This is a genomic window from Microbispora hainanensis (genome assembly GCF_006874475.1).
Lineage (GTDB): Bacteria > Actinomycetota > Actinomycetes > Streptosporangiales > Streptosporangiaceae > Microbispora > Microbispora hainanensis.
In genome coordinates this window covers 1-57,671 of the sequence record NZ_VIRM01000008.1, presented here as the reverse complement: position 1 = coordinate 57,671, position 57,671 = coordinate 1, and the positions used below count along the sequence as shown (strand labels likewise).

The window sequence follows — 57,671 nt, the reverse complement described above, 5'->3', positions numbered from 1 at the left end:
CAGTCGAGGGTGATCGGGGTCTCGCCCTTCTCCACCGTGGCCGGGGTGGCCTCGACCGGGTTGAAGTTGCCGTTCTCCTTGAGCTTTTTGAAGAAGTCGATGCCCGGCTGGATGTCGTCGAACGAGCCCTGGTTGGCGAGCGAGGCGGCGTAGACGCCGGCGAAGGCGGCGCCGGCCTTGGTCGGGTCGCCGTTCAGCGCGACCATGCCCTTGTATTCGGGCTTGAGCAGGTCGGCGAAGGTCTGGGGGCAGGTCTTGACCCGCTTGGCGTCGCAGCCGATGGAGATGTAGCCGCCGTAGTCGTAGTACCAGGCGCCGCTCGCGTCCTTCTGGCCATCGGGGATCTTGTCCCAGCTCTGCACCTTGTAAGGCGCGAAGAGGCCCTCCTGGGCGCCGCTGAGCGCGAAGGCGCTGCCGAGGTCGAGCACGTCGGGCGCGCGGTCCTGGCCCTTGAGGGTCTTGACCGCGTTGATCTCGTCCTGGCTGGAGCCGTCGGGGTTGTCGTTGGTGATCTTGATGCCATACTTGGCCTCGAACGCCTTGATGACCTCGCCGTAGTTGGCCCAGTCGGGCGGCAGAGCGATGGTGTTGAGCTGCCCTTCCTTCTTGGCGGCCTCCACCAGCTTGTCCATCCCGCCGAAGTCCTGGACGGAGGTCGCGGAGGCGGCCTTGGAATCACCCGACCCCGAGCCGCCGCCGGCGGTCGTGGGGGCGGCGCCGCATGCCGCGATCACTGAGGTGGTTATCGTGAGCGCGGCCACAAGGCCGACGGTACGTGTGGACAACTGTCCCTCCCACTGTGGTGCGTGGATCGAACTTAGGCGAACTTGTACAAACAAGCCAGAGCTAGTAAGTCGCATATCGATGTCAGTCGCGTGAACGGAAGGGCTCATCACGATGGCGCGCTACGAACAGATCGCGGGTGACCTGCGGGACGCCATCGTCAGGGGGGACTATCCGATAGGCGCTCAGCTCCCCTCCGAGGCTGAGCTGGCCCTACGCTATTCGGCGGCGCGCGGCACCGTTCGCCAGGCCGTCGCCCTGCTGGCCGCCGAGGGGCTGGTGGGGTCGCGGCAGGGCGCGCGCCGCATCGTGCTCGGCAGCGAGCGCAGCCAGAGCTTCGCCGAGCTGCACAGCTTCGCCCAGTGGGCCCGATCGATGGGCTACCGCGCCAGCGGCACCGTGCTGTCCTCCCGCCGCCGCCGGTGCTCGCCCTCCGAGGCCGTACGGCTGTCGCTGGAGCCGGGGGAGGAGGTGCTCGACGTGCTGCGGCTGCGGCGGCTCGACGGCGAGCCGGTGCTGGTCGAGCGCACGGTCTACGCCGGGTGGATCGCCCCCGCCGTCGAGCGGCTCGACCCCGAGTGCGAGTCGGTGACCCAGGAGCTCTACGAGTCGGTCGGCCTCGTCTTCGCGTACGGCGAGCACCTGATCGACGCCGTGGCGGCCGGCAGCGAGGACGCCCGGCTGCTCGAGGTGCGGCGGGGCAGCCCCCTGCTGCGCCAGCGCCGCGTCACCACCACGCAGGAGGGCAGGCCCGTGGAGTGCTCCGACGACCGCTACCGGGCCGGCAGCGTGACCTTCAGCATCCGCAACTCCACCGCCGCCAACCCCCTCGTCCGCCGCGCCGCCGACTGATCCCGGCAGGCCTCAGAGCAGGCGCCGGTCGCCGGCGTGCGCCGGCGCGCCGTGGCACGGCCGGATTCCGATGAGGAAGCCCACCAGGTCAACGGGTGCCGGCCACCCGGAAACGGACGTGCTGCCCGGGGCGGGCCTGCGCCGCCCGGTCGACGTGGTGGTCGCGCACCACCGCGATGACCGGATATCCGCCGGTCACGGGGTGATCCGCGAGGAAGAGCGTCGGCTGCCCCGACGGCGGCACCTGCAGCGCGCCGGGCACCATGCCCTCGCTCGGCAGCTCCCCGTCGCGCGCGCGTTCGAGGCGCGGCCCGCGCAGCCGCATGCCGACCCGGTCGCTGTGCGGGGTCACCTCGTACGGCTCCGCGCACAGGGCCGCCAGCGCCCCGGGGGTGAACCAGTCGTGGCGTGGCCCCGGGATCACATCGAGCACGAGGACGCCCGCCTCAGGCTCGGGCACCGGGGCGAAATCGGCCACCGGAAACGCCGCGGGCGCCGGCCCGACCGGGAGCACCGACCCGGGCGCCGGACGTTCCGGGCCGAGCCCGGAGAGCAGGTCGGTGGACCGCGACCCCAGCACCTCGGGCACGTCGATCCCGCCGCGGACCGCCAGGTAGGTCCGCAGCCCCCGGGGCGGCACGCCGAGCCGCAGCGTGGCCCCGTCAGGCAGGTGCTCGACCGACGCGTGCCCGGGGCCGCGCGTGCGTCCATCAGGGAGGGTGACGGTGGCGGGGCACGGGGCGCCGGTGAGCGTCAGGAGCAGGTCGCCGACGGCGCGCACCTTCAGCCCGCCCAGGGTCACCTCCAGGCAGGCGGCGTTTTCGGGATTGGCCAGCAGGCGGTTGGCCAGCCGCAGCGCGCCCCGGTCGGCGGCGCCGGAACGCCCGACGCCGAGATGGCTGTGCCGGCGCCGCCCGAGGTCCTGCACCGTGGTGAGCGGACCGGGAGCCAGCACCACCAGCGCCCGCCGAGGCCCGCTCACCGCCTGCTCGTTCATGACGCCCCGCTCACGGCCGCGCCTCCGCGAACCGCACCCGGACCCCCGGGCGCAGCAGGGCGGGCGGGTCGGCCGCGATGTCCCACACCACGGTCTCGGTGCGCCCGATGAGCTGCCAGCCGCCCGGCGACTCGCGCGGGTAGACCCCGCTGAACTCCCCGGCGAGCGCCACGGCGCCGGTCGGCACGCGTACGCGGGACTCCGGCCGCCGGGGCACGGCCAGCCGGGGATCGCCGCCGATCAGATAGCCGAAGCCGGGGGCGAACCCGCAGAAGGCGACCGTCCACGCCGTCCCGGTGTGCGCCGCCACGACCTCGCGTTCGGTGAGCCCGGTCAGCCGGGCCACGTCGGCGAGGTCGTCGCCGTCGTACACCACCGGGATCACCACCTCCTCGGTCGTCGCCAGGCGGCCCCGGGCCGGCCGTACGGACAGGACGGCGGACTCCACCTCGGAGTGACGTGCCGGCGGCTCGAACCGGACGAGCAGCGTACGCGCCGCGGGGACGAGGTCGACGATCCCCCGCGGAGGGGAGGCCGCGAGGGCATCGTAGAGGGCGACCACCTCCTCGAGGCGGTCGAGCTCGACCAGGACCGCGTGCTCGCCACAGCGGTGCAGCCGTGCGTTCACACACTCTCCTCCGCGAACGACGCCTTCGTGTCCGTGACCGGCTGCTCTTTGAACGGCTGCTGCGCGAACGGCTGCTGCGCGAACGGCGCCAGGCCGATGCCGTTCGCCTTGAGCGCGTCACGGACCTCGATCGCCATGGCGACGGCGCCGGGGCTGTCGCCGTGCACGCAGATCGAGTCGGCGGTGACGGTGAGCGGTGTGCCGTCGACCGCCTCGATCGGCTCGCCCCTGGCCATGCGCACGCTGCGCTCGGCGACCAGGGCGGGGTCGTGCAGGACGGCGCCGGGCACGCCGCGCGGCACCAGTCTGCCTTCGCGGGTGTAGGCGCGGTCGGCGAAGCATTCGGCGACCGTGGTGAGGCCGGCCCTGGACGCCTGGCGCAGCCACGCCGAGCCGGGGAGACCGAGCACGGGCAGGCCGGGGTCGTAGGCCCGCACCGCCGCGACCACCGCGGCGGCCTGCGCCTCGTGGTGCACGATCGCGTTGTAGAGCGCGCCGTGCGGCTTGACATACCTGACCCTGGTGCCCGCCACGCGCGCGAAGGCGTCCAGGGCGCCGATCTGGTAGATGACGTCGTCGGCGAGCTCGACGGGCGGCACGTCGACGAAGCGCCGCCCGAAGCCCGCCAGGTCGCGATAGCCGACCTGGGCGCCGATCACCACGCCGCGCGCGGCCGCCGTCTCGCAGGTGCGCCGCATGATGACCGGGTCTCCCGCGTGGAATCCGCAGGCGACGTTGGCGCTCGTGACGATCGACAGCAGCGCGTCGTCGTCGCCGAGGGTCCACCGGCCGAAGCCCTCGCCAAGGTCGGAGTTGAGGTCGATGCACATGGTCGGGTAGGACACGTCAGCTCCAGAGCGCGCTGATCCCGCTGAGGGAGTTCCAGCCGAGATAGATGGTCAGCGCCCAGGCGAGCACGCCGATCCCGAGCAGCCAGACAGGGTAGCGGTATCCGCCCAGGAGATCACGACGGCGTGCGGCGACCCAGAGGATCACCGCCAGGCCGACGGGCAGGATGAGGCCGTTGAGCGCTCCGGCGAGGATCAGGAGGTTGGCCGGAGCCTTGCCGAGGAGCAGGAAGACCGCGGTCGAGACGATGATGAAGGCCACCGTGATCCACGAGCGGTAGCGGTCCGTCCGGGGCGAGAAGCTGGCGAGGAACGACACCGACGTGTACGAGGCGCCGATGACCGAGGTGATGGCCGCGGCCCACAGGACGACGCCGAACAGCCGCAGGCCCAGCTCGCCCGCCGCGCTCGCGAAGATGTCGGCGGCGGGGTTGGCGGAGTCGGCGGCGAGTTTGAAGCCTCCGGCCACCACGCCGAGCGAGGCGAGGAAGAGGATCACGCGCATGACACCGGTGACGAGGATGCCGGTGACCGAGCCGCGGGAGATCTGCCCCGCGTTGCGCGGTCCGGTCACGCCCGCGTCGATGAGCCGGTGCGCCCCCGCGTAGGTGATGTAGCCCCCGACCGTGCCGCCGATCAGCGTCGTGACGGCGAGGAAGTCGACCTTGTCCGGCAGGACCGTCTGCCGCAGGGCCTCGCCCACCGGCGGGTCGGAGACGACCGCCACGTACAGCGTCAGCGCCACCATCACGACGCCGAGGACGACGACAATCCGGTCGACGGCCACGCCGGCCTTCCTGCTGAGGAAGATGCCGACGGCGATCAGGGCGGACACCGTGCCGCCGATCTTGACGTCGATCCCCGCGAGGGCGTTCAGGCCGAGCGCCGCGCCGCCGACGTTGCCGATATTGAACACCAGGCCGCCGAACGCCACGAGGGCGGCCAGGAGATATCCCGAGCCCGGCAGCACCCGGTTGCCCAGCGTCTGGGCGCGCATGCCGGAGACGCCGATCACCCGCCAGACGTTCAGCTGGACGGCGATGTCGACGAGGATCGACGCGACGATCACGAAGGCGAACGCCGCCCCGAGCTGCGCCGTGAACGTCGTCGTCTGGGTGATGAAGCCGGGGCCGATGGCGCTCGTGGCCATGAGGAACATCGCGCCGAGCAGCGCCGAGCGCCGTCCTCCGCTCGTGGTGCCCGCGGACGGGGTCGTCTGGGTGCCGGGGGGTGGGTTCATCCGAAACTCCTTTGCTTCACCTCCCCTGGAAATTAGAGGATTGTTCAACGATTCATCAAGACTCTTGTAGGTTACTTCCGCGCTACAACTCCATGTGATCGCGCGAAATCCATTGGTGATCACGGAATCCGGCCGGCGTGCCGCGGCCTAAGCTGGGACTGATCCGGCGGTCGAGAAGGGGTTGCGGTGATGACGGCTATGGCGGACTGGGCGGCACGGTTGAGCGCGGCCCGGCCGGTGCTCGATCGGGCCAGTGCCGCGGAGCTGGTCGCCGACGTCCTGCGGGAGAACGTCATCGACGGCTCCCTGCCGCCGGGCACCCGCCTGTCGGAGGAGACGATCGGCAACCTGCTCGGCGTCTCCCGCAACACGCTCAGAGAGGCGTTCCGGCTGCTGTCGCACGAGAACCTGCTGGTGCACGAGCTGCACCGCGGGGTCTTCGTCCGCAAGCTCGCCGCCGCCGACGTGGCCGACATCTACGCGATGCGCCGCATCCTCGAAACGGCGGGCGTACGGGCGTCCGTCACGGCCCCGCGGGAGGCTCTGGACGAGGTGCGGCGCCACGTCGAGAAGGGGAAGGCGGCGGCGGAGGACGGTGACTGGGCGGCCGTCGGCACCGCCAACATGCGGTTCCACCGCGCGATCACCGCGCTGCTCGCCAGTCCCCGGGTGGACGAGACCATGGCGCGCCTGCTCGCCGAGCTGCGGCTGGCCTTCCACGTGATGGGCGAGCTCAGGACCTTCCACGAGCCCTACCTGGAAGACAACGCGCGCATCGCCACGCTGCTGATCGAGGGCGATCCCGAACGGGCCGAGCGGGAGCTGCTCGCGTACTTCGACACCGCGGAGGCCCAGCTCCTGGCCGCGTACGCGGATCACGCGGGCTGAGTCACGGCGCCTGAGCCACGGCACCTGAGCAACCGTGCCGGTCCGGCCCGCCCGCGGCGTGCGCGGCAGGCGGGCCGGTCGGTTGGTCAGCCGGCGAGAGCGGGGGCGGGGACGGAGGCGGGAGTGCGGTTTCGCCGGGCGGCCGCGGCGATCACCTGCCGATAGAGGCGCTCGTATCCCTCGGCCATCACCGAGACGTCGAAGCGCCGCTCGACGTGGGCGCGGCAGGCGCGGGGATCCAGCGCGCCGGCCCGCTCGACCGCGTCCGGCAGCTCGTCGGGCGAGGTGCGCACGAAACCGGTGACGCCGTCCACCACGACCTCGGGGGCCGCGCCGCGGCGCAGGGTGACCACCGGCGTGCCGCACGCCATCGCCTCGATCATGACCAGCCCGAACGGCTCCTCCCACTGGATGGGGAACAGCAGGCAGCGGGCCCGCGACAGCAGGTCGCGCTTGCGGGCGGCGTCGGCCTCGCCCACATATTCGGCGTCCGCGCCCAGGCGCGGACGGACGAACCTGGAGAAGTAGTCGTGCTCGGACGGCTCGGTCAGCTTGCCCGCGAGGAGGATCCTGCGCCCGGCCGCGCGGGCCGCGTCGATGGCAAGGTGGGCGCCCTTGTCCGGGCTGAACCTGCCCAGCCACAGCAGCCAGTCCTCCTTGTCCGTCCGATAGGGGAAACTCGCGACGTTCACGGCGTTGTGCACCACACCGGCCCAGTTCAGGCCGGCGGCCGACCCGCGCTGGGAGCCGGAGATGGCGGCCAGCGAGACCGTGCCGCCCAGCCTGCGGTAGAACTCGCCCAGGTCGTCGTCGATCGCGCCGTGCACGGTCACCAGCGTCGGGGCCGTACGGGAGGCCGCGGTGAGCGGGCCGGCCAGGGAGTGGTCGTGGACGATGTCGACGTCGAGGGAGGCCAGCGTGGCCGCGGCGGCCGCCGCGTGCACCACCTCGGGCAGCGGCTCGCCGATGCGCGACGAGGGGGCCTCGGGATAGGTGGCGACGTAGTCCGCCGGGGTGTCGGCGCGTCCCGCGCCGATGAGCGTCACCGTGTGTCCACGGCGCACGAGGGCGGTGGTCAGGTCGGACACCATGGCCTCGATGCCGCCGTACGCCCGGGGCGGGAGTTCATACCAGGGTGGGGCGACCATCGCGATCCGCAGGCCACCGGAGCGGGACCGGGCGGGGTGAAGATCGCTCACTGAACGCATGACGAGTACACCTCCGATACGCATCCACGGTCTTCGGCGTGGGAATCACCGCCGCCGCGTACGCGTCGTAGTGCTTGGTCCCAGCGCCCGCGCCGGCGACGACACTACTGTTAGCACTCTCCTGTCCCGAGTGCCAAACAGGCCCCTCCTGTTCCATACGGAGGCCGAATCGGGTTTCCGGCCGAGCCGACGCGTGTGAAGTCCGCGAAGGGGTGACTCGGGGCTGTCCGGCAGAGGGAAGCAGGTGAGGGCGGAACTATCGGTTCCCGAGGTGTTCCCCGCAGCAGCGCTCCACGTTGACGCAGAGATCGCTCCATGATCGGTTCGAACCGGACAACTCTCTCAGGGATCCCAGGGAGACCGCTTTCTCCAGCACCCCGGGTGCATCCGACTCCCGGTAGCGGCGTGACGAGTTCCCGATCTCGTTCATGAGGACCTTCTTCGGGTCATGTATTTTCCCCGTGTCTCGCCCCAGGTATTTGCTCGGCACCTCCCAGGAGGACACGAACGCCTTTAACGCTTTCGGGAACAGGAACATCCACGCTTCCGTTTCCCATGCGGCCAGCCCGTAATGAGCCGAATTCATCTCCCTGTTCAGGGCGTCCTGCACCCGGTCGCGAATCCGGACGTACTCTTCGCCGTCGAGGGCGTCGAGATCCTCATGGACGAAAAAGCAGGCGAGTTCGGCCTTCTCCCTGGCGGCCCGGGCGCGGGCGAGTCTGGCGAGTTTGTTCACTCGATCGGTGAGTCTCTGCCCGGTGGCCTGCCTTAGTCGGACAGGCTCGTTGATCTCCACGAGCCTCCCTTTCATCTGCGGGCACATGGCTTCCAACACGATGCGGAGGCAGCGCCGGTCGTTGCTGTCCTCGCCGGCGAGAACCACGACGGGCTTTTTCGTGGCACGCACCCGAGTGCCGCCTCGCGGGGTCACAGATCGCCTCCCAGGGCGCCCGAGAACCACAGCTCGCCGAGAGGCAGCCCTTCGCTTCGCGTGACGATGTCACGGATCTGATTATGGGATATGGCGGGTATCGCGGAAGATCCGTCGTCTCGGCGTTCGCAGACGACCAGTTCGTGAGGGTGCAGCCTGTCGGCAAGGGCAGGGGAGTGCGTGGCGATGAGGAACTGCGTCCGTAGGCTGGCCTCGCGTAGCCGCTCCACCAGGAGCTCCAGAGCTTGGGGATGCAAGCCGTGATCGATCTCCTCGATGCACGTCAGGGCCGGCGGGCTGGGGTCGTAAAGCAGGGAAAGGAGACCGAGGAGGCGGATCGTTCCGTACGATGCGTCGGCGAGCTGCGTCCGTCTGCGAAGTCCTCGCTCGTGGAGGATGACGATGACCTCGCGCGCGGGACCAGAGGGAAATTCGAAATCAATTCCGGTGAGCTGTGGAAGCACCTCGATCGCGTCTGCCTCCAGCCTCTGGAACGCCTCCTCGTCACGACTTCGCAGCGTCAGAAGAAACGCGGCCATGTTGGCGGCGTCGTCCTCCAAAGCATCCATCCCGTGTGGAAAGCGACTCGGCATGCGGGCGGATCCGACGTTCACATCGAAGACCCGGAAGGACGCGAGCCGCTGCGCCACCGTCGCCACCTCGGTCCCTCCCTCGTCATCTGTGAGCCGGGGAAGCGTGGAGAGACCGCTGCTCAGCCGCTGGATTCCGATGGAGTGTGCAGGGGACTCGGCGCGGTCTTTACCGATTTGAACGACATTGACCTTCTGGCCGGAAATCGTGATGCGGCGGCCGCGTCCCTGCGTCCGTTTGAATTGGAATGTCTCACGCCGGGAAAGCGATCTGCCGCTGCGCTGCTCGATCCGGAGTGAGTACTCGTCGGGTGCGTTCGGGCTGCTGTGGGTCGTCCAGTTGGCCTTCAGTTTGATCTGGATGGAGGTCGGTGGTTTGTCCCCACCCCAGAAGGCGACCTCGTCGAACCCGCCGCGAAGGTCGAGTGCCGGCTGCAGGTCGGTCCGGATCACGTCCGCGAGAAATCGGAACACTTCGAGGATGTTGGTCTTTCCCGCGCCGTTCGCGCCGACGAGCACATTGAGCGGCCCCAGGGGAAGCACCACTTTTCGCAGGCTGCGGAAGTTCTCCACCTCGAGCTCGATCAGCCGCTTCTCCATCAAGCCACACTTTCCATGCCGGTCTGCGTTCCAATGGTCACTGTGCGGACCAGTGCGAGTCCCCGCCAGAGTACTGCTGTGATCACAGACGGAGACGGTCTCCTCTGAAGATCGCGCCTCGGGTGCGGGACGAGGTTCAACGTCACAGGGTCGACATCGTGGTCGCCGCGCACCTTGCGGCGACGAAGCGTCCGCCCGGCGACCCTATGCGGTCGCCGGTGCCTGACGGATCCGCCTGCGGGCGCGCTTCCTGGGATTTCGCACCCGGGAACGGGCCGTGCCGACTTGCGTTCACCGCCCTGGGAACGTATGTTCGAAGTAGCGGCGATTCTGCCCGAATCATCCGCCCGTCTTCCCCCGGGTGGCCACGAAGCCACAGGGAGAAGGAGTCTTGAGCAGACTTTACGGCGATCCGATCGAGGTGTGGGTCCGGGACGGGCGCCCTGCTCAGTTCGTCTGGCGTGACCGGCTCTACACCGTCCGCGAGATCGAGGACCACTGGGTGGTCGCCAGAGAATGGTGGAAGACCTCGGACGCCGATCCCGGCGAGCGGCGCTTCTGGCGAGTGGGGGCCGCGGCCGGCAAGGAGGTCGGGACCTATGAACTGCGCTTCGACACCGCCAGCGGCGGCTGGCTCCTGCTGAGGGCCTGGGACTGATGGGAACGCTCCAGCCACCCACGACGACCGGGGGACGGGCCGCTGGAGGACGGACCGGGGGACGGACGGAGGCACGCCCGTGACGCACGCCTTCGCCCACCTGCACGTGGCGTCCGCCTTCTCGCTGCGGTACGGCACCGCGTTCCCGGCCGCCCTCGTCCGGCGGGCCGCCGAGCACGGCATGGACACGCTCGCGCTGACCGACCGCGACGGCCTCTACGGCGCGATCAAGCACGTCATCGCCTGCCACGAGCAGGGCGTCCGCCCGGTCGTCGGGGTCGATCTCGCCCTCGACGGCGCCTCCTCCACGCCGGACGACCTGTTCGAGGGCGGCCTGCCGTCCGGCCGCCGCACGGGTCACGGCCACGGCCGCGGGCATGGGCACGGGCACGGGCATGGGCACGGGCACGGCCGGGGCACGGCGGCCGAGCCGGCGCGGGTCGTCGTGCTCGCGCGCACCGACGGCTGGGCCGCGCTGTGCCGCCTGGTCACGGCCGCCCACCACGCGGGGGAGCGCGGCGCGCCGTACGTCACGCCGGGGATGGTGGCCGAGCACGCGACCGGCCCGGACGGGGAGCCCCGGCTGACCGTGCTGCTCGGGCCCCGCTCCGGCGTCGGCCGCGCGGTGGCCGAGCGGCGCGACGACCAGGCCCGCGCTCTGCTGGCCGCCTGGCGCGCGGTGGTCCCCGACCTGGTCGTCGAGGTGTCCGACCTGTACGGCTATCGCGACGCGACCACCGCCGCCCGCATGATCGGGCTGGCCGACTCGATGGGCGTGCCGGTCGTGCTGACCAACGCGGTCCGCTATCTGGACGCCGCCGACCACCAGATCGGCAACGTGCTCGACGCGGCGCGCAAGCTGGTGCCTCTCGACGGGCGGCACCTCGACGACCCCACGGCCCACGCGTACCTGAAGGACGGCGCAGAGATGGCGCGGGTGGCCGCGCGGATCTGCGGCGGCGACACGGGCCGGGCCGCCCGCCTGCCGGCAGAGACGCGGCGTGTCGCGGAAAGGTGCGTGCTCGACCCCGTCGAGATCGTGCCCCTGCTCGACCCCGAGCGGCCCCGGCTCCACCTGCCGGAGGTCGGCGAGGACCCGGTGCCCCTGCTGCGGCGCCGCTGCGAGGAGGGGCTGGCTCGGCGGGGCCTGGAGCGCTCGGCCGAGGCCCGCGACCGGCTCGCCGCCGAGCTCCACGTGATCGAGAAGAAGCGGCTGTCGGGCTATTTCACGTCCGTCGCCGGCATCACGGACATGATCCGGGCGATGGGTGTGCGGTGCGCGATCCGCGGCTCGGGGGCGAGCAGCCTGGTCAACTACCTGATCGGCATCGGCGAGGTGAACCCGCTCGAACACGGCCTGCTGATGGAGCGCTTCCTGTCGGAGGGCCGCAAGGGCCTGCCCGACATCGACATCGACGTGGAGTCGGCCCGCCGCCTCGACTGCTACCGCGCGATCCTCGACCGGTACGGCGAGGAGCGGGTGGCCTGTGTGTCGATGATGGAGACCTATCGCGCCCGCAGCGCGATCAGGGACGTCGGCGCCGCCATGGGCCTGCCGCCGCACGAGATCGACGTCATCGCCAAGGCGTTCCCGCAGGTGCGGGCCAGGCAGATCAGGGCCGCGCTGTCCGACCTGCCGGAGCTGCGCGACAGCGGGCTGAACGACCGGTCGCTGGAGACGGTGTTCCGCCTGGCGGAGCGGCTCGACGGGCTGCCCCGGCACATCGCGCTGCACCCCTGCGGCGTGCTGATCGGCAACTCCACGCTGCGCGACCGCACGCCGGTCGAGCGCAGCCTGCTCGACTTCCCGATGTCGCAGTTCGACAAGGACGACGTCGAGGAGGCGGGCCTGCTCAAGCTCGACGTGCTCGGCGTGCGCATGCAGTCGGCGCTCGCCTACGCCCTCCAGGAGGTCGACCGGGTCGAGAACCGGAAGATCGACCTGGACGCCGTGCCGCGCGACGACCTGGAGACCTACGACATGATCCGCCTCAGCCGCACGATCGGCTGCTTCCAGATCGAGTCGCCGGGGCAGCGCGAACTGGTCGCCAAGCTGGAGCCGCGCACGATGCACGACCTGATCGTGGACATCTCGCTGTTCCGCCCCGGACCGGTCAACTCCGACATGGTCACCCCCTACCTGGAGACCCGGCACGGCTTCCGCGAGGCGCGCTACCCGCACGAGTCGCTGCGCGAGGCCCTCAGGGAGACCAACGGCGTGGTCGTCTTCCACGAGCAGGTCATGAAGGTCATCGACGTCATGACCGGGTCGGGGCTGTCGGAGGCCGACCGGGCCCGCCGCGCCCTCGGCACGCCGGAGGGCCGCGAGGCCGTACGCGCCTGGTTCGTGCCGCTCGCGAAGGAGAACGGCTACGCCGACGACGTCGTCGAGCGGGCGTGGAAGGTGCTCGACGCGTTCGGCGGGTTCGGGTTCTGCAAGGCGCACGCGGCGGCGTTCGCGCTGCCCACCTATCAGTCGGCCTGGCTGAAACGGCACCACACGGCGGCGTTCCTCGCGGGCGTGCTCACCCACGACCCCGGCATGTATCCGAGCCGGGTCATCCTCGACGAGGCCCGCCAGTGCGGGGTGGACGTGCTGCCCCTCGACGTCAACCGGTCGGGGAAGGCCTGGCTGGTCGAGCGTACGGGCCCGTCGGAGGGCGGGCCGGTGGAGGACGGGCCGGTGGAGGACGGGCCGGTGGAGTTCGGCCGCGGATATGGCCTGCGGGTGCCGTTCTCGGCCGTACGGGGGGTGAGCGAGGCCGAGGTGGACCGCATGGTCGCGGGCCGGCCCTACACCTCGCTGGCCGACTTCTGGGAGCGGGCCCGGCCCTCGCGGCCGGTGGCCGAGCGGATCGTGGAGGTCGGCGGGTTCGACGCGCTGCACGGCCTGCGGCCGGGGGAGCCGCGCTGGCGGCCGGGACGGCTGACCAGGCGCGACCTGATCGCCCAGGTCGGCGCGCTCGACCGCGGCTCACCGGTGGGCGCGGCGGGGCAGCTCCCGATGGGATTCACCGATCGGGTCACGCCCGGCGAGCTTCCGGAGATGACCGAGGCCGAGGCCGTCGAGGCCGAGCTGGAGATCCTCGGCATGGACGTGAGCCACCACGTCATGGACTTCTACCGCGACCTGCTCGACGCGATCGGCGTGACGCGGGCCAGGGATCTGCTCCGGCAGCGCAACGGCGCGGAGATCCTGGTCGCGGGGGTGAAGGTCGCCACCCAGACGCCCGCCGTGCGGTCGGGGCAGCGGGTCATCTTCACCACCCTGGACGACTCCACCGGCCCGATCGACCTGACGTTCTTCGAGTCGGTGCAGGCGCACACGGCCGCGACCGTGTTCGGGTCGTGGCTGCTCGCGGCCAGGGGAGTGGTGCGGCGCACCGGGGGCCGGGCGGTCTCGCTGCGCGCCGTCCACTGCTGGAACCTCGCCGACCTCGACCGCGTGTGGCGCACCGAGGGGCTCGACGCCGTACGCGCCGTGATCAGCGAGGTGCCCGTGCCCGGTGCCGGGGTGGGCGGACGGCCCATCGAATACGGCAACGGCTTCCGGGTGTCGCCCTACTCCGACAACGGCGCCCCGCCTGCCGTACGCGAGGGGCGGTTCCCCGGCCATCCGTCCGCGCCCCAGCGGCGGCTCTGGCACGCCAGCTCCGGCAGCTCGGGACCGCCGCCAGGCCGATGATCCTCGCCGCCGTCCCCGAATCCCGCGCGGGCGGAGGCCGCGCGGCCGGGCTCGGAGTGCTGGGCATCCGATCCGGCACCGGGCGCAGCCGTTCCGCTCGTTTCCGCGCGGCCTCCCGCCGGCCTGCCGGACGGACGTTCGGCCTGGTCGAGGGTGCTGCCGAGGCGGACCTGCGGCCGGACGGCGGGCCGGGCCCCGCGCCCGCCGCTCGTGTGCCGAAGCGTGATCTCGTGGACGGCCGAGGCGCACAGGAGGGCCGCGACGGCGATCGCGGCGGCCTGGGCCGTGCCGAGGCCGGTCAGCCCGTCCCGCGCCGGGCCGGCGAACACCAGGCCGAGCGCGGCCAGCCAGCTCATCCACCAGCAGGCGAGGACGACCAGCCACCGCGTCCGGTCCCCGCCGCCGTACGGCTCGCCCCGCGCGGGACCGCCGCTCCGCATGAGGCCGCCGTTTCGCCGGGGGCGCCCCGCCGGGCCCTCGCGCCAGGCCAGGTCGGCGAGGAACGGCGGGACCACGAGGTTGACGCCGGGCACGAGGCACGCCGCCGCGAGCGCGACGGGAGGCGTGCCCGGCCGCACCAGCCGCAGCCAGCCCAGATAGGCGGCGGCGCACGCCACGGTCGCGCCGATCACCAGCAGGACCAGCACGGCGAAGGCCGTGGCCGCGCCGCTGACGCTCCGGGCGGCGGGAGAGGCGGGATCGCCGCCGAAGGCCGCGATCTGCGCGGCCAGCCGCCTGCCCCTGGTCTCCTCGAACACGGCGAGCGCGGCCACAGACACGACCTGGGCGGCGAGGGCCGCGTACACGCCGGCGGCCGCCCGGTTCAGCGCTGACGATCTGGACCGCATCTGTTCTCCCCCCGCGCCGGGTGTGTGACCTGCCTCACTCTTATCCCGTCCGCGATCGCGCTAATCCGGTCCGGGACCACCCGGCGAGGAAGGATGGTTCACGGCGTCGAGAGGACCCGCTCGACCACTCTCGATGAGCTGAGGGCACTTTTCGGCGACGATGCGGGCCAGCTCGGTGCGGGACGCGATGTGGAGCTTGCCGAACATCCGGCGAAGGTGGGTGGACACCGTGTGCGGCGACAGGAACATCCGCTGGGCGATCTGGCGATTGGTCATCCCCCTGGCGATCAGGCCGGCGACGGCGCGTTCCGTGTCGCTGAGGCTGTCCCAGCCGAAGGCCGGCCGCTGGGGCTGGTTCCAGTGGCGGCGCCGCACCCCAAGCGCCCGCAGCCGGGCCCGCACACGGGCCACGTCCCCGAGCGCGCCGATGCGCTCGTAGCCGTCGAGCGCCTGGTCCAGGGCGTCGACGGCCTTCGCGGTGGCGTCGGTGCCCGAAGTGGCGGCCAGCAGGACGCCGAGGTCTTCGGCGGTCAAGGCGCGTGCCCACGGTTCGGGCTGATCGACGGCGGCGGCCAGCGCATCGGGGTCCTGGTGGAAAAGCCCGCGGGCGTGGGCGAACGTGGTGGTGAAGATCGGAAAGTCCGGGTTGTTCCGGGCCAGGTATTCGGCCGTGTCAAGGACGGCCCGCGCGTACGGGCGGTTCGCCGCGGCCAGCGCCGCCCGGATCATCCAGGCGGCCATAAGAGGCGTCGTGAGGAGTGCCCAGCGCCGTGTCTCCTCGTCGGTGTAGATGGCGTCGAGTATGTCGACCGCGCGCCCGGGATCACCTTGGGCATCGGCCACCGCCGCCATCACCCACTTCTCCCACACCGATCCGAACAACATCTCGGGCGCGGCCTGGATGGACTGGAAGCGTTCGATGTGCCGGACCGCGGCGTCGATGTCGCCCTGCCGCAGGGCGATGACCGCGAGGATGGACAGCCCGACGCGGATGAACCCGTGGGTGCCGAGTTCTTCGGCGGTCATGCTCCCGGCCTGGGCCTCGGCGGCGGCGTCGTCGAGCCGGCCGGCGCCGAGATGCAGAACGGAGCGGAACAGCGCGGGTTGTGCGGCGAGCACGGTCAGCCCGAGGTCGTTGATCTCCTCCTCGGCGGCCCGGATGGCGATCTCGGCCGCGTCGAACTCGCGCATGGCCCTGTGGTAGAGGCTCAGTATCAGGCGCGTATACGGGCGCTGGATGGCTTCGGCGGCGCCACGGTCGGTGATGCGCAGGGCTTCGCAAAGGTGCGCGTACGAGTCGGCGATCCGCCCGTCGACCATGGCGAACCGAGCGAGCAGCAGGAGAGCTCCGACGACCGCGGCATCGGTGTGCCGCTCGCGGTCGGCGAGAACGGCTTCCGCCCGGTGCCGTCCTTTGCGGAAGTCGTTCAGACAGGTGAGCCCCCAGAACATCGTCCATTCGGCGATGCCGCGAAGGTCGTCGGGCAGGTCTTTCTGGGCGAGCAGGTTTTCGGTCTCGGACACCGCATCCGCCGGCCGGCCGCTCCACAGCAGGATGTGCGCCAGCGCGCACCGCAGGCGAGGGGCGTGGAGAGGCGGGGCCCTGCCGAGCGCGGAACGGGCGAGTTCCGCCGCCTCGGACAGCCGTCCGATGACCGTCAGGGCGTCGACCGCCGTGGCGGCGCGACCGAACCAGTCGGGGTCGGCGGCGTCGCTGAGTTCCAGCGCCCGCATGGCGAGGTCGACGGCGGTCTGCGGCGAGGACCGCAGCACCTCCCGCGCCGCCCGGTCGAGCCCCAGTAGCGCGGACGTGTCTCCACGAGTGGCACTGTGAATGAGGTGCGCGGCGGCGGGAACGGCCGATCCGCTGCGCTTGAGCAGCATCTTTCCCGCATCGTGGTGCAGGGCCCGGCGTACGGAGTCGGGGATGGTCCCTATAACCGCCTGCCACAGCAAGTCGTGCCGGAAGGAGAGTTCGTCTCCGGCGGGTTCGATGACGCCCGCCAGCATGGCTTCCTCCAGCATCGGCAACAGGCCATTGGTCGTCTCATCCAGCATTTCGGCCAGATCCTTCACCGAGAACGCACGGCCGAGGATTCCGGCGCACTGCAGCAGATATCTGGTCCGTGCGGACAACCCTTCCAGGCGTTCCTGCATGATCGTCCGACTCTGCGGCGGGGATGCCGCCATGCTCGCGTGGCCATTGGCGATCTGGAAGACGCCCTCGCTTCTGGACTTCTCCAGGAGATCGACGAGCAGGAAGGGGTTGCCGTCCACGATGCCGGCCAGGGCCAGCACGTCCGGGTCGGGCTTCGCCCCGAGGACGTCGGTGACGACGTCCTCCACGGCTTCCTGATCCAGCGGCTCCAGCGTGATCCGGGTCGCGCCGTCACGTTCCAGGACGTCGAACAGGCAGTTGAGACGGGGGCAGTCGCCGCTGCCGATCGTGCGGACCAGCATCCAGACGAGCGGATAGGAGGCGAGTTCTCTGGTCATCGACCGCAAGGCCAGCAGGGTTATCGGATCGGCCCAGTGCAGGTCGTCCAACGCGAGAAGCGTCGGTTCCTCGGCAACCCGCTTCTCCAGCCGTCTCTCCAGTTGTTCCACCAGCAGCAGTCGTTGATCGGCGTGACTGCAGACGTTCATCTCGGCAACCGCGGGAAGCACACGGCTCGGCTCCCCGAGCGCCGACGTGAGCGGGGCGAGGGGGATCAGCTGGGTGAGTTCGTCCGCCGTGCCCTGAGCGACTCCCAGCCCCGCCTCCGCCGCCGCGGCAGTGGTGATGCCGAGCAGGCGGCTCTTCCCGACGCCCGACCGGCCCTCGACCAGCAAGACCGCGCCCCGGCCTGCCTTGGCCGCCTCCAGCGCTCCGACGACGAGGCCCCATTCCCGGGCGCGACCCCGCCAACCCGGCCACGACGCTCGACAGAAATCGGACCAATCATCAGTTTGCTGCTCGGCATCGGCCAAATACCCCATAAATCCATCAATCACCCAGGCGGTCGGCCATGTCAAGCCAGGACGTTCCGGCCCCGGCTGACATCCGTCCCGGCCGGCGAGGCCCGGGGGCTCAGGAAGTGAGTGCGCGGACGACCTCGGCGGCGGGGCCGGGCGGAAGGGCCGCGTGCACCAGCTCGACCCGGTGGACGATCCTCGGCGCGACCAGCGGAGCTCGGATCCCGCACGGAGCGGCGGACGCGGGCAGCACGGTCAGGCCGTGCCCGGCCGCGGCCAGGCGTGCCGCGACGGCCGGGTCGTGGCCCTCATAACGGATGCCGGGCCGCAGCCCGTCGAGCCGGGCCACCGCGCGCAGGCGGTCGAGCGGCATCACCTCGGGGGCGTCCACCCACAGGGCGTCGGCCAGGTCGTCCAGCCGCAGGCCGGCCCCGCCCGCCAGCGGATGTCCCTCCGGCAGCACGACCACCAGCTCCTCCTCCCGTACGCCGACGGTGGTGAGCGGCCCCGCGTCGGGGAGGTGCAGCGGGTCGGAGGGCGAGGCCGGGCCGTCGGCCAGCGCGAGGTCGGCCTCGCCCGAGGCCACCAGCGCCACGGACGCCGCCGCCCCGGCGATGCGCAGCGTCGTCACCCCGGCCAGCGCCGCCGCCGTGTCCGCCGTGAGCGCGAGGGGACCGGCGGCGACGGTGAGGGTCCGCGGCCGCGCGGACAGCCGCGCCACGTCCGCCCGCGCGGCCCGCAGCCGCAGCAGCAGTGGACCCGCGTGCTCCAGCAGGCGCTCGCCCGCCCGGGTCGGCCGTACGGGGCGGCGGGTCAGCAGCGGCACCCCGAGGTCGGCCTCCAGTGCGGCGATCTGCTGGGACACCGCGGGCTGGGTGTAGCCGAGCAGGTCGGCCGCGGCAGAGAACGACCCCTCGGCGACCACGGTCACGAACGTGCGCAGCAGATGAGGATCCACGACATCAGCATCGCTTATGCCGACCCCAGAAATCATCATTTGTCATTAAGTTCGCACCTCGCCAGCATGGACGTCATGAGACCCCGCATCGCGCTGGTGGGCGACCGGTCACCCGCCGTCCGTGCCCACACCCGCATCCCGCTCATCCTCGACGCGCTGCGCGAGCGTGAGGGGCTGGACCTCGACGCCTACTGGATCAGGACCGACGAGGTCGCCGATCCGAGCGGGTTCGACGGCGTCTGGATCCTGCCCGGCAGCCCCTACCGCAGCGAGCAGGGCGCGATCACGGCCGCGCGGACCGCCAGGGAGCACGCGATCCCGCTGCTCGGCACCTGCGCCGGCCTCCAGCACGCGCTGCTGGAATATGCCCGCAACGTGTGCGGGCTGGACGTGAGCCACGGGGAGAACGACCCCGGCGCCCCGAACCCGCTGATGAGGCAGCTCGCCTGCTCACTCGCCGGGCACGAGGCGGCCGTGCGGCTCGTCTCCGGCTCGCTCGCCGAGCGGATCATCGGCGCCGAACGGACCGTGGAGCGCTACTTCTGCTCCTATGGCCCCGATCCCGCCTATCTGGAGACCCTGGAGGCCCACGGCCTGCGCTTCACCGGGCACGACGACGAGGGTGAGATGCGGGTCGCCGAGCTGCCCGGCCACCCCTTCTATCTGGTCACGCTGTTCCAGCCCGAGCTGGCCGAACGGCAGCCGCACCCCCTGGTGCGGGCCTTCGCCGCCGCTGCCGCCGCCCGGGCCGCGCTCACCCGAGGACCAGATCCCGTACGGCTCTGAGCGTGGGCTCGTCGCGGGGGCCCATGACGAGCAGCGTGGTGACCGGGCTGCGGCGCCACAGCTCCAGCCGCTCCCTGATGCGGCCGAGCGGTCCGAGGAGGGCGATGCCGTCGGCCAGCTCGTCGGGGACGGCGGCGAACGCCTCGTCGCGGCGGCCGGCCAGATAGAGCTCCTGGATGCGGCGGGCCTCCTCGGCGTAGCCCATACGCCCGATGATGTCGGCGTGGAAGTTGCGGGTCTCGGCCCCCATGCCGCCGATATAGAGCGTCAGCATCATCTTCACGGCGTCGAGCGCGGCCCGCAGGTCGCCGGTGACGACCACCATGACCATGGCGGCGACGTCGAACCCCGGTTTCGCGCCGGACAGGGCGTCGCCGTACATCGCCTCGATCTTCTCGGGGAAGGCGAACAGCGGCAGCCAGCCCTGCCCGATCTCGGCGGCGAGCGCGACGTTCTTCGGGCCCTCGGCGCCCAGATAGACGGGGATGTCCGGCCGCAGCGGGTGGGTGATCGGCTTGAGCGGCTTGCCGAGGCCGCCGGGCAGCGGCAGCGGATAGTGCGGGCCGGGGCTCGTCACCGGCTCCTCCCGCCGCCACACCTTCCGCATGATCTCGACGTACTCGCGGGTGCGGGCGAGCGGCGCGGCGAACGGCTGCCCATACCAGCCCTCCACGACCTGCGGGCCCGAGGCGCCGACGCCGAGCACCAGCCGGCCACCCGTCAGGTGGTCGAGCGTCATGGCGGTCATCGCGGTCGTCACCGGGGGCCGGGCGGACAACTGGGCGACGCTGGTGCCGAGCTTGATGCGGCTGGTGCGCGCGCCATACCAGGCCAGCGGGGTGAACGCGTCGCTGCCGTACGCCTCGGCGGTCCACACCGACTCGTAGCCCAGCCACTCGGCGGTCAGCACCACCTCGGTCGCGTCGTCGGCGTTCCGCTGCCAATACCCGAGGTTCAGCCCGAGTCTCAGATCATCGGCCACACGCGTGATTAGAACACGTTCTATGAATCCCGGCCAGACTCCGGATAGGCGCGGGCAAGGTGCTCGGCGACCGCCGCCGTGGCGGCCCCGGCGTCGCCGTCCTCGATCGCCTGGTGGATGCGCCGGTGGTCGTCCTGCAGACCGCCGGTGTCGCCGAGCCGTACGACCGCGTCCACGGCATAGCGGCGCACGGCGTCGCGCAGCGCCCGCATGACCGCCACGATCAGCCGGTTGCCCGCCGCCTCCGCCAGGGCGAGGTGGAACGCGATGTCGTGCTCGACGAACCCGGCGGGGTCGCGGGCGGCGTCCATGGCCGCGATCGCCTCCGCCATCCGCCCGGTCGCCGCCCGCACGGAAGCCGCCCGCACAGAAGCCGCGTGGGCCGCGGCCCACTGCTCGATCATCAGCCGGGTGTCGATCACCTCGCGCATCGAGAGCGTGGCGAGGCCGAGATGCAGCCGGAGCAGGTCGGTGAGCGCGTCTCCCGGGCGGGAGGTGAGCACCGCACCGGCGTCCGGGCCCCGGCCGGCCTGCGACGCGACCACCCCGAGGGTCTCCAGCACGCGCAGCGCCTCCCTGACCGACGACCGGCCCACGCCGAGCTGCTCGGCGAGCTGCCGTTCGCCCGGCAGGCGGTCGCCCACGGTCAGGCCGTCGGCCGCGATCCGCTCCTCGATGCGGGCGAGCACCTCCTCGAAGGCGCGCGGGCGGGCGTCCGTACGCCGGCGTTCTCCGGGGGTCACCACGGCTCCTCCGATGCCTGGTGTCGCCGCATGCGCACCAGGATGTATGGTCTGACCATATTTGGTCTGACCATACACGCCGGGAGGACATGTGCGGGTAGCGCTGTTCGTCACCTGCGTCAACGACACGCTCTTCCCGGACACCGGGCGTGCGGTCGTGCGCCTGCTGCGCCGCCTCGGCGTCGAGGCCGACTTCCCCCGCGCCCAGACCTGCTGCGGGCAGATGCACGCCAACACGGGCTATCGGGACGAGGCCGTACGGCTGGCCCGGCGCAGCGTGGCGGCGCTGCGCGGCTACGACGCGGTCGTCGTCCCCTCGGGCTCGTGCGCCGCCATGATCCGCGAGCAGTACCCCGGGCTGGCCGGGTCGTCCGGACCCTTCGCCGACGCGGTGGCGCAGGTCGTGCCGAAGACCTACGAGCTGACCGAGTTCCTGGTCGACGTGCTGGGGGTGACCGACGTGGGGGCCTACTTCCCCCACCGGGTCACCTACCACCCGACGTGCCACTCCCTGCGCGGCATCCACCTGGGCGACCGCCCGCTGACGCTGCTGCGCCAGGTCAAGGGGCTCGAACTGGTGCCGCTGCCGGGCGCGGAGGAGTGCTGCGGCTTCGGCGGCACCTTCGCGCTGAAGAACGCCGACGTGTCGGCGGCGATGTGCGCCGACAAGGTGCGCGCCGTCCTCGACACCGGCGCCGAGGTGCTGTGCGCGGCCGACAACTCCTGCCTCATGCACATCGGCGGCATGCTCGGCCGCCAGAGGTCCGGTGTGCGGGTGACGCACCTGGCCGAGATCCTCTGCTCGACCGAGACGGCGGGGGTGCGATGAGCGTCACCTTTCTCGGCATGCCGGCGGAGCGGCCCTTCCCCCGCAACGCCGCGAGAGCCGTACGGGACTCGCAGTTGCGGTTCAACCTGCGCAAGGCGACCCGGACGATCAGGGCACGACGGGCGAGTGTCGTCGCGGAGGCCCCCGACTGGGCCGAGCTGCGCGAGGCCGGCCGGGCGATCAAGGAGCACACGCTCCGCAACCTGGACAGATACCTGGTGCGGCTGGAGGAGGCCGTCACGGCGGCGGGGGGCCACGTGCACTGGGCCGCCGACGGGGACGAGGCCAACCGGATCGTCGCCGGCCTGGTGAAGGCCACGGGCGAGACCGAGGTCGTCAAGGTCAAGTCGATGGCCACCCAGGAGATCGGCCTCAACGAGGCGCTGCATGAGCAGGGCATCACGGCGTACGAGACCGACCTGGCCGAGCTCATCGTGCAACTGGGCGACGACCGGCCCTCGCACATCCTCGTCCCGGCGATCCACCGCAACCGCGCGGAGATCCGGGAGATCTTCGCCGAGCACATGGCCGGGTGGGGCAGGCCCGCGCCCGGCGACCTGACCGACGAGCCCGCCGCGCTGGCCGAGGCGGCCCGGCTCCACCTGCGCGAACGCTTCCTGAAGACCAAGGTGGCGATCTCCGGGGCCAACTTCGCGATCGCCGAGACCGGCACCCTGGTCGTGCTGGAGTCCGAGGGCAACGGCCGCATGTGCCTCACGCTGCCGCGCACCCTGATCAGCGTGGTCGGCATAGAGAAGGTGCTGCCGGCCTGGCGCGACCTGGAGGTCTTCCTGCAACTGCTGCCCCGCAGCTCGACCGGGGAGCGGATGAACCCCTACACCTCCATGTGGACCGGCGCGGCCGAGGGCCAGGAATTCCACCTCGTGCTGCTCGACAACGGCCGCACCGGCGTCCTCGCCGACGAGGTCGGGCGGCAGGCGCTGCGCTGCATCCGCTGCTCGGCCTGCCTCAACGTCTGCCCGGTGTACGAACGGACGGGCGGCCACGCGTACGGGTCGGTCTATCCCGGGCCGATCGGGGCGATCCTGACGCCGCAGCTTCGCGGCATGGGCTCCGAGCTCGACCGCTCGCTGCCGTACGCCTCCTCGCTGTGCGGCGCCTGCTACGAGGTCTGCCCGGTGGCGATCGACATCCCGTCCGTGCTGGTGGACCTCCGGGCGCGGGCCCCGCACCCCTGGCCGGAGCGCGCCGGGATGGCCGCGGCCGGATGGGTGTTCGAGCGGTCGGGACGGCTCGCGCGCCTGCAGCGGGCCGGGGGACGGCTGCGCCGGCTGATGCCCCGCAGGCTCCCCGGGCCGCTCGGCGGCTGGACCGACACCAGGGATCTCCCCGAGGTGCCGAAGGAGTCGTTCCGCGACTGGTGGGACCGCACGGACGGAGGACGCCGATGAGCTCCCGCGACCTGATCCTCGGCCGGGTCCGCCGCGCCCTGGCGGGCGTGCCCGACGTCGAGATCACCCGCGCCTACCGCGGGCCGTCGGACAAGCCCGGCGACATCCGCCTGTTCGAGGAGCGGGTCCGCGACTACCGCGCCGTGGTCCACCTCGTGGACGAGCCGGGCGTGGCGGAGCGCGTCGCGCGGTCTCTCGCCGAGCGCGGGGCGCGGCGGGTCGTCGTGCCCGCCGGGTTCCCCGCGCCGTGGCTCGCCGCCGCGGACGTGGAGGCGGTCGCCGACGACCCGCCGCTGAGCGCCGCCGAGCTCGACGCCGTGGACGGCGTGATCACCACCTGCGCGGTCGCCATCGCGGAGACCGGCACGATCGTCCTCGACGCCGGGCCGGGCCAGGGCCGGCGGGCGCTCACGCTGGTGCCCGACTATCACCTGTGCGTGGTGCGGGCCGCCGAGGTCGTCGCGAACGTGCCGGACGCCGTCGCCCGGCTCGTCCCCGCGCGGCCGCTGACCTGGATCAGCGGCCCCTCTGCGACCAGCGACATCGAGCTGAACCGGGTCGAGGGCGTGCACGGCCCCCGCACGCTCGAAGTGCTGATCGTGACCTGAACCCGGCCCAGATGGTCATCACCCCCCGGGGTCAGAAGCGCAGCAGCGCGCCGATCCCGTCGGGCGACTCCAGCCTCGGGACGAACCACAGCTCGGCGTCGGTCGCGGCCACCGCCCGCGCGAGGGCGGCGTCCGCGCGTTCCGGCACGGGCTCCTCGACCCCCCAGGCGGCCAGCTCCGCCGGGTCGGTGGACAACTGCGTGGGCTCGGGGCCGATCCACATCATGGCCGTGGAGGACGGGTCGTCGTGCATCAGCACCGTGGCCACCCGCCGGTCGCGCAGCGCGCGTGCCGTCTCCGCCAGGCCCGCCACGGAGTTGCCCGCCGCGTACGCGTCCAGCAGCTCCTCGCAGCGCCGCTCGATCCAGGCCCGGCAGGCCTCTTCGACCTCCCGCCGGAAGTTGTCCAGGTCGGCGCCCGGGGCCCGGCTGCCGTGCTCGGCCACCACAAGCCGCCGTACGACGTCCTTGGGGAGGTAGTCGGTCACGAGCGCGCGGGCCTTGGGATCGCCGGCCAGCACCACGACCTCCGCGCCGATCCGGTGCGCCTCCTTCTCCACCACCTCGGCGAGGGCCGCGGTGTTGCGGCGCCAGCCCTCCTCCACCTCCCGGTCGAAGTTGGCCTGCGACCAGCCGCCCTGGCCGGTCTTCTGGAGCGGCCGGGTCGGGTCGGTCACCTGCACCGTCAGCTCGCGCCGCCGCCCGTCCGCCACGACCACCACGTCGCCCCCGGCCCGGTCGGCCAGCACCTCGATGTGCGGCACCTGCTCGCCGCGCTGCGCGAGCAGCGGCACCACGTGGGGCAGCGGCGACCACCGTGCGGTCTGCCGGCGCGGACGGTGCCGGAGCGCCTCGGTGAGCACGACCTCGCCCTCCACGGCGAAGATCGCGCGCCCGGGCGCGGCCCACGCGGGATCGGACATCAGCTCGTCCATGGGGTCGAGCGCGGAGGCGGGCGCCCCTTCCTCGGCGAGCCGCTCCCTGAGCTGTGCCCACCGGCGCTGAACGACGTTGGCCGTGCCCTCCGACGACCGGTCGGTGTCGATGTATACCGAGGCGTACGGGCCGCTCCGCTCGTACAGCCCGCGGATGAAGTCCAGTCTCACGCGCCCTCCCTACCAGCGCTGTCGTTCCACTCCGAGTCCGAGGGCCTCCGCGACCTCCGCGATGTTGTGGAACGTCATTTCGGGCAGCCGTCGTACGGCGTCGATCACGGCGTCGGGAGCGTTCTTCCGCTGGGCGTGGGCGAGCAGCTTGGCCGGGTCGGCGGGGAAGCCGGCGTCGCTGAGCCAGATGGCGAGGTGACTGCGGCGTTCCACGTCGGCGGGGGTGATGCCGAGCGGCGTCCCGGGCTCGTGGCCGGGCGGGTGCCGGCGGGGCGGCGACAGGTCTTCCTCGGGCTCCTGCGTCGGCTCGGGTTCGCGCCACTCCTCGACCCGGGTGGGTCCGGCGCCCTGCACGAGGCCTTGCGTCTCGTGCTTCTGCTCCTCGTCGAGCCTGGGGCCGTGCTTGTCGCTGCCGCGCTGGATACTCATGACCTCACCTCCCGATTAGGGTCACTGACGTGCCTCGTACCCGGACCGCCTGCCCCAAACATCGGGAGTGGTGCGGGCCGTGTCCCACATAACCCCTGACAGGTGGAAAATCCTCTTCTGGGATGGAGCGACGTATTGTTCGACGAGCGGCTGACGATCAACACGGAACGGCTGATCCTGCGGCCGTTCGGTCCCGGGGACGCGGGCCAGGTACGGGCCGTCATTGAGGACGGCGCGCACACCACCGCGCTGCCCCCGGGGGCGCCCGGGCACGCGTCCGGCATCGCGCAGTGGCTGTCGTACGGCGTGCACGAGCTGTGGCGCTCGGGCCAGGGCATCCACCTCGCGATGCACGCGCGGCACGGCGTGGTCGGGTCGATCACGGTCTTCAAGACCCAGTGGGGCACGGGCACCGCCGAGGTGGGATACGGCGTGCATCCGGGCTACCGCCGCCGGGGATACGCGACCGAGGCGCTCCGCGGTCTCGTCGGCCGTCTGCTCGGGGAGGGCCCGCTGCGGCGGATCGAACTGCGGGCGAACGCCGACAACCTCGCGTCGATCAGGGTCGCGGAGAAGGCCGGCTTCATCCGTGAGGGACTGCTCCGCGGCGCGGGATTCGAAGACGACGGCCCGCATGACCTGGTGGTCTTCGGCCGGCTGCGCGGCGACGGGCGGTCGGTCCCGCGCCGCAGGATCGAGAGCGAGCGGCTGGTCCTGCGGCCGTTCGCCCAGCAGGACGCCTTCGACGTGGTCGACGCGGTCAAGGGCGACCCAGAGATCGCCCGGTGGATGCCGTGGGCCGAGGGCTACACGCTGGAGCGGGCGCTCGAGTGGTGCACCCGGCTCGCGCACGCGAACGGCCCCGGCTATGGTGGCAACTTCGCGATACAGCCGAAGGACGGGGAACGGCTCGCCGGAGCCATCGGCGTGCAACGTGAGGACCACGAACGCGGGGACGCCGAGCTCGGCTACTGGATCGCGCCGTGGGCCCGCCGCAAGGGGTACGCGGTGGAGGCAACGCGACTGGCGACGGCCTACCTGTTCGACCTCGGATTCCACCGGGTCCACCTGCTGGTCGCGACGGGCAACCGTGCCAGCCAGGGGGTCGCGAGGAAGGCCGGGTTCATCGAGGAGGGCATCATGCGCCGGGCGCTGCCGGTCCCGGGGGGCTGGGCCGACGCCGTGCTGTTCGGCATGCTCAACGGGGAAATTTCATGGCAATAGGTAAAGAATCCCCCTAGTCCCTGTGCCCATCGGTCAAGTGGCCACCATGATTGGGGGCCGGAAGGCTATCCTCGCCAGCCGTGAGCCTCCCGCCGGCCGGTGAGCGCGCGTCCAGATGCGGGAGACACCGGCCCGGCATGCACACGGGTGGCGCCGGCCCGGGCGGGCGGGGGATTGTGAACGACACGCAGGTCAACTGCAGGGGAGATCAGCTAGATGAAACCGCCGCTGCTGCTCATCGGCCACGGCACCCACGATGAGACCGGCGTCGCCGAGTTCGGCAGGTTCGTTCACCGTCTCCGCTGCCGCCTTGACGGGCTTCCCGCCGAGGTGAGCGGCGGCTTCATCACGAACGCCCGCCCCCCGCTCGGCGACTCCATCGCCTCTCTCGTGGCCCGGGGACACCACCATCTGATCGCGGTGCCGCTCAGCCTGACCGGCGACCGGCGTGCGCTCGGGGACATCCCGGGCACCATGGCACTGGAACAGGAGCGGCACCCCACGCTCGAATACGACCTCGGCCGCCCCCTCGGGCCCGACCCGCGCGTGCTCAAGCTCCTTGCGGAGCGGCTCGCCGACGCCCGCGCGGAGATGCCGCGGTTCGTGACCGACGAGCCGCCCGCCGAGATCGCGCCGGGCGAGACCGCGGTCGTCCTGGTGGGGCACGGCTCCACCGACCCCGCCGTCAACGCCGAGGTCCACCGCGTCTCGCGGCTGTTCTGGGAGACCCACGCCGCCGACCTGCTGACCGTGGAGACCGCGTACGTCTCGCACACCCGCCCCGGCGTGCCGGGCGGCCTGGAGCGCTGCCGCAGGCTCGGCGCCAAGCGCGTGATCGTCCTGCCGTACGTCCTGTTCGCCGGCGGAGTCCTCGAACGCATCTGGGCGCAGGCGCTGGCGTACGGCGCCAACCACGAGGGCCTCGACATCCGCTGCGCCGAGGTGATCGGCGACTGCGAGGGCCTCGCAGACGTGGTGATCGACAGGTATGAGGAGGCGCTCGCCGGAGGCGGCCAGTCCTCGGCGCCGGCCGCGCGCCGCCCGTCCCCCGGGCTGCCGGTGACCCGGCCGTTCCCCTCGCGGCGTACGCCGGAGGCGGGCCCGGGCGCCGCGAAGGACGCCGGCCTCGTGACCGCCATCGCCCCGCGGCTGAGCACGGCCGGGGAGACCGGCGGCGCGCCGCCGAACCACGAGCCGCTCGACGTGGACGCCTTCGAGATGGAGGGGTTCGACGCCGAGAGGCCGGAGCCGGAAACGGAAGGCGCGATCGGGCCCGATAGCATGATCGGCGTGGCCGGCCGCGGCGAGGCGGGGGAGGAGCCCCGTGGCGACGCCCCGGACGGGCCGCTCCCCCGGCCCGGAATCGCCAGCGTGGTGTGACCGGGCTGCTGTAGCCGACGCGGTACGGCCGGCGCCGTGTGGCCGCCGCGCAGAAGGAGAGAGCATGACGTCCCCCCTCGGCGAGACGATCGGCGCGATCCGCCCGGTCGAGCCCGGCCCCATGACGGAGGCCAGGGCCCACCAGGACAGGCTGACCAAGCCGAGCGGCTCGCTCGGGGTGCTCGAAGACGTCGCGGTGCGGCTGGCCGGCATCGCCGGGACGTGCCCGCCGCCGCTCCCGGCCCCGGCCGCCCTGGCGATCTTCGCCGCCGACCACGGCGTGCACGCGCAGGGGGTGAGCCCCTGGCCGCAGGAGGTCACCGCGCAGATGGTGGCCAACTTCACGGCGGGAGGCGCGGTCGCCAACGCCTTCGCCGCCCAGGTGGGCGCGTCGGTGACCGTGGTCGACGTGGGCGTCGCGGCCGACCTGCCGCCCGCGCCCCGGCTGCTCGCCCGCAAGGTCGCGTACGGCACGGCCGACCTGTCGCAGGGGCCCGCCATGACGGAGGAGCAGGCCACGGCTGCCCTGACGGCCGGGATCGAGGTCGCCCGCGACCTGGTGGAGGCGGGCGCGCGTTGCCTGGTCACCGGAGACATGGGCATCGCGAACACCACCGCGTCGGCCGCCCTGATCTGCGCCTTCACCGGAAGGCCCGCCGCCGAGGTCACCGGCCGTGGGACCGGCGTCGACGACGCCACCTACGAGCACAAGATCGAGATCGTACGGCGCGGCCTGCGGGCCAACGGGATCGCCGAGGCGGAAGCCGCGCCCGAGGGGCCCGGCGAGGCGCTGCGCGTGCTCGCGGCCGTCGGCGGCCTGGAGCACGCGGCCATCGCCGGTTTCGTGCTCGGCGCCGCCGCGGCCCGGGTGCCCGTCATCCTCGACGGAGTGATCGCCGGGGCCGCGGCCCTGGCCGCGGGCGCGCTCGCGCCCGACGCCCTCGGCTACTGCCTGGCCGGGCACCGCTCGGCCGAGCCCGGCCACGCGGTGGCGCTGGCCCATCTGGGCCTCGACCCGCTCGTCGACCTGCGGCTGCGGCTGGGGGAGGGCACCGGCGGGCTGCTCGCCCACCCTCTGGTCAGCGCGGCGGCGCGGGTCATGCACGAGGTCGCCACCTTCGACTCCGCGGGCGTGGCCGACAAGGGAGAGTGAGACGGCGCGGCCCGCGGGCGACCGCCCTGTGGACTCACAAGTCTCATCCTGTGAATGTCGCCCGAGCCCAGCGGGTAGGTTTGCCTCCTAACAATGCACACTTGACGCTCTAGGGAGACAGGGGTCATGGCGCCCTACCTGCTCGGCCTCCGCCTTGACGGGCGGCGGGTGCTCGTGGTCGGCGGGGGACGTGTCGCTCAGCGACGGGTTCCCGCACTGCTCGACGCCGGAGCCTCCGTCACCCTCGTCTCGCCCAGTGTCACCCCGGCGCTGGACGACCTCATCGCCACGGGCCGGGTGACCTGGGAGCGGCGGCCCTACCAGGTCGGCGACTGCGACGGCGCCTGGCTGGTGCACGCCTGCACCGACCACCGCGACGTCAACACCGCCGTTGCCGCAGAGGCCGAGGCGAAGCGCATCTGGTGTGTGCGCGCCGACGACAAGGACGCCTCCGCGGCCTGGACCCCCGCCAGCGGGCGGGTGGACGAGGTCGGCGTGGCGGTCACCGCGGGCGGCGACCCCCGCCGCGCGGCCGGTATCCGCGACGCGATCGTGGGCGCGCTGCGCGACGGCACCGTGGACGCCAGGCGGCACCGCACCAAGCCCGTCGGCGTCGCGCTGGTGGGCGGCGGTCCCGGCGACCCCGGCCTGATCACCGTGCGCGGACGCCAGCTCCTGGCCCAGGCCGACGTGGTCGTGGCCGACCGCCTCGCACCGCGCGCGCTCCTGGACGAGCTGTCGCCCGACGTCGAGCTGATCGACGCGGCGAAGGTGCCGTACGGCCGGTCGCTGTCCCAGGAGAAGATCAACGAGCTGCTCGTCGAGCACGCCCGCGCGGGCAGGTTCGTCGTACGGCTGAAGGGCGGCGACCCCTTCGTCTTCGGCCGCGGCGGCGAGGAGATGATCGCCTGCGCCCGTGCGGGCATCCCGGTGACCGTGGTGCCCGGGATCACCAGCGCGGTCGCGGTCCCCGGGGCCGCCGGGGTCCCGGTCACCCATCGCGGGGTGAGCCAGGAGTTCCACGTCATCTCCGTGCACGTCCCGCCCGGCGACCCCAGGTCCACCGTCGACTGGCCCGGATTGGCGACATCGACGGGAACCCTGATACTTCTCATGGCCGTCGAACGGATCAAGGAGATCGCCGAAACACTGGTCCGAGACGGACGTTCACCGGAAACTCCCGTGATGGTGGTACAGGACGGTACTCTTCCGACGCAGCGAGCCGTTGCCGCGACGCTGTCGACGGTGGCGGAACGGGTGACCGCGGCCGGAGTGCGGCCTCCGGCGATCGTGATCGTCGGCGAGGTCGTCAAGGTCGGCCAGGAGATCGAAATGGTGCGAGCGGAGCGGATCCCGTGAGATCGGCAGCCAGGAACACGCCCGACCACGGGACCGGTGCGGGTTCCGGTGACGCCGTGACCGAGGAGCGGGACGCCGAGGAGCGGGACGCCGAGGAGCGGGACAGCGGAGAGCGGGACAGCGGGGCGCACCGGGAGTCGCCGGGGGAGCAGACCATCGCGTTCCGCGCCATCCGCGACGACGAGGCGGTGGATCGTCCCGCCGCGCCGGAGACCGCCTCGCCCTCCTCTGGGCTGGGCGGGCGGCCCGGCGGGCATTCCGAGGGCGGGCCGGCGGGGGCCGGGGAGGCAGAGGACGCGCCGCAGCGCCGTGCGGACGACGCGGACGACGCGGAGGACGCCGAGGACGCGGAGGAGACCGAGCACCCCGCCGACGAGCCCGGCGAGCCCGGGGAACGCGACGAGTCCGACGACTCCGACGGCGATCCGATCCTTTCGTTCCCGATGCCGGAGCCGGTCTCGGCGGCGCTGACCGAGGCGCTCAACCAGCTCCGTACGGCCGTGAAGGGACTGCACTTCGGTCTCGACGTGCCGGGCTCCGAGGAGGCGCGCAAGGCGCAGGCGGCGGTCCTGGCCCAGCTCGACGACTACGTCATCCCACGGGTCCACATGAGCACCGCGCCCGCGCTGATCGCCGTGGCCGGTTCGACGGGGGCGGGCAAGTCCACCATCGTCAACTCGCTCGCCGGAGGGAAGGTCTCGGCCACCGGAGTGCGCCGCCCCACGACGGCGACGCCCGTGATCGTCTGCCACCCCGGCGACCACGAGTGGTACGCGCAGGGCGACCTTCTGAGCGGCCTGCGAAGGCTCGGCGAACCCACGCGGGACGCCCCGGCCGGCAGCGTGGTGCTGACGTCGAGCCCGTCCCTGCCCCGGGGAATCGCCCTGCTCGACACGCCCGACATCGACTCGGTCGTGGAGGAGCACCACGAGATCGCGCACCGCATGCTGGACGCCGCCGACCTGTGGGTGTTCGTCACCACGGCGTCCCGGTACGCCGACGCGCCGTCCTGGGGCCTGCTGCGCCGGGCCAAGGAACGCGGGGCGCGGCTGGTCATCGTGCTGTCCCGGGTGCCGCCGAGGTCCCGCGATGTCGTCGTCAAGCACTTCGGCCGGATGCTGAGCGAGTACGGCCTCGGCGAGGTCGAGTGCTTCGTCATCAACGAGACGTCCGTACACGACGGGCGGCTGCCCGAGATCGAGATCGCGGATCTGCGCATCTGGTTGTCCGGGCTGTCGGCCGACGACGAGCGGCGCGACGCGGCGGTCAAGACGACGCTGAACGGCGTGCTGAACAGCTTCCGCACCCGGCTGCCCGCGCTCGCCCGGCACCTCGAAACCCAGGTCGCCCTGCGCGCCGATCTGCGCTCCGACGTCGACGCGGCCTACATGGGCGCGCTGACCCGGATCGACGAGGCGACCAGGGACGGCTCGCTGCTGCGCGGGGAGGTGCTCGCGCGGTGGCAGGACTTCGCCGGCACCGGCGACCTCATGCGCACCCTTCACCTGCGCCGCGGCGGCGCCAAGAGCCACCAGCAGGGCCCGGAGCGGGTGCGCGGGCTGAAGACCGCCCTGAGGTCGGGCCTCGAAGCGCTGGTCAACTCGGCCGTCCAGCAGGCCGCGGAGGAGGTCGTGGCGCGCTGGCGGCAGCGGGCGGGCGCGGGCGACCGCCTGGCCGCGACGCCGGGGCTCGGCCGCCCGTCGGAGGAGATCGCCCGCAGGACCACCAGGACCGTCACCGCCTGGCAGGACCACGTCACCGAACTGATCCGCACCGAGGGCGTGACCAAGCGGTCGGTGGCCAAGCTGATCTCCTTCGACGTGGAGTCGCTCTCGCTGATCTTCATGATCGGCCTGCTCGGCTACGGCGCCACGGACGCCCCGGCGGGCGCGGGCGCCGGCGCGCTGCCCCAGCGGCTGCTGCGCGGCCTGCTCGGTGCCGAGTCGCTGCGCAACATCAGCGCCAAGGCCCGCAGCGATCTGCGCGCCCGCGTCGGCCTGCTCTTCGACGAGGAGACCCTCCGATACGTCGACGCGCTCGACAGCGCCGGAATCCCGGACGAGGCCGCGGCGACGCGGCTCTACCAGGCAACGTACAACCTCGAGGTCGCACGATGACGGAGCCGATCCGGCAGATCAGGCGCGGGTACGTCTCCGGCACCACGGTGAGGAATCCATGACGGCTCTCAGCACCGCCGAAACCCAGCACGGGCTCGGCCCCAGGCTCGCCGCCCTGGCCAAGATCGTCGAGCTGGGACAGGGCCGGCTCGACCCGGCGCTGGTCACCGAGGCCGCCCAGCTCCTGCTGCGCGCCGGCGACCGGCTCAAGCTGTCGTCCGACCACACGGTCGTGGCGCTCGCCGGTGGCACCGGCAGCGGCAAGTCTTCCCTGTTCAACGCCGTCTCGGGGCTGGAGCTCTCGCCCATCGGCGTACGCAGGCCGACCACCGCGCGCACCCACGCCTGCGTGTGGGGCATCGACGGCGCGGGCCCGCTGCTCGACTGGCTGCAGATCCAGTGGCGGCACCGGTTCGCCCGCGCCAGCGCCCTCGACAAGGGCGAGAGCCAGTTGCACGGCCTCATCCTGCTCGACCTGCCCGACCACGACTCGATCCGCGCGCTCACCGACCACGAGGCCCACCGGCTGATCCAGGTGGCCGATCTCATCGTGTGGGTGCTCGACCCGCAGAAGTACGCCGACGCCTCGGTACACCGGCGCTACGTGACCGAGCTGAACAGGCACGACGCGGTGACGGTCTTCGTGCTCAACCAGTCCGACCGGCTCACCCCGGAGGAGCAGGCGGAGTGCGTGGCCGACCTGGAGGACCTTCTCCGCCGTGAGGGCGTCACCCATCCCCGGGTGGTCGCGACGTCCGCCACCACCGGCAAGGGCGTCGACAGCCTGAAGGCCGTCCTCGCCGAGTCCGTGGCCGCGCGGCGCGCGGCCTACCAGCGCCTGGAGGCCGACCTCGACCGGCTGGTGCAGCGCCTGGTCAAGGACGTGCCGGAGCTGCTGCGGGTGGAGCCCACGGTGGACGGCGCGCGGCGCGCCGGGCTGGTCGAGGCGCTGTGCGACGCGATCGGCGTCTCCGCTCTCGGCGAGGCCCTCGAGAACGTGTACGCCGTCCGGTCGGACCAATGGGTCGGCTGGCCGTACGCGCGATGGGTGGCCCGGATGCGGCCCGACCCGCTCAAGAGCCTGCGCCTGGGGGCCGTGAAGGACGACATCCGCGGCCTTGTCGCGAGCTCGGTCACCGCTCAGCCCGCCGAGGTGGACAACGCGGTGCAGGCGCTCGCCGACGGGCTGACGGGCGGCATGCCGGAGGTGTGGCGCGACGGCGTGCGCGAGGCGGCCCGCTCGCGGGTGGACGAGCTTCCCGAGGCGCTGTCGGGCGAGCTGTCGGAGGTGGCTCCGCCGCTCGACCGTGTGCCCGTCTGGTGGTGGCTGCTGAAGATCTGGCAGTACCTCCTGGTGCTCATGTTCGTCGCGAGCCTCGCCTGGGCGGGCGCGATCATCGCGTACGGCGTCTTCAAGGTGGGCCGTCCGCCGTCCGAGGTGCTCGGCGACGTGGCCGTGCTGCCCTGGGTGGGGCTGATGATGCTCAGCGTCCTCGGGCTCGGCCTGTTCTCGGCCATGGCGAGCAGAAACTTCGTGGTGCTCGCCGCCGGAAAGGAACGCGACCGGCTGGAGCACGACATGAGACGCCGCGTGGGCGTCCTGGCGCAGGAAATGGTCGTCCAGCCGCTCGAACGCGAACTGCAGCGCTACAACGAGTTCTTCGGCGCGATGGCCGCCACCCGCCGCTGAACCCCCGCCGCTGAATCCTGCCGCTGAACCCCGTCTCTTAACCCCGTCGCTGAACCCTGCCGCTTAACCCTGCCGCCGGGCACCGGATGTCCCGCCGCCCGTCCTCTGGCCGGCGGCCCGGAGAGTTGTCCACAGGGGTGGCTTCGTCCACAGAACGCGGTTCTGACCCGCGAGGTGGTGCGATGCGGGGCCAGTGTGTCCCCCGAGCCCGGCGAGTGACCGGGCCGGGGAGGCACTTCGATGAACGACATCTACGTCACGCTGAGCGGGAACGTCACCGACGACCCCCGGCAGTATCAGTTCCGCGACGGCTCGCGGGTCACCTCGATGCGGATGGCCGTCAACAGGCGCGTCCTCGACCAGCAGACCAACACCTGGCAGACCAGGGACACCACCTACTACACCGTGCGCTGCTACCGAGGGCTGGCGGACAACGTGCAGCAGTCGATCCGCAGGGGACACCCGGTCGTGGTGTACGGCAAGCTGCGGATCAAGCAGTTCGAGCGCGACGGCGAGCAGCGGTTCTGGGCGGAGATCGAGGCGAGCTCGGTGGGCCATGACCTGAAGTGGGGCATCGCCACGTTCGAGAAGCCGATCCGGTCCTACGCGGCGGGCGCGCCCAGCGACGACGAGCGCCACTCGATGGAAGACGCGACGCGGGAATGGGAGCTGGCCAGTCGCAGCGGCCCCAGCGCCCCGAGCGGGCCCAGCGGGTTCAGCGGGTCCAGTGCGGCGTCCGTCGCCGACGGAGACGACGACGAGGCGTTCGACGCCCTCGTCGGCGCGCGAGGCGCACACGACGCGGCGTTCCAGACCGGCGGCACCGGAGAGATCGGCACAGGGGAGATCAGCACGGGGGAGATCAGCGGAGAGGACGGCGCGACGGGAAGCGCGACGGACGGGGCGGCGGACGAGATGGCCGGCAGGGTGGCCGGCGATGTGACTGGCGATGTGACTGGCGATGTGGCGGGCGAGGTGACGGAGCCGGAGCGCGGCCTGCGAGACAGCGGCGAGGCCGCCTGGCTGCCGCCCGCACTGGCGGCCTAGCAGAGCCTTGTCAGGTGCTCAGATGGGTGGTGCCGAGCAGCCCGGCAAGCGGCCGGCCCAGGTAGCGGGAAGCATCCGGCATGCGGTGAGCGTTGGGCGCACTGGTCAGAGCCTTGCGATCAACGATCGCGGCGGTGGCGGCCAGGACCGGGACGCCAGACGGTGGCGGTGGGGCGTGGTCACTTGTCACGATCTGTACTATGACCGGGCCAAACTTCGCGAGGCAGAGGAGTCCGGCGTGCTGCTGGTCCGCCCCCACACGCACATCGCCCGGCGCCCGACGAGCTTGCCCGGCGTCCCTTCCGGCGTCCCTTCCGGCGTTCTGGGCGCTTCGGCGCTGAAGCCGCGGGGGCGGGCATGAGGTTCGTCCACGCGACGCTGCCGCAGCGTGTCGTCTTCGCCTCCGGCGGCTCGCCGGAGGCGGTCGCCGAGGAAGTCTCCCTCCTCGGCGCCCAGCGGGTCATGCTGATCGCCTCCGGCCGCGCGGCCGCTGTCGCCGACCCGATCGCGGCACGGCTGCCGGTCGTGCAGCGGCATGAGGAGGTCGTCATGCACGTCCCGGTCGAAGTGGCCGGGCGGGCGCGGACGGCCGCCGCGGCGGCCGAGGCCGACGTCGTGGTCACCGTGGGCGGCGGGTCCGCCACCGGGCTGGGCAAGGCCGTCGCCATGACGACCGGCCTGCCGGTCGTCGCCGTCCCGACCACCTACGCGGGCTCCGAGGCGACCAACGTCTGGGGCCTGACCAAGGGCGGGACCAAGACCACCGGCGTCGACGACAAGGTGCTGCCGCGCTCGATCGTCTACGACGCCGAGCTGCTCACCTCACTGCCCGCCGACATGAGCGTGGCATCGGGGCTCAACGCGCTGGCCCACTGCGTCGACTCGATGTGGGGACCGCGGGCGGACCCGATCGACCGGGCACTGGCGGGCGAGGGCATCCGCGCCCTGGCCGCAGGGCTGCCCGTCGTCGCGGCGGACGGCGGTGCGATCAAGGGCATCGAGCAGACGCTGTACGGCGCCCACCTCGCCGCGGTCGCGTTCGCGTCGGCAGGCTCGGGGCTGCACCACAAGATCTGCCACGTGCTCGGCGGCATGTTCGACCTGCCCCACGCGCAGACCCACGCCGTCGTGCTGCCGCACGTGCTGGCCTTCAACGCTCCGAGCGCGCCCGAGGCCGAGCGGCGCATCGCGGCGGCCTTCGGCGCCGCCACCGCCGTCGAGGGGCTCGCGGCGCTGCGGGCGGAGGTCGGCGTGCCACGTGCCCTGAAGGACTACGGGATGCCCGAGGAAGGCATCACCAAGGCGGTCGCGCCGATCATGGCGGCCCTGCCGGCCGGCAATCCGACCCCGGTGACCGAAGAGAACCTCACCGCGCTGTTGCGTGCCGCGTGGGAAGGAGAGCGTCGATGAGCAGCCAGGGAAACCCGGGATCGGCCCAGGCGGGCACTCAGGGACCCGTCCGCCGAGAGATCGATCCCGCGCAGGAGGCCGTCGAGGCCAAGCTGGTCGAGAACGTCGTCGCCTCCTTCGCCGACTGCTCGGACCCTCGGCTGAGGGAGCTGATGATCGCCCTGGTAAAGCACCTGCACGCCTTCATCCGGGACGTGCGACTGACCGAGCAGGAGTGGCGCGCCGCGATCGGCTTCCTCACGAGGGCCGGTCACATCACCGACGACGTGCGTCAGGAGTTCATCCTGCTGTCGGACACCCTCGGCGCCTCGATGCAGACCATCAACGTCAACAACGCGGCCTACAAGGACGCCACCGAGGCGACGGTCTTCGGCCCGTTCTTCGTCGAGGACTCGCCACGCGTCGAGCTCGGCGGGGACGTCGCCTTCGGCGCCCCGGGAGAGCCGTGCTGGGTCGAGGGCACGGTGACCGACACGGACGGCAACCCGCTTGAGGGGGCGCGCATCGATGTCTGGGAGGCCGACGAGACCGGCCTCTACGACGTGCAGTACGACGGGGCCAAGCGCTCCGCGCGCGGTCACCTGTTCTCGGCCGAAGGCGGCGGCTACCGGTTCTGGGCGCTGACCCCGACGCCCTACCCGATCCCGGACGACGGCCCGGTCGGGCAGATGCTCGCCGCGGTCGGCCGGTCCCCGCTGCGGGCATCGCACCTGCACTTCATGGTCAGCCATGAGAACGGGCGCACGCTGGTGACGCACATCTTCCCCGAGGGCGACCCGATCGGCTGGAACGACTCCGTCTTCGGGGTCAAGGAATCGCTGATCAAGAAGTTCGAGCGGCAGCCCGCCGGCACTCCGACCCCTGACGGGCGGGTGATCGACGGCACCTGGAGCAAGGTGCGCTTCGACATCGTGCTCGCCCCGCCAGGCGCCTGACGGCGTTCTTCAGCTTGAGACTCCGCAGAAGGCTTCGGCGGCGCGCGGGACTGGGGAGCCGTCCCCGCTCCCACACCCCCGCTGGGCCGCCCCCGCACCTGCTGGACTGTCCGCTCGCCCGCTGGGGCGTTTCTGCTCCCGCCGTGCGGGATCACCGGGGGGATACTCGGAGCATGGGGAAGAGCTATGAGCGGATAGACGGGAGATTGCGGGCCTTCATCGAGGCGCAGCACATCTTCTTCACCGCGACCGCGCCGCTGGACGGCGAGGGCACCGTCAACCTTTCACCCAAGGGCCTGACCGGCTCGTCGGCCGTGATCGACGAGCTCACCGTGGCCTACCTCGACTTCGCGGGCAGCAACGCCGAGACCATCGCCCACCTGCGCGAGAACGGCCGCATCACCCTGATGTGGTGCGCCTTCGACGGTCCTCCCACCATCGTGCGCGTGCACGGCCGGGGAGAGCCGGTCTTCCGCGACGATCCACGCTGGGCCGGGCTGATGCGCCACTTCCCGGACATCGACCCGACCCGGCACGGCCTGCGGGCGATCATCGTCGTGACCGCCGAGAAGATCCGTGACACGTGCGGCTACTCCGTGCCGTTCATGACCTACGAAGGGGACCGCCCGCTGCACGGATCGCGGTTCGGACGCGAGACCGACGAGTCGCTCGACGCGTACTTCCACAAGAAGGAGCACGTCGCGACCAGTATCGACGGCCTGCCGGGGCTGCCGCTGCCGCTGCCGCCGCTTCCCCGCACCACGTAGCATGCGGTGGGCGGAGCCGGGTCTGCGCGCCGCCCCGGAGGACGCGAAACGCGCGTCGCGCAAACCGCCGCAGATGCCTTTTCAGCCCCTCAGATGCAGATGGCCAACGTGCCAAGGTAGCGGTTCCCGTCGCGCATCGCACACTCCGCAACTATTGTGTTACTCATCGTGAGATGGCTTCGGCTACTGGGGGGCGGGATGACGGCAACCGGTCAGACCTCGGCCAGACCGCGAAGCGCGATCTGCTCGCGAAATCGCTGGCCGCTGCTGGCCCAGCCGCCCGCGCTCGTGTCCTACGTGTGCGCGATCGTGGCGTTCGACGCGGTCCTGATCGCCGTGCTGGCGAAGTCGACCGCGTTCCACGCCCCTCACCTCGTCATGTTCGGCGCGCTCACCGTCTGCGGCGCGGTGTGCATCGAGGCCACCCGCCGCCTCGGCATGCCCGCCGGTGTGTCCCGTGACCTGCTGTCCGCCTGGTGGTTGCCGGTGGCGTTCCTGCTTCCGCCGGTATACGCCCTGCTCGCGCCCATACCGATGCAGATCCTGCTCCAGCTCAGGGTCCGGGCGACCGTGCTGTATCGCCGCGTGTTCAGCGCGGCGGCGATCGGAATCGCGGCGGGCTCCGCCTCGGCCGTCTTCCACCGCTGGGTCCCCTCCGCCGCGGACCTGTCGTCGGGGAAGGGCGAGGCGATCGCGGTCGCGGCGGCCTGTGCGGTGCTGTTCACGGTGCTCAACACCGCGCTGATCGCGGTCGCGGCGCACGCGTCCGACCCGGAGGGCCGTTGGGGCGAGGTTCTGTGGGACCGCGAGCGCGTCCTGCTCGACGCGGTCGAGCTCTGCCTCGGCGTGCTCGTCGCCGTCGTCTGCGGCCTCAACCTGGCGCTGCTGCTGCTCGTGCTGCCGCCCGTCGTGCTGCTGCAGCGAAGCCTGCTGCACGCCCAGCTCCAGGCCGCGGCGCGTACGGACCCGAAGACGGGCCTGCTCAACGCGGCCGCCTGGCAGCGGGAGGCGGACACGGAGATCGTCAGGGCCCAGCGGACCGGAGACGCCCTCGCGCTGGTCCTGGTCGACATCGACCACTTCAAGAAGGTCAACGACACCTACGGCCACTTGGTGGGCGACCAGGTCCTCGCCCAGGTGGCGGCCACGCTCCGCACCCAGCTGCGCGAGTACGACGTGGTGGGGCGGTTCGGCGGCGAGGAGTTCGTCGTGCTGCTGCCCGGCGCCGACGTGCACGAGGCGAGGCGGGTGGCCGAGCGCCTGCGCACCCGGGTGGGCCGGATGGTCGTCCCTGCCGAGCAGGCGACGGTCACGGTCACGGTTTCCGCCGGGGTGGCCATCATGAACGTCCACGGTGAGGACCTGATCGAGCTGCTGGCCGCCGCCGACCTCGCCCTCTATCGAGCGAAGGAGCTCGGCAGGGACAGAGTCTGTCTCCCCGCAGCCCCAGTGGCCCCACCTCCGCGCAGCGCGGACGGCGCTGCCGGTGCGATCCCCTAGGCTTGAAGGTATGCCGGAGTACATCTATACGTTGCAGCGCGTGCGCAAGGCGCACGGTGACAAGGTGGTTCTCGACGACGTCACCCTGTCGTTCCTGCCGGGGGCCAAGATCGGTGTCCTGGGCCCGAACGGCACGGGCAAGTCGACGCTGCTCAAGATGATGGCGGGGCTGGAGCAGCCGTCCAACGGCGAGGCCCGGCTGATGCCCGGCTTCACGGTCGGCATCCTGATGCAGGAGCCGGCGCTCAACGAGTCGAAGACCGTGCTCGGAAACGTCGAGGAGGGCGTCGCCGAGACCAAGGCGATGCTCGACCGGTTCAACGAGATCGCCGAGCAGATGGCCACCGACTACAGCGACGAGCTGCTGGAGGAGATGGGCCGTCTGCAGGACGCGCTCGACCACCGCAACGCGTGGGACCTCGACAGCCAGCTCGAACAGGCCATGGACGCGTTGCGGTGCCCGCCGCCGGACGCCGAGGTGACCCAGCTCAGCGGTGGTGAGCGGCGCCGGGTCGCGCTGTGCAAGCTGCTGCTGGAGCAGCCCGATCTGCTGCTGCTCGACGAGCCCACCAACCACCTCGACGCGGAGAGCGTCCAGTGGCTGGAGCAGCACCTGGAGAAGTACCCGGGCACCGTCCTGGCCGTCACCCACGACCGCTACTTCCTGGACAACGTCGCCAACTGGATCCTGGAGCTCGACCGGGGCCGGTGCTACCCCTACGAGGGCAACTACTCCACCTACCTTGAGGCCAAGGCCGCGCGTCTGAAGGTCGAGGGCCAGAAGGACATCAAGCGCAAGAAGCGCCTGGAGGAGGAGCTGGAGTGGGTGCGCTCCAACGCCCGCGCCCGCCAGACGAAGAGCCGCGCCCGTCTCCAGCGCTACGAGGAGATGGCCGCCGAGGCCGACAAGTATCGCAAGCTCGACTTCGAGGAGATCCAGATCCCGCCGGGCCCGCGCCTGGGCACGACGGTCATCCGGGCCGAGAAGCTGAGCAAGGGCTTCGGCGACCGGCTGCTCATGGACGAGCTGTCCTTCGACCTGCCGCGCAACGGCATCGTCGGCATCATCGGCCCGAACGGCGTCGGCAAGACCACGCTCTTCCGGATGATCACCGGGTCCGAGACTCCGGACACCGGGGCCATCACCGTCGGCGAGACCGTCAAGATCTCGTACGTCGACCAGGGCAGGGCCGGCATCGACCCCGCCAAGAACGTCTGGCAGGTCGTCTCCGACGGGCTTGACCACATCAAGGTCGGCAACGTCGAGATGCCCTCGCGGGCGTACGTCGCGGCGTTCGGCTTCAAGGGCCCCGACCAGCAGAAGCTCGCGGGCATCCTGTCCGGCGGCGAGCGCAACCGGCTCAACCTCGCGCTCACCCTCAAGCAGGGCGGCAACGTGCTGCTCCTGGACGAGCCGACCAACGACCTCGACACCGAGACGCTGTCCAGCCTGGAGAACGCGCTGCTCGACTTCCCGGGCTGTGCCGTGATCACCTCGCACGACCGGTGGTTCCTCGACCGCATCGCCACCCACATCCTGGCGTGGGAAGAGGGCTCGAACTGGTTCTGGTTCGAGGGCAACTACGCCGACTACGAGAAGAACAAGATCGAGCGGCTGGGCGCGGACGCCGCCCGCCCGCACCGCGTCACCTACCGCAAGCTCACCCGCGACTGAGCGGCGTTCCTTGCGCCTCACACGGCCCCCGTCCCCGCCTCCGTGCCGGGAACGGGGGCCCGTTAGGTTTGACCGGTGACCGAGCTACGCCATCCTCCAGAGCAGTCGACCCGTTTCGTCTTCGAGCGCAAGGTGCGCTTCGCCGACATCGACAGCTTCGGCCACGTCAACAACGTCCGCTTCCTCGACTACCTCGAGGACGCGCGGGTGTCGATGTTGTGGGAGCGGCCCCGTGAGCTCGGCGGCCGCCGGCACGACCTGGTGGTCGCCCGGCACGAGATCGACTATCGGCGGCCGCTGACCTTCCGCATCGATCCCGTACGCGTCGAGATGTGGGTCACCGAGATCTCCCGGGTGCGTTTCACCCTCGCGTACGAGATCCGCGACGACGAGACGCTCTACGTCGAGGCGCGCACGGTCCTGGTCGCCTACGACGCCGCGGAGGCCCGCCCCCGGAGGCTCGACGAAGACGAGCTGGCATATCTCAGGCAGTTTCTCGCCGACGCTCCGTGACCGGCCGCGACGGCCGGAGCGGGCGGGCGGAGCCCGCGGCCAGAGCAGGCGCCGAAGCCGGCGGCCGGTGCGGAGACGGGGGGGAGACGGGGGGGGGGGATCAGCCGGTGAGCAGCCAGGCCGCCGTGTCGGCGGGAAGGGCCGTCCCGTCGAGCGGGCCGCTGGTGATCAGCACCTGGTCGTGGGGCGGGAGCGCGACCGCCCCCTCGCCGCAGTTGATCACACAGATCAGGCGGCCCCGCTGGAAGAGCAGCGTCTCCTCCGGCGACTCCAGCCACGTGATCGCGTCGGGCAGTGTGCCGCGCAGCTCGCGCCGCGTCTGCAGCACCCGTCGGTAGAACCAGAGCGTCGAGGACGGGTCGGCCGCCTGCCGTTCGGCCGTGAGGTCCGCCCAGCCGGCCGGCTGCGGCAGCCATGACCCACCCGGCCCGAAGCCGTACGGCGGCTCGGTGCCCGACCACGGCAGCGGCACCCGGCAGCCGTCGCGGCCCGGCACCTCGCCGTTCGACCGCGCGAAGATCGGGTCCTGGCGCGCCTCCGGAGGCAGGTCGGTGACCTCGGGCAGCCCGAGCTCCTCACCCTGGTAGAGGTAGGCCGAGCCCGGCAGGGCGAGCAGGGCGAGCAGCGCCGCACGGGCCCGTGCCAGGCCGGCCCCCGGGTCGAGCGACCCCTGGCCATAGCGGGTCACGTGCCGTACGACGTCGTGGTTGGACAGCACCCAGGTCGGCGAGGCGACGGCCTTGAGGGTGTCGTCGATGACCTTCCTGAAGGCCGTGGCCGACCAGGGGGCCTCAAGCCAGGCGAAGTTGAAGCTCTGGTGCAGCTCGTCGGGCCGCACATACAGCGCGAGGTCCTCGGCCGAGTCGGTCCAGACCTCGCCGATGGCGACGCGGGTGCCGGGATAGGAGTCGAGCACCCGCCGCCAGTCGCGATAGACGTCGTGCACCTCGGGCCGGCTCCAGATCGGCGACCGCGAGCTGAAGCCCGGATCGGTGTCGGGCAGCCCTTCCGCCTTGATCAGCCCCATCGCGACGTCGATCCGGAAGCCGTCCACCCCCCGGTCGAGCCAGAACCGCAGGACGTCGAGGAACTCCTCCCGCACCTCGGGGTTGCGCCAGTTGAAGTCGGGCTGCTCGGGCGCGAACAGGTGGAGATACCACTGCCCGTCGGGCACCTGGGTCCAGGCCGGGCCTCCGAACGTAGACAGCCAGTTGTTCGGCTCTCCGTGGCCGCTTCCGCCGCTTTCCGGGCCCCCGTCCCTGAACATGTACCGCTCGCGCTCCTGGGAGCCCCTGGGGGACGCCAGGGCCTTCTGGAACCACGGGTGGGCCGACGAGCTGTGGTTCGGCACGATGTCCACCATCAGGCGCAGGCCGTGCGCGTGCGCGTCGGCGACCAGGTCGTCGAAGTCGGCCAGCGACCCGAACAACGGATCGACGTCACGGTAGTCCGCCACGTCGTAACCGCCGTCGGCCATGGGGGAGGGATAGAAAGGGGTCAGCCAGATCGCGTCGACGCCGAGCCCGGCGAGGTAGGGCAGGCGGTCGCGGATTCCCGCCAGGTCGCCCACACCGTCGCCGGAGGCGTCGGCGAAACTGCGGACGTAGATCTCATAGACGACGGCGTCACGCCACCAGGGGGTTGTTTCCATGAGTCTTGGGCTGCCCGCTGCTTCGGTCGCTTATGCGTTGACCATGCTGTGGGCGGCGTAGACGATGTAGTCCCACAGCTCCTTCTCGCGCTCGGCCGGCAGGCCGAGGGAGCGCACGGCGTCGCCCATGTGCCTGAGCCAGGCGTCCCGTGCCGCCTCGTCGATGACGAACGGCACGTGCCGCATCCGCAGCCGGGGATGGCCGCGCTGCTCGCTGTAGGTCCGCGGGCCGCCCCAGTATTGGATGAGGAACAGGCGCAGCCGCTCCTCCGCGCCGCTGAGGTCCTCCTCGGGGTACATCGGGCGCAACAGGGGGTCTTCCGCGACGCCCTCGTAGAACCGGCGGACGAGGCGCTCGAAGGCCTCCTCGCCGCCGACCGCCTCGTAGAAGGACAGGGTCTGCTCGCTGGTCACGGTTTCAGCCTAAGACAGTTACCGATGGGTAAGGTCAGGCGGCGAAGGTGAGGCTCTTCTCGTCGAAGGCCCGCTTCACCCGCAGGCGCAGCTCGCGGGCGACCTCCAGGTGCCGCGCCGGCACGGTCTTCACGCTGACGCGGAAGATGACGGACGAGCCCGAGATCGACTCCAGGCCGAAGACCTGCGGCTCCTCGACGATGACCGTGTCCCGGTAGTCCGGGTCCTCCCACATGTCGCGGGCGAGGTCGTTCAGCAGCTCGCGGACCGTCGCCACATCGCTGTCGTACGGCACCGGCACGTCCACCACGGCCCTCGACCAGCCCTGCGACTCGTTGCCGATCCGGGTGATCGTGCCGTTGCGCACATACCAGACCTTGCCGTCGGAGTCGCGCAGGCGGGTGATGCGGAGCGTGACGGCCTCCACCGTGCCGACGGCCACCCCGGTGTCGATCACGTCGCCCACGCCGTACTGGTCCTCCAGGAGCATGAACATGCCGGCGATGAAGTCCTTGACCAGCTCCTGGGCACCGAAGCCGACCGCCACACCGATGATGCCGACGCTCGTGAGCAGCGGCGCCAGATCGACCCCGAGCTTCGCGAAGACCATCAAGGCCGCGGTGCCCAGGATCACGACGGACGAGAGGCTCCGCAGGACCGAGCCCATCGTCTCGGCGCGCGCCCTGCGGCGCTCCGTCATGATCGCCGCCGCGGCCTCCGCGCTCGTCAGCACGCTCTTGCCGCGCAGCCGTTCCGGCAGCACGCCCACACTGGCCCGCATGGTGAGCCGGGTGATCAGCCGGTGCACGACGTTACGGATGATCAGCGCCCCGGCCAGGATCAGGGCGACGAGGAGCAGCACGTCGACGATGCCCGCCACGAGCTGCACCCAGGCGGGGAAATCCCGGTCGGGGAAGGCGCTGTTCATGACGGTGCAGAAGATGCCGTCGTTGTTCTGGCACGCCTGCGACACCTTCTCCCCGAGCACGTCCAGGTCCGGTACGACGGTCGGCTCAGGAGTCGGCGTCACGGGCGACAGCGGCAACACGAGGTGGATCCCCCCTGGATCGGTTCAACGGCAGGTCATGAACGTAGCCAATACTGCCGACTGATCCGGCCTCCGTCACATCGCCGGGGAAGACGGAAGCGCGTCCCGTCCGGGGCCGCGGAGGGCGGACCGGACACGCTCCAGTGACGGTATGGCAGGACGCGGGCGCGCACCCGGAAGCGCGCCCGACGCCGTTCTCCAAGTGGGGATCCCCCCCGATCACCGTCCGGCCCCACCTGCTCGACAGGGCCGGACGGCGGTTCGTGGCGACCGGCGGACCGGTCGGCCCGCCCGCGGGGCGCGGGCGGGGTCGGGGCGGGCGGGACGCCGCAGCGTCGCCGTCGCACCGGGGCGGCGCGACGACCACGCTCCGCACCGGGCGTCCTGCCCACCCCTTCAAAGCCGCGGTGGATGCGGCGGCCCACGGCGCCTGCGCTCTCGCCGGTTCTCACCTCGGGGCCGCCGCCTTCCCCTACTCGCTCACCGCGGCAAGCACGCGGGCCACCTTCGTGGCCGCTCCGGCGGGGTCGTCCGCCCGGTGCATCCGTTCACCCCAGGACCACCAGTAGTCGGCCGCCTGGCAGACGACGTTCTCCGTGAGGCTCGTCGCGTCGGGGTTGATCACGCGTACGTAGGCGCGGCCCGACGGGGTGCGCACGACTCGCGCGAGCAGACCCCGCGCATCGAGTTCGGCCACCAGATGTTCCAGGTGCCGGAAATCGTCCTCCCCCACCGTAGGTCCTCCTTCATTTCCGTTCGCGGGCGGAATGTGTACTTTCCGTTCCCGTCTGTTCACTCTGGTGCGCCCAAGATGGCTCACGGAAGTGCTCGGGTCAACGATGGCGAGAAGTCCCTGAGGTGGAGGAAAACCCATGTTGGTTGAAAGAAAACCCCTATCGGGAGACGATCCTTAGTCGGCACGTTCATGTTGGGGGCTTGGCCGCGCCAACTATGGTCCATCATTATGGTGTCGGCGGAGTGCGACGAGTAAGTCACTCTCCGTCACGAAGCGAGGACCGCTCGAGACCACGGGCTGCGAGTGCGGCCGGCCACGAGAGAGGGGCCGGAATGTCCGGCAGGCAACACAGGGAGACGGAGATCGCGCGCCGGATCCGGGCGCGGGGCCTGGCCGCCGGGCGCAGCCTGGCCCAGATCGCAGAGGAGATCCACAAAGACTGCGGAGCGCAGTTCGGCACGACTCGCATCAAGGCACATCGCCTCTCACACGGTGTGGCGCTCGCCGACGTGATCGAGCAGGTGCGCGCTCTCTTCGAGAAGGACGGAAAAGCCGTCCCCGGCATCGGCGAGACGCTACTGTCCGCGTACGAGTCGGGCATGAAGCGGCCCGGCCCGGAGTATCTCCACTACCTGTGCTCGGTCTACCGGGTGGAGCCCCTGGCCCTCGGGTTCGAAAGCCCGTGCATCTGCGGCCACGGACATCCGGGCGAATCAGGTGGCGGGGGCTCGGAACAGGACAGAAATATCACTTCACCCGCTCCGTGGGCTGCGCCCGCCCCGTCGGGCGGCGGCACCCATCCGGTGGACGGGGGCGAGGAGGACGAGAACGTGCTACGGAGGACGCTGTTGAGGCTCCTCGCCGGCGGCGCCGTCGGGTCGGTCGGGCTCAAGGAGCTCAACGAAGAGGTGCTCGGCGCGGTGGAGAACCTCCGCCGGCGGATGGACGAGACGATGGTCACAGCCACCGTCTCGCCGGCGATGCTCGACCAGTGGGAGCAGGCCACGTTCGGCTTCGGGCGGCAGTACATGAACACCCCGCCCGTACGGCTGCTCTGCGACGTCATGCTGGAGTTCACCGCCGTGCGCAAGGCGCTGGACCGCCGGCAGCCCATCGACGTGCAGGAACGGCTGTGCCGGATGGCCGCCCAGCTCGCCGGGCTCTCGGGAATGATCATGATCGACCTCGGGGACCAGCGGATGGCCCGCTCGTTCTTCCGCACCGGCCGGATGGCGGCGGACGAGACCGGCGACCGGGCCCTGCGGGCCTGGGTCACCGCCCGCGAGGCGCTGGTGCCGCTCTACTACGGCGACCCGCGTGAGGCGCTCACGCTGGCGAAGAAGAGCCGCGACCTCGCCGGCCACACCCCCTGTGCCGCGCGGACCATGGCGCCTGTCGTCGAGGCGAGGGCGCTGGCGAAGATCGCCGGTGTCAACGGCTCGCGCCACGAGGTGGTCGAGCAGGCCAAGCGGGCCCTGCACCGCGCCAGGGCGGCCTTCCAGCAGATGAACGACAGCGACCGGGAGGACCCGGCGTTCGGCTACACCGAGCGGCAGCTCTACTTCTACCAGGGTGACGTCCTGGTGAAGCTGGGGCAGACCGTCGAGGCCGACGTGATCCTGCAGCAGGCGCTCGACAAATACACCGACGAGGACCTGCTCGACCAGACCCTGATCCGGTTCGACCGGGCGATGTGCCGCCTCATCGACGGCGACGTCGACGCCGCGCTCAAGCTGGGCGAGGAGGCCATCGAGCTGGTCGACAAGGACTACCGGACCGACCTGCTGCTCAGACCGGCATATGACCTGGTGAAGGAGATCAGGGCCAAGCACGGCGACTCGGCTCGGCTCCAGGCCTTCTGCGAGATGCTCAAGGAGAGCCGGGTCGAGGTCCCACCGGAGCTGCTGCGGGACGCCGGGTGACGTGGGTACCGAGGAGGACGTGTGGCAGGAGGAGACGCGCTGGCGGGAGATCTCGAGCCGGGAGATCCCGTGAGGGGCGGGGAGAGCGGGCCCGCGCCGTTGAGGATCCGGCGATACCGCTGGTCCGACCTTGACGCGGTGTGGTCCCTCCATCAGATCGGCCTGGCCCAGGTGGGCGTCGTGCCGGGTGACGGCGTCTACTACGACGACGACTTCCCCCGGATTACCGAGGTCTACCTGAGGGCCGGGGGCGACTTCCTGGTGGGGGAGGTGCCTGGAGCAGGGCTCGTCGCGATGGGCGGCCTGCGGCGCATCGACGCCGGCACGGCCGAGATGTGCCGGCTCCGGGTCCATCCCGACCACCAGCGGCGTGGCTACGGCGCACGGATCACTCAGGAGCTTGAGGATCGGGCGCGCCGGCTCGGCTACAGCACCCTGCGCGGCGACACCACTATGCGTCAGGTAGCCGCGCTGGAGCTCTATCGCAAATCCGGGTGGCGGGAGCTGCGACGCGAGGTACGCGGCGACAACGTGGTGATTTATATCGAGAAGCAGCTAAATGCCGTCGTCTCGCCACTTTTCTCCCGATAGATAATGCTTCCATCCCTTGGCGGATAGCTGATCTGTGCGAATACTTGTGCCTTGTCCGCAAGAGTGGGGAAAGAGGCATGATGAAGAAGATCATTATCCGTAAGCCGGGGACGACCAAGCTCAGCGGCACCTCGAGCGTGATCCACAAGGGGTGAGGGTCCACCCGAGCCACATCTGGGTCCGGGGAGACCTCTCCCGGGACCGCGTGGCGGCCCTCCTCGCGCTTCCCACGGAGGTGCCGCCTTCCGTGGCGCCCGTCGTCAACGGGCACCGACGGCTACGCGGTCCGTACACGATCGGTGGCGCGATTCTGCGCGCCCTCGTCCCGGTCGCATTGGAGCGTTCCCCGGGCCTGGTGGCGGAACACGACATCGAGATCCGCGCCGTCGCTCCGAGCCTGCGCCCTCTGGTGCCGGCGCGACGGCAGACCATCGAGGCCCGTCTGACCGAGGACGAGCGGATCCTCGTGCCCGCGCCGCGCCGTACGCTCCGGATCGCCAACGGGATCGCCGAGTTCGTCCGCGACTGCCTCGAAGGGCCGCGGACGCTGCTGGTGGACAACCTGCACGAGGCGGACCCGGCCGACCGCGAGCTGCTGCGCGTCCTGGCGCGCCGGGTGCCGGATCTGACGCTGGCCCTCGGCTCCCCGGAGCCCCCATGGAAGGACACGGGGGAGGGCACGCGGCTGGTGGAGGCGCGGGCCCAGGGCGGGCCGCCCGACGACTACGTCGCCTCTGACTGCACCTCCGACGACCCCCGGGCCTACCGGGCCTACCTGTCGCTGCCGCCCGAGGAACGGGCCCACCGGCACGACCGGCGCGCCGCCGAGCTGATGGCCGACCCCGCGGCGGCGGAGCACGCCCTGGGCGCGGTGCCGTACCACCTGGAGCACGGCGGCGACGTGGACGCGGCGGCGCGGGCCCTGTGGGCCGCGGTGGACCACTGCGTCACCGAGGGGCTCCTGCACGCAGTTGTGGAGCTGGGCTCGCGCGGCCTGCGGCTGGTGGAGCCGGGGTCCGACCTGTGGTGGCGCTTCACCCACCGCACCGCGACGGCCCTGGCGGGGCTGGGCCGCCGGGCGTACGCGCAGGAGCTGTACGACCAGGCGCGCAGGGTCAGCGTCGATCCGGCCGTGCACGCCGCCGCCGCTTACGGCACGGCGATGCTCGACGCGCGCGACCGCGATCCTGCGCGGCGCGACCTGGCCAGGGCCAGGGCCTGGATCAACGAGGCGATAGCCATCTCGACGCTGCTGCCCGACCGGCGGACGCGAGCCTTCAAGCTCGGGTTCGACCAGAACGGCCGCGCGCTGATCGAGCTGCGGGAGGGGCGGACCGACGAGGCGCTCGGCCTGGTGCAGTCGGCCATCGACCTGGCCGAGCGCGATCTTCGGCCGGACACCCACCCCGTGCACCGGATGGTGCTGTTCGGCAACCGCGCGCAGCTCCTCGCACGCCTCGGCCGGCCGGAGGAGGCGCTGGCCGACTTCGACCGCGCCGTCGCGATCGACCCGGGCTTCCCCGACCACTATCTCGACCGGGGCAACCTGCTGTTCGAGATGGGACGTACGGACGAGGCGCTGGCCGACTACGAGGCGGCGATGCGGGTCAGCCCGCCGCTGCCCGAGGCGTACTACAACCGGGCGGAGCTGCGCCTGGCCGCCGGGGACCTGGACGGCGCCCGGGCCGACCTCGACCACGTGATCGAGCTCGACCCCGGCTACCTCGACGCGTACGTCAACCGGGCCGGCGTGCTGGAGATGCTCGGCGAGCACGAGGCCGCCAGGCGCGACGTCGAGGCGGGGCTGGCCCTCGACCCCGGCAACGCGCACCTGCACGGCGTGCTGGGGCAGCTGGAGACGGAGGCGGGCCGCTACGCGGAGGCCGCCCTGGCCTTCGACGCGGCGCTGGCCGCCGACGCCCGCCTGGCCTCGGCCTGGGCGAACCGCGCGACCCTGCGGTTCGAGACCGGCGATGCGCGGGGCGCCGTCGACGACCTCACCCGGGCGATCGAGCTGGGCGAGGACGCGGCGCTGTACTTCAACCGGGCCACCGCGCTCGACGCGCTCGGCCGGGGCCGGGAGGCGCTGCTCGACCTGCGCCGGGCGCTGGCCCTGGCCCCGGACGACCCCGACGTGCGGGCGGCGCTGGAGCGGCACGAGAAGGAGGGCTGACGCGGGGGGAGCGCTCACGGCGGACGGCCACCCCGCCGTCCGCCGTCCCCGCCTCCACCGGCCGTCTTGGCCTCCACCGACCTGCCGTCCCGGTCGCCAGCGGCCTACCGGCCCCGCGTCCGCCGTCCCCGCCGCTGTGGGCCCGCGTGTGCCGACCGGGTGGCCCTACCCTTGTAGCCGATACCGTCACCCGTCGAGGATCTGAGCATGAGCGCTGAATATGTGCTGACCCTGTCCTGCCCGGACCGGCCGGGAGTGGTCGCGGCCGTCTCCGGGCTGCTGGCCGGGAAGGGCTGCAACATCATCGAGAGCCAGCAGTTCGGCGACCCCGTCGAGGAGCGGTTCTTCATGCGCGTGCAGTTCTCCAGCGGGCGCGCCGTCGACGAGCTGCAGGCCGAGTTCGCCGCGCTCGCGTCGGAGTTCGCCATGGAGTTCCAGCTCTTCGACCTCGCGGTGCGGACGCGGGCGCTCGTGCTCGTCAGCCGGTTCGATCACTGCCTCAACGACCTGCTCTATCGGGTGCGCTCGGGCCTGCTGCCCATCGAGATCGTGGGCGTCGCGTCCAACCACCCCGACCTGCGTCCCCTCACCCAGTCGTACGGGGTGGACTACCACCACCTGCCGGTCACCCCGGACACCAAGCCCCGGCAGGAGGCGGAGATCCTCACGCTGGTCGACCACTATCAGGCCGACCTGGTCGTGCTCGCCCGCTACATGCAGGTGCTCTCACAGGAGATGTGCGCCAAGCTCGCCGGGCGCATGATCAACATCCATCACTCGTTCCTGCCGTCGTTCAAGGGCGCCAAGCCCTACCACCAGGCGTACTCCCGCGGCGTGAAGCTGATCGGCGCCACGGCGCACTACGTGACGCCCGACCTCGACGAGGGGCCGATCATCGAGCAGGAGGTCGCGCGGGTGAACCACACCCACTCGCCCGAGGACCTCGCCGCGATCGGTCGCGACCTCGAATGCCAGGCGCTGGCCCGGGCCGTCCGCTGGCACGCGGAGCACCGCGTGCTGCTGGACGGCCACAAGACCGTCATCTTCCCGCGCTGACCTCCGCGCCTCAGCCGACCTTCAGGCCGGTGTGCCGGGCCAGGAACGCGAGCTGGTCGGCCGAGAGCTCGACCGACCGGCTCACGGCCCGGGCGCCGTGCCCCACCTCGGTCTCGTTGCGCAGCAGGATCGGGCGGTCGCCCGCCTGCGCGTGCTGCAGGGCCGCCGCCATCTTCCACGCGTGCAGGGGATGGACGCGGGTGTCGGACGCGAACACGGCGAACAGCGTGGCCGGGTAGGACACCCCCTCACGCACGTGGTGGTACGGCGAGTAGCCCCACAGCCAGGCGAACTCCTCCGGCACGTCGGCCGAGCCGTACTCGACGTTCCAGGTCGCCCCGAGACCGAACTTCTCATACCTGATCATGTCGAGCAGCGGGGCCAGGCAGACGACGGCCGCGTACAGGTCGGGGCGCTGGGTGAGCGCCGCGCCGACGAGCAGGCCGCCGTTGGAGCCGCCCGAGATGGCGAGCTGATCCCGGCTGGTGACGCCGGTGGCGATGAGGTGCTCGGCCGCGGCGTGCAGGTCGTCGAAGACGTTCTGCTTCTTGCCGAGCATGCCGTCGCGGTGCCACTGCTCGCCCTCCTCGCCGCCGCCGCGGAGCTGGGCGACCGCGTAGACGCCGCCCGCCTCGACCCACGCCAGCGTCGTGGCGGAGAAGCCGGGGGTCATCGGGACCCCGAAGCCGCCGTAGCCGTACAGGATCGTGGGACGGGGCCCGGAGCCGGGGCGCGAGGTGACCAGCATGCGTACCTCGGTGCCGTCCTTCGACCGGTAGACCACCTGCTCGGTCGTCGCCTCGGGCACCTCCACCGCGCCGGGAGGCGCCTCCCAGAGCGAGGTCTCGCCGGTGAGCGCGTCGTAGTGGTACACGGCGGTCGGGGTGATGCCGTCGGTGTAGCTGAACCAGGCCTCGTGCCCGCCCTCCGGGCGCTCGAAGATCCCTCCGATGGAGCCGAGCCCCGGCAACGGGACCTCGCCGATCCGCTCGCCGGTCTCCAGGGCGTGGACGGAGATCTCGCCGATCGCGTGGCGGGTCCAGCCGACGAGCAGGACCGGCTCGGCCATGCCGTCGAGGATCGCGAAGTCGGACAGCACCGCCTCGGCGTCCTCGGGGATCAGGTCGCGCCAGTGCTCACGGCCGGGTGTCTCCGGCGAGGTGACGCAGACCCGTCCACGCGAGGCGTCGAGATCGGTGAAGACGTAGAGCCGCCCGTCGCGGCCGAAGTGGAGCCCGGTCTGGGCGTCGACGTCCTGCTGCACGGTGACCAGCTCCGGCGCCTCCGGCGACGAGGCGGCCAGATCCGCCACCCACAGGTCGTTGCGCGGGGCGGTTCCCCGCGAGGCGGAGACCGACAGCCACCTGCCGTCGAGGGAGACCGATACCCCGTAGTAGTTGGTCTTCTCCAGGCCCTCGCCGAAGATCAGCACGTCGTCGTCGGGCGAGGTGCCGACGCGGTGCAGGTAGACGCGGCGGTGATACTGCTCCTCGCCGGCCGGGACCAGCGAGGGCGCCAGCCTGCGCACGTAGTAGAACGCCTCCCCGCCGGGTAGCCAGGCCACGGGGGAGTAGCGGCAGCGGTCGATCGGCCCCTCGATGATCTCTCCGGTCGCCACGTCGACGACGTACAGGCGCGACTCCTCGTCACCGCCGACCGAGATCTGGTACGCCAGCCGGTTGCCCTCCTTGTCCGGCTGGTAGGAGTCGAGCGTGGTCAGGCCCGAGGGGTCGAGGGTGGTGGGGTCGAGCAGCACCCGCTCGCCGTCGCCGTCCGCGACGTACAGGACCGGGTGCTCCTGATCGGGGGCCCGGCGGGTGAAGAAGCGGCGCTCGCCGCGCCAGGACGGCGTGCCCACCGACCCGGAACGCAGCAGTTCGGCGATCCGCTCGCGGAAGTGGTCGCGCCCTTCGAGCTCGGCGGAGCGGAAGAGGGTCTCCTGCGCGTCCAGCCACTCCTTCGTCGCCGGATCGTCCGGATCCTCCAGCCACCGGTACGGGTCGGGGACGGGCGTTCCGTGGAGATCGTCGACGATGTCGTCACGGCGGGCTGGCGGGTACGGCACTCGGCTCATGCTGGCACTTTAAAACAGCCGGACGACTGCGACGGTACATCGGCCGTACCCGGCCAAGACGGGAATAAAGGGGTGAACACCTGGGCATAGAAGCAGCAGGCGTCCCAGTCGTTCACCTCCTAGACCCTTTATGGGGTGGCGCAGGGGCCGCCGAAAAGGCCACACTTTGGTGAAGGGCGGTGCCGTGGTGACGATCCGCTGGGCCGTCCGGCGGAGGTCCCTGTGACGGAAGCACCCGGGTCCCAACCGACGGGGCCACAACCCAGGCGCACAGCCGAGACCGCTGTGGAGGCCGGCTGATGCGCCAAGTCCTGCTCCTGAACGCCACATACGAACCGCTGACCACGCTCTCCCTGCACCGGGCGGTCATCCTGGTGCTGAGAGAGAAGGCGGACGTCGTGCACCGCGACGGCCGGGGCGCGGTCCTGCGCTCGGCCACGCGCACGCTCGACGTCCCATCGGTGATCCGGCTCCGGCGTTATGTCCGCATCCCCTACCGGACGCGCATCCCGCTCACCCGGGCCGCGCTGATGCGCCGGGACAACTTCCGCTGCGCCTACTGCGGCCAGCGGGCCGAGACCATCGACCATGTCATCCCGCGATCCCGGGGTGGCCCTCACACGTGGGAGAACTGCGTCGCCTCGTGCACGCCGTGCAACCACCGCAAGGCCGACAGGCTGCTGGAGGAGATCGGCTGGGCGCTGCGGGTGGCCCCGGTGGTGCCGCACGGTGCGCACTGGCGGCTCATCGGCGCGCAACTCGACGGCGATCCGCAGTGGGCGCCCTACCTGTCGGAGACGGCGGCCTGACGGGCGACGCCATGAGGTGGACGTCATGAGGTGGACGATCACCGCCGACGTGGAGGAGTACGCCGCGGCGGCGGAGCCCTGGCTGCTGCGCGATCCCGTCCGCAACACGGTCATGCTGACCGTGCTGCGCGGGATCCGCAGTGGTCAGTTCACGGCCGATCCCCTGCTGGCCTGGCTGGAGGACGGCGACACCGTGGCGGGGGCGGCCTGCCAGACCCCGCCCTATCCGCTCGCGCTGGGCGACGTCCCGCTCGCGGCGCTTCCCCTGCTGGCACGCGACCTGATCGAGCTGGATCACAACGTGCTCGCGGTCGGTGGCCCGGTGGCCGTCTCCGAGGCGTTCGCGGCCGCGTGGTGGCGGCCGGAGACACGCCGCCGGGCCGAGCGGCTCTACCGCCTCGGCGCGCTGCGGGCTCCCGCCGCGCCGGGGAAGCCCCGGGTCGCGGGCCCCGGCGACCTGCCGACGGCCGTGTGCTTCATCCGGGAGTTCCAGCGCGAGGCGCACGTCGAGCGCACGGCCGACCCCACTCCGGTCGTCGCCGCCCGTGTCAACCGGGAGGAACTGATCGTGTGGGAGGACGACGACCGGCCCGTCTCCATCGCCGGTGTCTCCGCGCCGATCGCCGGCATGTCGCGGATCGGGCCCGTCTACACCCCGCACGATCTGCGCGGGCGCGGGTACGGCAGCGCCGTCACCCACGCGGCCTGCAGGAAGGCGCTCGACGACGGCGCCACCGAGGTGCTGCTGTTCACCGATCTGGACAATCCCACGTCCAACTCCATCTATCAGCGGCTCGGCTTCCGACCCATCGCCGACTACGCGACCATCCACTTCGGCTGAGCCGCCTCTCCGGGACGCCCGCGTACGCCGGGCCTGGCTTTAATCTGGACGCATGCCTCGCTATGACTACCGTTGCCGCGCGTGCGGATCGACGTTCGAACTCAACCGTCCCATGGCTGAGGCCGGTGACCAGGCGGTCTGCCCCTCCGGCCACGACGACACCGTGAAGCTGCTGTCCACGGTGGCCGTCACGGGCAGGGCGTCCGGGGCTTCCGCCGCCCGTCCCTCGGGTGGCGGGGGTGGCGGTTGCTGCGGCGGTGGCTGCTGCGGCGGCTGAGCCGCGTCTGTCCTGTGCCTTCTCCGGGCTGCCCCTGCCTGCCCCAGGCTGTCTCCGGTCTGATGCCGGCCGCAGGCGCGGGTGGCCGTGCGGCCCGCGGGCGTGGCGCCACGCCCGCGGGCGGCGTGACCGGGCCGCAGGGTCAGGGAGCGGAGCCGGGCGGCCGGGTCAGGAGCGTCTTCAGGCCGCGGACGGGCGACCGGCCCGCGAGCGGCGTTGGAACGGCAGGTAGCGCTGCGGCAGGTGAGCACGCGCCGGCAGGTCGGTCGGCTCCACCGCCAGGATGCGGTCGAAGCGGAACGCCCTGATCGAGCGGCGCATGCGGCACCAGCCCACCAGATACCAGAACTCGCCGTGGACCAGGCAGGTCACCGGCTCGACGTCGCGGACCGTCATCCGGCCCGCCGCGTCGTGATACTGGATGCGGATCACCAGGCGCGCGGTGATCGCGTTGGCCACCGCCCGCGCCCGGCGGGCGACGTCGGTGGGCAGCGGAGTGGTCAGGGTGGTCAGGGTCGTGGCGATGACGTCGTCGTCCAGATCGAGGTGCTCGAAAGCGTGGCGCAGACCGCGCCGGGCGGTGACCGACTGCGGGCCGGCACCGAGGTGAGCGAGCGACAGGGCGAGGGCGGCGAGTTCCTCGGCGGTCAGCGAGTGCCGAATGACGTTGGCCATATCTCGACAATAGCGACGAGGACTGACATTTTTCCGAACGTGCGCTCGGGAAAGGCGCTAGGTTGGCCTGTCCTCCCGGTCACCGTTTCCTGTCCGGGACGCCTGACCGCCGACGGAAGAAACCGGTCGTCCCGCCGATGCGCGCCACTGTAGTTTCTTCGGCGTGTATCCCGCCATAGAGCCGTACGACCACGGGCACCTGGACACCGGCGACGGCCACCTCGTCTATTGGGAGGTCTGCGGGAACCCCGAGGGCAAGCCCGCGCTCGTCGTCCACGGGGGCCCCGGCTCGGGCTGCACCCCTGGCCGGCGCCGGGCCTTCGACCCCGCGCGCTACCGCATCATCCTGTTCGACCAGCGCAACTGCGGCCGCAGCCTGCCCCACGCGAGCGACCCGGCCGCCGATCTGACGACCAACACCACTCATCATCTGATCACGGACATGGAGCGGCTGCGTGAGCACCTCGGAGTCGAGCGGTGGCTGCTCCACGGCGGGTCCTGGGGATCGACGCTCATCCTCGCCTACGCCGAGGCCCACCCCGAGCGAGTGTCGGAGATCGTCATCACCGGCGTCACCATGACCCGCCGCTCCGAGATCGACTGGCTCTACCGGGGAGTGCGCCGGTTCCTTCCTGAGCAATGGCAGCGCTTCCGCTCCGGCGTTCCCGAAGACCGGCGTGACGGCGACCTCGTCACCGCCTACGCGTGGCTGATGTCCAACCCCGATCCCGGCGTGCGGGCCAAGGCGGTTCGCGACTGGGTGGCGTGGGAGGACGCGGTGATCGCGCACGAGGTCAACGGCAAGCCGGACGCCTACAGCGACCGGCCTTCCGCCGCCCTGCATGCCTTCGTCAGGATCTGCACGCACTACTTCTCGAACGCCGCCTGGCTGGAGGAGGGTGTCCTGCTGCGCGACGCGCACAGGCTGGCCGGCATCCCCGGTGTGCTCGTCCACGGCCGCCTCGACCTTGGGGGACCGCTGGAGACCGCCTGGCAGCTCGCTCAGGCCTGGCCGGACGCGCGCCTGGTCGTGGTGGACGACGCGGGCCACACCGGCAGCGAGGCCATGCG

49 protein-coding genes and 1 pseudogene (1 of these 50 running past the window's edge) are annotated in these 57,671 nt (G+C 71.7%); 29 read left to right on the top strand and 21 right to left on the bottom strand.

Translation table 11 applies throughout. The features are described from left to right. Window positions 1-785 carry the 5' portion of an ABC transporter substrate-binding protein gene (locus FLX08_RS08985; RefSeq protein WP_244312504.1) on the bottom strand. Its footprint begins 367 nt before the window's first position, so 785 of the gene's 1,152 nt are visible here — the first part of the coding sequence; the start codon lies at window positions 783-785; its stop codon lies beyond the left edge, outside the window. A gap of 112 nt (window positions 786-897) precedes the next feature. Here FLX08_RS08985 and FLX08_RS08980 point away from each other — a divergent pair, with 112 nt between their 5' ends. After that, window positions 898-1,635, top strand: coding sequence for a GntR family transcriptional regulator (locus FLX08_RS08980; RefSeq protein ID WP_142617765.1), 738 nt, complete (start codon window positions 898-900; stop codon window positions 1,633-1,635). Window positions 1,636-1,723: 88 nt separating this feature from the next. Here FLX08_RS08980 and FLX08_RS08975 read toward each other — a convergent pair whose 3' ends face one another. Genes FLX08_RS08975 through FLX08_RS08960 form a run of 4 tightly spaced genes read right to left on the bottom strand, consistent with a single transcriptional unit; the run spans window position 1,724 to window position 5,348 of the window. Next, window positions 1,724-2,632: a 5-oxoprolinase subunit C family protein gene (locus FLX08_RS08975; RefSeq protein WP_142617764.1), complete on the bottom strand. Its 909-nt coding sequence runs from the start codon at window positions 2,630-2,632 to the stop codon at window positions 1,724-1,726. A gap of 10 nt (window positions 2,633-2,642) precedes the next feature. Continuing rightward, entirely contained in the window at window positions 2,643-3,260 is a 618-nt protein-coding gene (locus FLX08_RS08970; RefSeq protein ID WP_142617763.1) for a 5-oxoprolinase subunit B family protein, read from the bottom strand. Continuing rightward, the gene (locus FLX08_RS08965) at window positions 3,257-4,090 is read right to left on the bottom strand and encodes a LamB/YcsF family protein (protein ID WP_142617968.1); all 834 of its coding nucleotides are present in this window, start codon (window positions 4,088-4,090) and stop codon (window positions 3,257-3,259) included. The genes FLX08_RS08970 and FLX08_RS08965 overlap by 4 nt, the downstream gene beginning before the upstream one ends. Window positions 4,091-4,106: 16 nt before the next feature. Continuing rightward, complete coding sequence (locus FLX08_RS08960; protein WP_142617762.1) at window positions 4,107-5,348, bottom strand: NRAMP family divalent metal transporter; 1,242 nt, start codon at window positions 5,346-5,348, stop codon at window positions 4,107-4,109. 189 nt (window positions 5,349-5,537) lie between these two features. Here FLX08_RS08960 and FLX08_RS08955 point away from each other — a divergent pair, with 189 nt between their 5' ends. After that, window positions 5,538-6,236 (top strand): GntR family transcriptional regulator, encoded by a 699-nt coding sequence (locus FLX08_RS08955; protein ID WP_142617761.1) that lies wholly within the window; start codon window positions 5,538-5,540, stop codon window positions 6,234-6,236. 86 nt (window positions 6,237-6,322) lie between these two features. Here the strand turns inward: FLX08_RS08955 and FLX08_RS08950 are convergent, their stop codons facing one another. The 3 genes from FLX08_RS08950 to FLX08_RS08940 all read right to left on the bottom strand — a co-directional run bounded on the left by FLX08_RS08950 (window position 6,323) and on the right by FLX08_RS08940 (window position 9,565). Continuing rightward, a complete protein-coding gene (locus FLX08_RS08950; RefSeq protein ID WP_142617760.1) occupies window positions 6,323-7,444 on the bottom strand; it encodes a glycosyltransferase family 4 protein in 1,122 nt (373 codons plus the stop codon). 256 nt (window positions 7,445-7,700) lie between these two features. Beyond that, entirely contained in the window at window positions 7,701-8,351 is a 651-nt protein-coding gene (locus FLX08_RS08945; protein ID WP_244312503.1) for a hypothetical protein, read from the bottom strand. A gap of 20 nt (window positions 8,352-8,371) precedes the next feature. After that, on the bottom strand, window positions 8,372-9,565 hold the full coding sequence (locus tag FLX08_RS08940; RefSeq protein WP_142617758.1) for an AAA family ATPase: 1,194 nt from the start codon (window positions 9,563-9,565) through the stop codon (window positions 8,372-8,374). 391 nt (window positions 9,566-9,956) lie between these two features. Between FLX08_RS08940 and FLX08_RS08935 the strand changes: the two genes are divergently transcribed. Together FLX08_RS08935 and FLX08_RS08930 are read left to right on the top strand one after the other, a co-directional pair. Continuing rightward, the gene (locus FLX08_RS08935) at window positions 9,957-10,223 is read left to right on the top strand and encodes a DUF6504 family protein (RefSeq protein ID WP_142617757.1); all 267 of its coding nucleotides are present in this window, start codon (window positions 9,957-9,959) and stop codon (window positions 10,221-10,223) included. Window positions 10,224-10,302: 79 nt separating this feature from the next. Further along, the gene (locus tag FLX08_RS08930) at window positions 10,303-13,908 is read left to right on the top strand and encodes a DNA polymerase III subunit alpha (RefSeq protein ID WP_142617756.1); all 3,606 of its coding nucleotides are present in this window, start codon (window positions 10,303-10,305) and stop codon (window positions 13,906-13,908) included. A gap of 908 nt (window positions 13,909-14,816) precedes the next feature. Here the strand turns inward: FLX08_RS08930 and FLX08_RS08925 are convergent. Together FLX08_RS08925 and FLX08_RS08920 are read right to left on the bottom strand one after the other, a co-directional pair. Continuing rightward, window positions 14,817-17,735 (bottom strand): helix-turn-helix transcriptional regulator, encoded by a 2,919-nt coding sequence (locus FLX08_RS08925; protein WP_142617755.1) that lies wholly within the window; start codon window positions 17,733-17,735, stop codon window positions 14,817-14,819. A gap of 91 nt (window positions 17,736-17,826) precedes the next feature. Continuing rightward, a complete protein-coding gene (locus FLX08_RS08920; protein ID WP_142617754.1) occupies window positions 17,827-18,669 on the bottom strand; it encodes a LysR family transcriptional regulator in 843 nt (280 codons plus the stop codon). Between the two features lie 75 nt (window positions 18,670-18,744). On the opposite strand from FLX08_RS08920, the gene FLX08_RS08915 reads away from it, so the two are divergent. Then, complete coding sequence (locus FLX08_RS08915; protein WP_244312502.1) at window positions 18,745-19,455, top strand: CTP synthase C-terminal region-related (seleno)protein; 711 nt, start codon at window positions 18,745-18,747, stop codon at window positions 19,453-19,455. Here the strand turns inward: FLX08_RS08915 and FLX08_RS08910 are convergent. Then, complete coding sequence (locus FLX08_RS08910) at window positions 19,424-20,437, bottom strand: LLM class F420-dependent oxidoreductase (protein ID WP_142617752.1); 1,014 nt, start codon at window positions 20,435-20,437, stop codon at window positions 19,424-19,426. The two genes, FLX08_RS08915 and FLX08_RS08910, sit on opposite strands and share 32 nt — an antisense overlap. A gap of 20 nt (window positions 20,438-20,457) precedes the next feature. Further along, entirely contained in the window at window positions 20,458-21,180 is a 723-nt protein-coding gene (locus FLX08_RS08905; RefSeq protein WP_142617751.1) for a FadR/GntR family transcriptional regulator, read from the bottom strand. Between the two features lie 91 nt (window positions 21,181-21,271). Between FLX08_RS08905 and FLX08_RS08900 the strand changes: the two genes are divergently transcribed. Genes FLX08_RS08900 through FLX08_RS08890 form a run of 3 tightly spaced genes read left to right on the top strand, consistent with a single transcriptional unit; the run spans window position 21,272 to window position 24,029 of the window. Next, complete coding sequence (locus tag FLX08_RS08900) at window positions 21,272-22,009, top strand: (Fe-S)-binding protein (protein ID WP_142617750.1); 738 nt, start codon at window positions 21,272-21,274, stop codon at window positions 22,007-22,009. After that, window positions 22,006-23,421 carry a lactate utilization protein B gene (locus tag FLX08_RS08895; protein ID WP_142617749.1) on the top strand — a complete coding sequence of 472 codons (1,416 nt, stop codon included), beginning with the start codon at window positions 22,006-22,008 and terminating at the stop codon, window positions 23,419-23,421. The genes FLX08_RS08900 and FLX08_RS08895 overlap by 4 nt, the downstream gene beginning before the upstream one ends. Beyond that, entirely contained in the window at window positions 23,418-24,029 is a 612-nt protein-coding gene (locus FLX08_RS08890; protein WP_142617748.1) for a LutC/YkgG family protein, read from the top strand. The genes FLX08_RS08895 and FLX08_RS08890 overlap by 4 nt, the downstream gene beginning before the upstream one ends. Before the next feature lie 31 nt (window positions 24,030-24,060). Here the strand turns inward: FLX08_RS08890 and FLX08_RS08885 are convergent, their stop codons facing one another. Both FLX08_RS08885 and FLX08_RS08880 read right to left on the bottom strand, forming a co-directional pair. Continuing rightward, window positions 24,061-25,134, bottom strand: coding sequence for a baeRF2 domain-containing protein (locus FLX08_RS08885; RefSeq protein ID WP_142617747.1), 1,074 nt, complete (start codon window positions 25,132-25,134; stop codon window positions 24,061-24,063). 9 nt (window positions 25,135-25,143) lie between these two features. After that, entirely contained in the window at window positions 25,144-25,563 is a 420-nt protein-coding gene (locus tag FLX08_RS08880; protein ID WP_142617746.1) for a DUF2795 domain-containing protein, read from the bottom strand. Window positions 25,564-25,665: 102 nt separating this feature from the next. Between FLX08_RS08880 and FLX08_RS08875 the strand changes: the two genes are divergently transcribed. From FLX08_RS08875 to FLX08_RS08845, 7 genes are all read left to right on the top strand, one after another. After that, window positions 25,666-26,787 carry a GNAT family N-acetyltransferase gene (locus FLX08_RS08875; protein ID WP_142617745.1) on the top strand — a complete coding sequence of 374 codons (1,122 nt, stop codon included), beginning with the start codon at window positions 25,666-25,668 and terminating at the stop codon, window positions 26,785-26,787. 216 nt (window positions 26,788-27,003) lie between these two features. Beyond that, entirely contained in the window at window positions 27,004-28,167 is a 1,164-nt protein-coding gene (locus FLX08_RS08870) for a sirohydrochlorin chelatase (protein WP_244312501.1), read from the top strand. Window positions 28,168-28,231: 64 nt separating this feature from the next. Continuing rightward, a complete protein-coding gene (gene cobT / locus FLX08_RS08865; RefSeq protein WP_142617744.1) occupies window positions 28,232-29,320 on the top strand; it encodes a nicotinate-nucleotide--dimethylbenzimidazole phosphoribosyltransferase in 1,089 nt (362 codons plus the stop codon). Window positions 29,321-29,446: 126 nt separating this feature from the next. Beyond that, the gene (cobA, locus tag FLX08_RS08860; protein ID WP_142617743.1) at window positions 29,447-30,679 is read left to right on the top strand and encodes a uroporphyrinogen-III C-methyltransferase; all 1,233 of its coding nucleotides are present in this window, start codon (window positions 29,447-29,449) and stop codon (window positions 30,677-30,679) included. Between the two features lie 56 nt (window positions 30,680-30,735). Continuing rightward, window positions 30,736-32,796, top strand: coding sequence for a dynamin family protein (locus FLX08_RS08855; protein ID WP_244312500.1), 2,061 nt, complete (start codon window positions 30,736-30,738; stop codon window positions 32,794-32,796). Window positions 32,797-32,854: 58 nt separating this feature from the next. Beyond that, complete coding sequence (locus FLX08_RS08850) at window positions 32,855-34,486, top strand: GTPase (RefSeq protein ID WP_142617742.1); 1,632 nt, start codon at window positions 32,855-32,857, stop codon at window positions 34,484-34,486. A 240-nt stretch (window positions 34,487-34,726) separates the two neighbouring features. Then, window positions 34,727-35,533 (top strand): single-stranded DNA-binding protein, encoded by an 807-nt coding sequence (locus tag FLX08_RS08845; protein WP_142617741.1) that lies wholly within the window; start codon window positions 34,727-34,729, stop codon window positions 35,531-35,533. Between the two features lie 10 nt (window positions 35,534-35,543). Here FLX08_RS08845 and FLX08_RS40480 read toward each other — a convergent pair whose 3' ends face one another. Then, a complete protein-coding gene (locus FLX08_RS40480) occupies window positions 35,544-35,723 on the bottom strand; it encodes a hypothetical protein (protein WP_167530329.1) in 180 nt (59 codons plus the stop codon). Window positions 35,724-35,890: 167 nt separating this feature from the next. On the opposite strand from FLX08_RS40480, the gene FLX08_RS08835 reads away from it, so the two are divergent. The 6 genes from FLX08_RS08835 (at window position 35,891) to FLX08_RS08810 (ending at window position 42,333) form a co-directional block, all read left to right on the top strand. Then, on the top strand, window positions 35,891-36,943 hold the full coding sequence (locus tag FLX08_RS08835; protein ID WP_142617739.1) for a maleylacetate reductase: 1,053 nt from the start codon (window positions 35,891-35,893) through the stop codon (window positions 36,941-36,943). Then, entirely contained in the window at window positions 36,940-37,878 is a 939-nt protein-coding gene (locus tag FLX08_RS08830; protein ID WP_142617738.1) for a dioxygenase family protein, read from the top strand. Before FLX08_RS08835 ends, FLX08_RS08830 begins: the two co-directional genes overlap by 4 nt. Window positions 37,879-38,051: 173 nt before the next feature. Continuing rightward, window positions 38,052-38,645: a pyridoxamine 5'-phosphate oxidase family protein gene (locus FLX08_RS08825; protein ID WP_142617737.1), complete on the top strand. Its 594-nt coding sequence runs from the start codon at window positions 38,052-38,054 to the stop codon at window positions 38,643-38,645. Between the two features lie 198 nt (window positions 38,646-38,843). Beyond that, the gene (locus FLX08_RS08820) at window positions 38,844-40,145 is read left to right on the top strand and encodes a GGDEF domain-containing protein (protein ID WP_142617736.1); all 1,302 of its coding nucleotides are present in this window, start codon (window positions 38,844-38,846) and stop codon (window positions 40,143-40,145) included. Window positions 40,146-40,155: 10 nt separating this feature from the next. After that, complete coding sequence (gene ettA / locus FLX08_RS08815) at window positions 40,156-41,820, top strand: energy-dependent translational throttle protein EttA (protein WP_142617735.1); 1,665 nt, start codon at window positions 40,156-40,158, stop codon at window positions 41,818-41,820. Window positions 41,821-41,895: 75 nt separating this feature from the next. Next, on the top strand, window positions 41,896-42,333 hold the full coding sequence (locus FLX08_RS08810) for an acyl-CoA thioesterase (protein WP_244312499.1): 438 nt from the start codon (window positions 41,896-41,898) through the stop codon (window positions 42,331-42,333). 100 nt (window positions 42,334-42,433) lie between these two features. Here the strand turns inward: FLX08_RS08810 and FLX08_RS08805 are convergent, their stop codons facing one another. The 4 genes and pseudogenes from FLX08_RS08805 to FLX08_RS08790 all read right to left on the bottom strand — a co-directional run bounded on the left by FLX08_RS08805 (window position 42,434) and on the right by FLX08_RS08790 (window position 46,179). Beyond that, entirely contained in the window at window positions 42,434-43,984 is a 1,551-nt protein-coding gene (locus FLX08_RS08805) for a glycoside hydrolase family 13 protein (protein WP_142617734.1), read from the bottom strand. A gap of 36 nt (window positions 43,985-44,020) precedes the next feature. Then, window positions 44,021-44,380: pseudogene (locus FLX08_RS08800) on the bottom strand (globin); the annotation flags it as partial. 52 nt (window positions 44,381-44,432) lie between these two features. Then, window positions 44,433-45,428, bottom strand: a complete 996-nt coding sequence (locus FLX08_RS08795) for a mechanosensitive ion channel family protein (RefSeq protein WP_244312498.1) — start codon at window positions 45,426-45,428, stop codon at window positions 44,433-44,435. 490 nt (window positions 45,429-45,918) lie between these two features. After that, window positions 45,919-46,179 (bottom strand): hypothetical protein, encoded by a 261-nt coding sequence (locus FLX08_RS08790; protein ID WP_142572173.1) that lies wholly within the window; start codon window positions 46,177-46,179, stop codon window positions 45,919-45,921. A 335-nt stretch (window positions 46,180-46,514) separates the two neighbouring features. Here FLX08_RS08790 and FLX08_RS08785 point away from each other — a divergent pair, with 335 nt between their 5' ends. The 4 genes from FLX08_RS08785 to purU all read left to right on the top strand — a co-directional run bounded on the left by FLX08_RS08785 (window position 46,515) and on the right by purU (window position 51,924). Next, window positions 46,515-48,104, top strand: coding sequence for a helix-turn-helix transcriptional regulator (locus tag FLX08_RS08785; protein ID WP_142617731.1), 1,590 nt, complete (start codon window positions 46,515-46,517; stop codon window positions 48,102-48,104). Window positions 48,105-48,125: 21 nt separating this feature from the next. Further along, window positions 48,126-48,695, top strand: coding sequence for a GNAT family N-acetyltransferase (locus FLX08_RS08780; protein ID WP_244312497.1), 570 nt, complete (start codon window positions 48,126-48,128; stop codon window positions 48,693-48,695). 247 nt (window positions 48,696-48,942) lie between these two features. Beyond that, window positions 48,943-50,868: a tetratricopeptide repeat protein gene (locus tag FLX08_RS08775; RefSeq protein ID WP_244312496.1), complete on the top strand. Its 1,926-nt coding sequence runs from the start codon at window positions 48,943-48,945 to the stop codon at window positions 50,866-50,868. Between the two features lie 207 nt (window positions 50,869-51,075). Further along, window positions 51,076-51,924 (top strand): formyltetrahydrofolate deformylase, encoded by an 849-nt coding sequence (purU, locus tag FLX08_RS08770; RefSeq protein ID WP_142617729.1) that lies wholly within the window; start codon window positions 51,076-51,078, stop codon window positions 51,922-51,924. 10 nt (window positions 51,925-51,934) lie between these two features. On the opposite strand, the gene FLX08_RS08765 is transcribed toward purU, so the two are convergent. Further along, window positions 51,935-53,998, bottom strand: a complete 2,064-nt coding sequence (locus FLX08_RS08765; RefSeq protein ID WP_142617728.1) for a prolyl oligopeptidase family serine peptidase — start codon at window positions 53,996-53,998, stop codon at window positions 51,935-51,937. Window positions 53,999-54,297: 299 nt separating this feature from the next. Here FLX08_RS08765 and FLX08_RS08760 point away from each other — a divergent pair, with 299 nt between their 5' ends. The 3 genes from FLX08_RS08760 to FLX08_RS08750 are packed head-to-tail and all read left to right on the top strand — an operon-like array spanning window position 54,298 to window position 55,925. Then, on the top strand, window positions 54,298-54,807 hold the full coding sequence (locus FLX08_RS08760) for an HNH endonuclease (RefSeq protein ID WP_142617727.1): 510 nt from the start codon (window positions 54,298-54,300) through the stop codon (window positions 54,805-54,807). A 25-nt stretch (window positions 54,808-54,832) separates the two neighbouring features. Then, the gene (locus FLX08_RS08755; protein WP_142617726.1) at window positions 54,833-55,648 is read left to right on the top strand and encodes a GNAT family N-acetyltransferase; all 816 of its coding nucleotides are present in this window, start codon (window positions 54,833-54,835) and stop codon (window positions 55,646-55,648) included. Window positions 55,649-55,700: 52 nt separating this feature from the next. Then, window positions 55,701-55,925 (top strand): FmdB family zinc ribbon protein, encoded by a 225-nt coding sequence (locus FLX08_RS08750; protein WP_142617725.1) that lies wholly within the window; start codon window positions 55,701-55,703, stop codon window positions 55,923-55,925. A gap of 180 nt (window positions 55,926-56,105) precedes the next feature. Here the strand turns inward: FLX08_RS08750 and FLX08_RS08745 are convergent, their stop codons facing one another. Further along, window positions 56,106-56,600 (bottom strand): helix-turn-helix transcriptional regulator, encoded by a 495-nt coding sequence (locus FLX08_RS08745; RefSeq protein WP_142617724.1) that lies wholly within the window; start codon window positions 56,598-56,600, stop codon window positions 56,106-56,108. Between the two features lie 163 nt (window positions 56,601-56,763). On the opposite strand from FLX08_RS08745, the gene pip reads away from it, so the two are divergent. After that, the coding region (gene pip / locus FLX08_RS08740) for a prolyl aminopeptidase (protein WP_142617723.1) at window positions 56,764-57,671 on the top strand (908 nt) is incomplete at its 3' end.

Bases quoted from the DNA above. Each gene is read 5' to 3' on its own strand.
- ettA (WP_142617735.1), top strand. From the start codon at position 40,156: ATGCCGGAGTACATCTATACGTTGCAGCGCGTGCGCAAGGCGCACGGT.
- FLX08_RS08830 (WP_142617738.1), top strand. From the start codon at position 36,940: ATGAGCAGCCAGGGAAACCCGGGATCGGCCCAGGCGGGCACTCAGGGA.
- FLX08_RS08895 (WP_142617749.1), top strand. From the start codon at position 22,006: ATGAGCGTCACCTTTCTCGGCATGCCGGCGGAGCGGCCCTTCCCCCGC.
- FLX08_RS08960 (WP_142617762.1), bottom strand. From the start codon at position 5,348: ATGAACCCACCCCCCGGCACCCAGACGACCCCGTCCGCGGGCACCACG.
- FLX08_RS08955 (WP_142617761.1), top strand. From the start codon at position 5,538: ATGACGGCTATGGCGGACTGGGCGGCACGGTTGAGCGCGGCCCGGCCG.
- purU (WP_142617729.1), top strand. From the start codon at position 51,076: ATGAGCGCTGAATATGTGCTGACCCTGTCCTGCCCGGACCGGCCGGGA.
- FLX08_RS08745 (WP_142617724.1), bottom strand. From the start codon at position 56,600: ATGGCCAACGTCATTCGGCACTCGCTGACCGCCGAGGAACTCGCCGCC.
- FLX08_RS08915 (WP_244312502.1), top strand. From the start codon at position 18,745: ATGAGACCCCGCATCGCGCTGGTGGGCGACCGGTCACCCGCCGTCCGT.
- FLX08_RS08975 (WP_142617764.1), bottom strand. From the start codon at position 2,632: ATGAACGAGCAGGCGGTGAGCGGGCCTCGGCGGGCGCTGGTGGTGCTG.
- FLX08_RS08870 (WP_244312501.1), top strand. From the start codon at position 27,004: ATGAAACCGCCGCTGCTGCTCATCGGCCACGGCACCCACGATGAGACC.
- FLX08_RS08750 (WP_142617725.1), top strand. From the start codon at position 55,701: ATGCCTCGCTATGACTACCGTTGCCGCGCGTGCGGATCGACGTTCGAA.
- FLX08_RS08950 (WP_142617760.1), bottom strand. From the start codon at position 7,444: ATGCGTTCAGTGAGCGATCTTCACCCCGCCCGGTCCCGCTCCGGTGGC.
- FLX08_RS08835 (WP_142617739.1), top strand. From the start codon at position 35,891: ATGAGGTTCGTCCACGCGACGCTGCCGCAGCGTGTCGTCTTCGCCTCC.
- FLX08_RS08760 (WP_142617727.1), top strand. From the start codon at position 54,298: ATGCGCCAAGTCCTGCTCCTGAACGCCACATACGAACCGCTGACCACG.
- FLX08_RS08785 (WP_142617731.1), top strand. From the start codon at position 46,515: ATGTCCGGCAGGCAACACAGGGAGACGGAGATCGCGCGCCGGATCCGG.
- FLX08_RS08850 (WP_142617742.1), top strand. From the start codon at position 32,855: ATGACGGCTCTCAGCACCGCCGAAACCCAGCACGGGCTCGGCCCCAGG.
- FLX08_RS08825 (WP_142617737.1), top strand. From the start codon at position 38,052: ATGGGGAAGAGCTATGAGCGGATAGACGGGAGATTGCGGGCCTTCATC.
- cobT (WP_142617744.1), top strand. From the start codon at position 28,232: ATGACGTCCCCCCTCGGCGAGACGATCGGCGCGATCCGCCCGGTCGAG.
- FLX08_RS08980 (WP_142617765.1), top strand. From the start codon at position 898: ATGGCGCGCTACGAACAGATCGCGGGTGACCTGCGGGACGCCATCGTC.
- FLX08_RS08805 (WP_142617734.1), bottom strand. From the start codon at position 43,984: ATGGAAACAACCCCCTGGTGGCGTGACGCCGTCGTCTATGAGATCTAC.
- FLX08_RS08820 (WP_142617736.1), top strand. From the start codon at position 38,844: ATGACGGCAACCGGTCAGACCTCGGCCAGACCGCGAAGCGCGATCTGC.
- cobA (WP_142617743.1), top strand. From the start codon at position 29,447: ATGGCGCCCTACCTGCTCGGCCTCCGCCTTGACGGGCGGCGGGTGCTC.
- FLX08_RS08765 (WP_142617728.1), bottom strand. From the start codon at position 53,998: ATGAGCCGAGTGCCGTACCCGCCAGCCCGCCGTGACGACATCGTCGAC.
- FLX08_RS08925 (WP_142617755.1), bottom strand. From the start codon at position 17,735: ATGGGGTATTTGGCCGATGCCGAGCAGCAAACTGATGATTGGTCCGAT.
- FLX08_RS08755 (WP_142617726.1), top strand. From the start codon at position 54,833: ATGAGGTGGACGATCACCGCCGACGTGGAGGAGTACGCCGCGGCGGCG.
- FLX08_RS08965 (WP_142617968.1), bottom strand. From the start codon at position 4,090: ATGTGCATCGACCTCAACTCCGACCTTGGCGAGGGCTTCGGCCGGTGG.
- FLX08_RS08890 (WP_142617748.1), top strand. From the start codon at position 23,418: ATGAGCTCCCGCGACCTGATCCTCGGCCGGGTCCGCCGCGCCCTGGCG.
- FLX08_RS08940 (WP_142617758.1), bottom strand. From the start codon at position 9,565: ATGGAGAAGCGGCTGATCGAGCTCGAGGTGGAGAACTTCCGCAGCCTG.
- FLX08_RS08845 (WP_142617741.1), top strand. From the start codon at position 34,727: ATGAACGACATCTACGTCACGCTGAGCGGGAACGTCACCGACGACCCC.
- FLX08_RS08880 (WP_142617746.1), bottom strand. From the start codon at position 25,563: ATGAGTATCCAGCGCGGCAGCGACAAGCACGGCCCCAGGCTCGACGAG.